51 protein-coding genes, 1 tRNA gene, 1 pseudogene and 1 riboswitch (2 of these 54 running past the window's edge) are annotated in these 56,213 nt (G+C 71.4%); of the genes and pseudogenes, 23 read left to right on the top strand and 30 right to left on the bottom strand.

From position 1 onward, the window contains the following. The 3 genes from ACI3ET_RS12050 to ACI3ET_RS12040 form a co-directional block, all read right to left on the bottom strand. Window positions 1-620, bottom strand: the 5' portion of a protein-coding gene (locus ACI3ET_RS12050) for a diacylglycerol/lipid kinase family protein (RefSeq protein WP_405033297.1). The gene continues 361 nt to the left of window position 1, outside the view; only the first 620 of its 981 coding nucleotides appear in the window; the start codon lies at window positions 618-620; its stop codon lies off the left edge, out of view. A 6-nt stretch (window positions 621-626) separates the two neighbouring features. Beyond that, window positions 627-1,028, bottom strand: a complete 402-nt coding sequence (locus ACI3ET_RS12045; protein WP_405033296.1) for a DUF1003 domain-containing protein — start codon at window positions 1,026-1,028, stop codon at window positions 627-629. A 110-nt stretch (window positions 1,029-1,138) separates the two neighbouring features. Next, window positions 1,139-1,582, bottom strand: coding sequence for a hypothetical protein (locus tag ACI3ET_RS12040; RefSeq protein WP_405033295.1), 444 nt, complete (start codon window positions 1,580-1,582; stop codon window positions 1,139-1,141). A 233-nt stretch (window positions 1,583-1,815) separates the two neighbouring features. On the opposite strand from ACI3ET_RS12040, the gene ACI3ET_RS12035 reads away from it, so the two are divergent. After that, on the top strand, window positions 1,816-2,466 hold the full coding sequence (locus ACI3ET_RS12035; protein WP_405033294.1) for a TetR/AcrR family transcriptional regulator: 651 nt from the start codon (window positions 1,816-1,818) through the stop codon (window positions 2,464-2,466). A gap of 30 nt (window positions 2,467-2,496) precedes the next feature. Here the strand turns inward: ACI3ET_RS12035 and ACI3ET_RS12030 are convergent, their stop codons facing one another. Both ACI3ET_RS12030 and ACI3ET_RS12025 read right to left on the bottom strand, forming a co-directional pair. Next, window positions 2,497-2,730 carry a thioredoxin family protein gene (locus ACI3ET_RS12030; protein WP_405033293.1) on the bottom strand — a complete coding sequence of 78 codons (234 nt, stop codon included), beginning with the start codon at window positions 2,728-2,730 and terminating at the stop codon, window positions 2,497-2,499. A gap of 25 nt (window positions 2,731-2,755) precedes the next feature. Beyond that, complete coding sequence (locus ACI3ET_RS12025; protein WP_405033292.1) at window positions 2,756-3,808, bottom strand: permease; 1,053 nt, start codon at window positions 3,806-3,808, stop codon at window positions 2,756-2,758. 154 nt (window positions 3,809-3,962) lie between these two features. Between ACI3ET_RS12025 and ACI3ET_RS12020 the strand changes: the two genes are divergently transcribed. Then, a complete protein-coding gene (locus tag ACI3ET_RS12020) occupies window positions 3,963-4,406 on the top strand; it encodes an OsmC family protein (protein ID WP_405033291.1) in 444 nt (147 codons plus the stop codon). A 290-nt stretch (window positions 4,407-4,696) separates the two neighbouring features. Here the strand turns inward: ACI3ET_RS12020 and ACI3ET_RS12015 are convergent, their stop codons facing one another. Next, window positions 4,697-5,998, bottom strand: a complete 1,302-nt coding sequence (locus ACI3ET_RS12015) for a phosphoribosyltransferase family protein (RefSeq protein WP_405033290.1) — start codon at window positions 5,996-5,998, stop codon at window positions 4,697-4,699. A gap of 300 nt (window positions 5,999-6,298) precedes the next feature. Between ACI3ET_RS12015 and ACI3ET_RS12010 the strand changes: the two genes are divergently transcribed. After that, on the top strand, window positions 6,299-7,417 hold the full coding sequence (locus ACI3ET_RS12010) for a Gfo/Idh/MocA family protein (protein WP_405033289.1): 1,119 nt from the start codon (window positions 6,299-6,301) through the stop codon (window positions 7,415-7,417). A gap of 241 nt (window positions 7,418-7,658) precedes the next feature. On the opposite strand, the gene ACI3ET_RS12005 is transcribed toward ACI3ET_RS12010, so the two are convergent. The 8 genes from ACI3ET_RS12005 to ACI3ET_RS11970 form a co-directional block, all read right to left on the bottom strand. Then, window positions 7,659-8,075: a YccF domain-containing protein gene (locus ACI3ET_RS12005; protein ID WP_405033288.1), complete on the bottom strand. Its 417-nt coding sequence runs from the start codon at window positions 8,073-8,075 to the stop codon at window positions 7,659-7,661. 222 nt (window positions 8,076-8,297) lie between these two features. Beyond that, window positions 8,298-8,519 carry a hypothetical protein gene (locus tag ACI3ET_RS12000; protein ID WP_405033287.1) on the bottom strand — a complete coding sequence of 74 codons (222 nt, stop codon included), beginning with the start codon at window positions 8,517-8,519 and terminating at the stop codon, window positions 8,298-8,300. Between the two features lie 92 nt (window positions 8,520-8,611). Then, the gene (gene ribH, locus ACI3ET_RS11995; RefSeq protein ID WP_405033286.1) at window positions 8,612-9,091 is read right to left on the bottom strand and encodes a 6,7-dimethyl-8-ribityllumazine synthase; all 480 of its coding nucleotides are present in this window, start codon (window positions 9,089-9,091) and stop codon (window positions 8,612-8,614) included. After that, complete coding sequence (gene ribB / locus ACI3ET_RS11990; protein ID WP_405033285.1) at window positions 9,088-10,320, bottom strand: 3,4-dihydroxy-2-butanone-4-phosphate synthase; 1,233 nt, start codon at window positions 10,318-10,320, stop codon at window positions 9,088-9,090. Before ribB ends, ribH begins: the two co-directional genes overlap by 4 nt. Beyond that, a complete protein-coding gene (locus ACI3ET_RS11985) occupies window positions 10,317-10,922 on the bottom strand; it encodes a riboflavin synthase (protein ID WP_405033284.1) in 606 nt (201 codons plus the stop codon). The genes ribB and ACI3ET_RS11985 overlap by 4 nt, the downstream gene beginning before the upstream one ends. Window positions 10,923-10,925: 3 nt before the next feature. Further along, entirely contained in the window at window positions 10,926-12,014 is a 1,089-nt protein-coding gene (ribD, locus tag ACI3ET_RS11980; RefSeq protein ID WP_405033283.1) for a bifunctional diaminohydroxyphosphoribosylaminopyrimidine deaminase/5-amino-6-(5-phosphoribosylamino)uracil reductase RibD, read from the bottom strand. Window positions 12,015-12,135: 121 nt separating this feature from the next. Next, window positions 12,136-12,262: riboswitch (FMN riboswitch) on the bottom strand. 134 nt (window positions 12,263-12,396) lie between these two features. Continuing rightward, a complete protein-coding gene (locus ACI3ET_RS11975; RefSeq protein ID WP_405033282.1) occupies window positions 12,397-13,611 on the bottom strand; it encodes an ArsO family NAD(P)H-dependent flavin-containing monooxygenase in 1,215 nt (404 codons plus the stop codon). A 617-nt stretch (window positions 13,612-14,228) separates the two neighbouring features. Next, entirely contained in the window at window positions 14,229-15,350 is a 1,122-nt protein-coding gene (locus tag ACI3ET_RS11970; protein ID WP_405033281.1) for a HupE/UreJ family protein, read from the bottom strand. Window positions 15,351-15,727: 377 nt separating this feature from the next. Between ACI3ET_RS11970 and ACI3ET_RS11965 the strand changes: the two genes are divergently transcribed. The 4 genes from ACI3ET_RS11965 to ACI3ET_RS11950 all read left to right on the top strand — a co-directional run bounded on the left by ACI3ET_RS11965 (window position 15,728) and on the right by ACI3ET_RS11950 (window position 17,344). Beyond that, on the top strand, window positions 15,728-16,105 hold the full coding sequence (locus ACI3ET_RS11965; RefSeq protein WP_405033280.1) for a hypothetical protein: 378 nt from the start codon (window positions 15,728-15,730) through the stop codon (window positions 16,103-16,105). Next, a complete protein-coding gene (locus ACI3ET_RS11960) occupies window positions 16,095-16,340 on the top strand; it encodes a ribbon-helix-helix domain-containing protein (RefSeq protein ID WP_122263614.1) in 246 nt (81 codons plus the stop codon). The genes ACI3ET_RS11965 and ACI3ET_RS11960 overlap by 11 nt, the downstream gene beginning before the upstream one ends. 166 nt (window positions 16,341-16,506) lie before the next feature. Then, the gene (locus ACI3ET_RS11955) at window positions 16,507-17,034 is read left to right on the top strand and encodes a hypothetical protein (RefSeq protein WP_405033279.1); all 528 of its coding nucleotides are present in this window, start codon (window positions 16,507-16,509) and stop codon (window positions 17,032-17,034) included. A 73-nt stretch (window positions 17,035-17,107) separates the two neighbouring features. Next, window positions 17,108-17,344, top strand: a complete 237-nt coding sequence (locus tag ACI3ET_RS11950; RefSeq protein WP_405033278.1) for a hypothetical protein — start codon at window positions 17,108-17,110, stop codon at window positions 17,342-17,344. Between the two features lie 448 nt (window positions 17,345-17,792). On the opposite strand, the gene ACI3ET_RS11945 is transcribed toward ACI3ET_RS11950, so the two are convergent. The 3 genes from ACI3ET_RS11945 to mobF all read right to left on the bottom strand — a co-directional run bounded on the left by ACI3ET_RS11945 (window position 17,793) and on the right by mobF (window position 22,930). After that, window positions 17,793-18,074: a hypothetical protein gene (locus ACI3ET_RS11945; protein ID WP_405033277.1), complete on the bottom strand. Its 282-nt coding sequence runs from the start codon at window positions 18,072-18,074 to the stop codon at window positions 17,793-17,795. Next, complete coding sequence (locus tag ACI3ET_RS11940) at window positions 18,071-18,634, bottom strand: hypothetical protein (protein WP_405033276.1); 564 nt, start codon at window positions 18,632-18,634, stop codon at window positions 18,071-18,073. Before ACI3ET_RS11940 ends, ACI3ET_RS11945 begins: the two co-directional genes overlap by 4 nt. 483 nt (window positions 18,635-19,117) lie before the next feature. Next, entirely contained in the window at window positions 19,118-22,930 is a 3,813-nt protein-coding gene (gene mobF, locus ACI3ET_RS11935; RefSeq protein ID WP_405033274.1) for a MobF family relaxase, read from the bottom strand. A gap of 409 nt (window positions 22,931-23,339) precedes the next feature. Here mobF and ACI3ET_RS11930 point away from each other — a divergent pair, with 409 nt between their 5' ends. Beyond that, window positions 23,340-23,618 (top strand): helix-turn-helix domain-containing protein, encoded by a 279-nt coding sequence (locus ACI3ET_RS11930; RefSeq protein WP_405033273.1) that lies wholly within the window; start codon window positions 23,340-23,342, stop codon window positions 23,616-23,618. Further along, window positions 23,615-24,697 (top strand): tyrosine-type recombinase/integrase, encoded by a 1,083-nt coding sequence (locus ACI3ET_RS11925; RefSeq protein ID WP_405033272.1) that lies wholly within the window; start codon window positions 23,615-23,617, stop codon window positions 24,695-24,697. Before ACI3ET_RS11930 ends, ACI3ET_RS11925 begins: the two co-directional genes overlap by 4 nt. A 93-nt stretch (window positions 24,698-24,790) precedes the next feature. Here ACI3ET_RS11925 and ACI3ET_RS11920 read toward each other — a convergent pair. Beyond that, window positions 24,791-24,863 (bottom strand) — tRNA-Lys (locus ACI3ET_RS11920). Between the two features lie 127 nt (window positions 24,864-24,990). Between ACI3ET_RS11920 and ACI3ET_RS11915 the strand changes: the two genes are divergently transcribed. Then, entirely contained in the window at window positions 24,991-26,463 is a 1,473-nt protein-coding gene (locus ACI3ET_RS11915; protein ID WP_405033271.1) for a purine-cytosine permease family protein, read from the top strand. Then, the gene (locus ACI3ET_RS11910) at window positions 26,460-26,987 is read left to right on the top strand and encodes a cysteine hydrolase family protein (RefSeq protein WP_405033269.1); all 528 of its coding nucleotides are present in this window, start codon (window positions 26,460-26,462) and stop codon (window positions 26,985-26,987) included. Before ACI3ET_RS11915 ends, ACI3ET_RS11910 begins: the two co-directional genes overlap by 4 nt. A 7-nt stretch (window positions 26,988-26,994) precedes the next feature. On the opposite strand, the gene ACI3ET_RS11905 is transcribed toward ACI3ET_RS11910, so the two are convergent. Then, window positions 26,995-27,399, bottom strand: a complete 405-nt coding sequence (locus tag ACI3ET_RS11905; protein ID WP_405033268.1) for a pilus assembly protein CpaE — start codon at window positions 27,397-27,399, stop codon at window positions 26,995-26,997. Between the two features lie 43 nt (window positions 27,400-27,442). Between ACI3ET_RS11905 and ACI3ET_RS11900 the strand changes: the two genes are divergently transcribed. The 6 genes and pseudogenes from ACI3ET_RS11900 to ACI3ET_RS11875 all read left to right on the top strand — a co-directional run bounded on the left by ACI3ET_RS11900 (window position 27,443) and on the right by ACI3ET_RS11875 (window position 34,295). Further along, window positions 27,443-27,934 carry a Gmad2 immunoglobulin-like domain-containing protein gene (locus ACI3ET_RS11900; protein ID WP_405033267.1) on the top strand — a complete coding sequence of 164 codons (492 nt, stop codon included), beginning with the start codon at window positions 27,443-27,445 and terminating at the stop codon, window positions 27,932-27,934. Between the two features lie 62 nt (window positions 27,935-27,996). Beyond that, entirely contained in the window at window positions 27,997-30,603 is a 2,607-nt protein-coding gene (locus tag ACI3ET_RS11895; RefSeq protein WP_405033266.1) for a DEAD/DEAH box helicase, read from the top strand. Between the two features lie 3 nt (window positions 30,604-30,606). Beyond that, a complete protein-coding gene (locus ACI3ET_RS11890; protein WP_405033265.1) occupies window positions 30,607-32,277 on the top strand; it encodes an ABC-F family ATP-binding cassette domain-containing protein in 1,671 nt (556 codons plus the stop codon). 13 nt (window positions 32,278-32,290) lie between these two features. Next, window positions 32,291-32,686: pseudogene (locus ACI3ET_RS11885) on the top strand (SRPBCC family protein); the annotation flags it as partial. A 45-nt stretch (window positions 32,687-32,731) separates the two neighbouring features. Beyond that, window positions 32,732-33,220: a nucleoside deaminase gene (locus tag ACI3ET_RS11880; RefSeq protein WP_405033352.1), complete on the top strand. Its 489-nt coding sequence runs from the start codon at window positions 32,732-32,734 to the stop codon at window positions 33,218-33,220. 64 nt (window positions 33,221-33,284) lie between these two features. After that, window positions 33,285-34,295, top strand: coding sequence for a magnesium transporter (locus tag ACI3ET_RS11875; protein ID WP_405033264.1), 1,011 nt, complete (start codon window positions 33,285-33,287; stop codon window positions 34,293-34,295). A gap of 39 nt (window positions 34,296-34,334) precedes the next feature. Here the strand turns inward: ACI3ET_RS11875 and ACI3ET_RS11870 are convergent, their stop codons facing one another. After that, complete coding sequence (locus ACI3ET_RS11870) at window positions 34,335-35,111, bottom strand: methylenetetrahydrofolate reductase (RefSeq protein WP_405033263.1); 777 nt, start codon at window positions 35,109-35,111, stop codon at window positions 34,335-34,337. Between the two features lie 157 nt (window positions 35,112-35,268). Here ACI3ET_RS11870 and ACI3ET_RS11865 point away from each other — a divergent pair, with 157 nt between their 5' ends. The 5 genes from ACI3ET_RS11865 (at window position 35,269) to ACI3ET_RS11845 (ending at window position 41,638) form a co-directional block, all read left to right on the top strand. Then, a complete protein-coding gene (locus ACI3ET_RS11865) occupies window positions 35,269-37,167 on the top strand; it encodes a glycosyltransferase family 4 protein (RefSeq protein WP_405033262.1) in 1,899 nt (632 codons plus the stop codon). Window positions 37,168-37,951: 784 nt separating this feature from the next. After that, entirely contained in the window at window positions 37,952-38,473 is a 522-nt protein-coding gene (locus tag ACI3ET_RS11860; protein ID WP_405033351.1) for a glycosyltransferase, read from the top strand. Between the two features lie 51 nt (window positions 38,474-38,524). After that, window positions 38,525-39,085 carry a PadR family transcriptional regulator gene (locus tag ACI3ET_RS11855; protein ID WP_405033261.1) on the top strand — a complete coding sequence of 187 codons (561 nt, stop codon included), beginning with the start codon at window positions 38,525-38,527 and terminating at the stop codon, window positions 39,083-39,085. Window positions 39,086-39,127: 42 nt separating this feature from the next. Next, window positions 39,128-40,810, top strand: a complete 1,683-nt coding sequence (locus ACI3ET_RS11850) for an ABC1 kinase family protein (protein WP_405033260.1) — start codon at window positions 39,128-39,130, stop codon at window positions 40,808-40,810. 39 nt (window positions 40,811-40,849) lie between these two features. Then, window positions 40,850-41,638 (top strand): DUF5995 family protein, encoded by a 789-nt coding sequence (locus tag ACI3ET_RS11845; RefSeq protein ID WP_405033259.1) that lies wholly within the window; start codon window positions 40,850-40,852, stop codon window positions 41,636-41,638. Between the two features lies 1 nt (window position 41,639). Here ACI3ET_RS11845 and metH read toward each other — a convergent pair whose 3' ends face one another. The 10 genes from metH to ACI3ET_RS11795 form a co-directional block, all read right to left on the bottom strand. Continuing rightward, a complete protein-coding gene (gene metH / locus ACI3ET_RS11840) occupies window positions 41,640-45,374 on the bottom strand; it encodes a methionine synthase (RefSeq protein WP_405033258.1) in 3,735 nt (1,244 codons plus the stop codon). A 61-nt stretch (window positions 45,375-45,435) separates the two neighbouring features. Further along, window positions 45,436-45,633 carry a hypothetical protein gene (locus tag ACI3ET_RS11835; protein WP_405033257.1) on the bottom strand — a complete coding sequence of 66 codons (198 nt, stop codon included), beginning with the start codon at window positions 45,631-45,633 and terminating at the stop codon, window positions 45,436-45,438. Between the two features lie 56 nt (window positions 45,634-45,689). After that, a complete protein-coding gene (locus ACI3ET_RS11830) occupies window positions 45,690-46,370 on the bottom strand; it encodes an esterase/lipase family protein (RefSeq protein ID WP_405033256.1) in 681 nt (226 codons plus the stop codon). Window positions 46,371-46,381: 11 nt separating this feature from the next. Further along, on the bottom strand, window positions 46,382-47,140 hold the full coding sequence (locus ACI3ET_RS11825; RefSeq protein WP_405033255.1) for an alpha/beta fold hydrolase: 759 nt from the start codon (window positions 47,138-47,140) through the stop codon (window positions 46,382-46,384). Between the two features lie 10 nt (window positions 47,141-47,150). Next, complete coding sequence (locus ACI3ET_RS11820) at window positions 47,151-49,010, bottom strand: glycoside hydrolase family 3 protein (RefSeq protein WP_405033254.1); 1,860 nt, start codon at window positions 49,008-49,010, stop codon at window positions 47,151-47,153. A gap of 4 nt (window positions 49,011-49,014) precedes the next feature. Beyond that, window positions 49,015-50,412, bottom strand: a complete 1,398-nt coding sequence (locus tag ACI3ET_RS11815; protein WP_405033253.1) for a glucoamylase family protein — start codon at window positions 50,410-50,412, stop codon at window positions 49,015-49,017. Between the two features lie 199 nt (window positions 50,413-50,611). Continuing rightward, a complete protein-coding gene (locus ACI3ET_RS11810) occupies window positions 50,612-51,442 on the bottom strand; it encodes a carbohydrate ABC transporter permease (RefSeq protein ID WP_405033252.1) in 831 nt (276 codons plus the stop codon). Next, the gene (locus tag ACI3ET_RS11805; protein WP_405033250.1) at window positions 51,442-52,398 is read right to left on the bottom strand and encodes a carbohydrate ABC transporter permease; all 957 of its coding nucleotides are present in this window, start codon (window positions 52,396-52,398) and stop codon (window positions 51,442-51,444) included. The genes ACI3ET_RS11810 and ACI3ET_RS11805 overlap by 1 nt, the downstream gene beginning before the upstream one ends. A gap of 3 nt (window positions 52,399-52,401) precedes the next feature. After that, the gene (locus ACI3ET_RS11800; protein ID WP_405033249.1) at window positions 52,402-53,691 is read right to left on the bottom strand and encodes an extracellular solute-binding protein; all 1,290 of its coding nucleotides are present in this window, start codon (window positions 53,689-53,691) and stop codon (window positions 52,402-52,404) included. 192 nt (window positions 53,692-53,883) lie between these two features. Continuing rightward, window positions 53,884-54,903, bottom strand: coding sequence for a LacI family DNA-binding transcriptional regulator (locus ACI3ET_RS11795; protein ID WP_405033248.1), 1,020 nt, complete (start codon window positions 54,901-54,903; stop codon window positions 53,884-53,886). 87 nt (window positions 54,904-54,990) lie between these two features. Between ACI3ET_RS11795 and ACI3ET_RS11790 the strand changes: the two genes are divergently transcribed. Beyond that, window positions 54,991-56,213: the 5' end (the start) of a cellobiose phosphorylase gene (locus ACI3ET_RS11790; RefSeq protein ID WP_405033247.1), read on the top strand. Its footprint extends 2,137 nt past the window's final position; the window shows 1,223 of its 3,360 coding nt (coding positions 1-1,223); its start codon is at window positions 54,991-54,993; its stop codon lies off the right edge, out of view.

Raw genomic sequence — 56,213 nt, 5'->3', positions numbered from 1 at the left:
AGCTGTGCATGCTCTCGTCCGGAGTCGTCGACGAGGCGTAGGGCCGGAGTGCGCCTACTGGGTCCAAGCACCCTGCGCGCCGTCTCCGCCAGGGTGCGGACCTTCGTGTCGCGGTAGCCGGCCTGCTGGACCGCCTCTCCGTAGATTCCGAGGGAGACGTTGTTCAGGAAGGTCCGCCCGTTCACCTCGCCCATGTCGATCAGGCGTTCCACCCCGTCGGTGAACGCGTCGAGGGCCCCGGGCACGTCCTGCCGGTCCACACCGAGGTCCAGCGCAAAGTGGTTGCGCGTCCCGGCCGGGATGCAGATGAAAGGCACCCCGTGCGTCGCAGCGACTGCTGCAACGTCCGCGAGCGACCCGTCACCACCTGCCACCCCGAGGGCATCCGCACCATCGGCCACGACCTCGAGGGCGTGTGCTCCGAAGTCGTCGCCGGAGTTGACGGTCACTGTGCGGATCCCGCGCTCGCGGGCCCGTTCCAGAACCCCGGCACGGGTCGCCGCGCCCCCGCCCGAGTTGGGGTTGACGAGCAGCGCAGGGCGTCGAGGAGGATCGACCGGGTGCCAGCCGAGGTCCATCAGCCGCGACAGCGCCGGGGCTGGATGCCGTGGTCGGCTCATGTGCCGCTACTCCGTCCCCGCGTGGAGCTTCTTGGTGAGATCCAGGATCTCGCTGGACAGGCGTAGCAGCTTCTCGTTCTGCCGCTCTTCCTCCTGGACCGTCCGCCACGCCTCGTCCGCGATGACGTGACGCTTCTCGTCGGCGCGGTTCTGGCTGATCATGACAAATGTCGACAGGAAGATGGCTTCCAGCGACACGATCATCGTCAGCAGCCCGAACGGATAGTCCTCGACGCCCAGGCCGATCCACAGGGTGAACCAGATGACGTGGATGTACACGAACTTCATCGAACCGGCGAACCGTGTGATCTGGTCCGCAGCGCGGTTCTCCCGACGCCTGCTGCGCTCCCTCAGATGCCGCAGCAGCGCCGGGCTGGCGGGTTCCGCGGGCTTCGGCCGCGTGGTCATGACACCCTCCCTACGCGATGACGCTGCGCGGGCAGGACTGTGACTCCTGCCCGCGGCGGCGCTCATCCGGTCTCAGGAGACCTGGGTCTCCTGATCACCAGTCCCTGATGTCACGCGTTGTCTGCAGCCTTGAGCCGGTCGGCGTAGATGCGGGCGTGGGTGGCGTCGAGGACAGCCAGTTGCGCGTTCCCGATGGCCCAGTCTGCGAAGTCGAGGGCTTCGAGCGCATCTGCCTCTGCCCAGTCTGCGTCAGACGCGGCGACCTTGGCGTCCACGTGAAGGACCCTCTTGTCCATGTTCGCCTTGGCGTCACTCATCTTGGCCGCGGCGTCCGCCTTCAGCTGCGCCCACTTGGCCTTGGCGCTGTCGGCGGCGTCCGAGACCTCGCGGCGGGTGTCCTCGACGGATTGGTCCAGATCGGCCGCAGCCGACTCGATCCGCTCCGTGAGCTGTGCATCGGACTCGTTCGCGGCCGTCTCCACCGCCGACTTGGCCTTCTCGACGCGCTGCTGCAGATCATCTAGTCGCGTGGAAAAGTCTGGGTGCTGCGTCATGCGTAACCACCTCCGTTGGGTCGGCCCGATGTGGGCCACGTGTCATACTCCTGCACTACTGACGATAACGTCAGGAGTGCAGGTACGACAAGGCTTCACGGTCAACTGTGACGCAAGCCTCAGCATTCGCCGATGCCGGGCGGTTGCAGGAGGTGCACGTGAGGTTTTCGTCAATCCTGACTGGCCAGGCTAAGATCGATGCGCAACCGGAGACGAGACAGAGAGGAGCCGACATGACCAGCGCACCCACGCAGCCGACCAACCGGCTGGACCGCCGCAAGGCCCAGACGCGTGCTGCTCTCATCGGGGCGGCGCAGACGCTCATCGCAGAGGGCCGGACGAGCGTGCCGATCCTGGAGATCACCCAGGCCGCTGACGTCGGGATGGGTTCCTTCTACAACCACTTCGAGACCAAGGAGCAACTGTTCGAGGCCGCTGTCGAGGCAGTGATGGAGGCCTACGGCCAGCGGGTCGACAGACTCACCGCCGAGCTGGAGGACCCTGCTGAGGTGTTCGCCTGCAGCTTCCGGCTCACCGGGCGGCTGCACCGGCGGGAGCCAGAGCTCAGCCGGGTCCTGCTCAACAACGTGCTCCGTCTGATCAGCGCCGAGAACGGGCTGGCGCCACGGGTCCGGCGAGACATCACGGCCGCCGTGGATGCAGGCCGTTTCGACGTCGAGGACCTCGACGTGGCGGTCACGATCACCGCCGGAGCGTTGCTCGCCCTCGGTCAGCTCTTTCACGACAAGCCGGACCGCGAGGTCGAGGAGACCACCGACCGGGTGGCCGAGGACCTGCTGCGGATGTTCGGGCTGCCGGCACCCTCGGCTCGCCGCATCTCCAGGCTACCGCTACCCGACTTCACCGCCCCCACGCAGGCATGACGTCACGGCTGCACCCGGCCCTGGTCGGGGTCAGCGCGTCAGGAGCTGGGCGATCTCGTCGCGCTTGGGGACGCGTCCGTAGACCAGGACCTGTTCGTCGACGACGAGGCCGGGGGTGGACATGACCCCGTAGGCGGCGATGTCGGGGTAGGCGGTGACCTTCTCGATGGTGGCCTCGATCCCGAGCGTGTCGAGCGCGGCGCGGGTCTCCCTCTCCAGGGCTTCGCAGTTGCGGCATCCGGGGCCGAGGATCTTGATGTTCATCTGGTTCTCCGTTCGTCGTGCGGGGTCAGAAGAGGACGTTGAAGACGAAGCCGATGGTTATGATCCCGGCGGCGACGGAGCCGAAGTAGAGGGCGAGCAGGCGGGGCTTGAGGACCTGCTTGAGCAGGACGAACTCTGGCAGGGACAGGGCGACGGTGGCCATCATGAAGGCCAGGACGGTGCCGGTGGCCATGCCCTTGGCCCACAGGGCCTCGGCGATCGGGATGACGCCGGCGGCGTTGGAGTACAGCGGTACGGCGGCGGCGGTGACGACGGGGACGGCCAGGGGGTTGTCCGGTCCGGCGTAGGTGGCCAGGACCTCGGCGGGCACCCACCCGTGGATGCCGGCGCCGACGGCCACGCCCACGATGACCCACTTCCAGACCCGGTGGACGATCTCGGCCGTCTCCTGCCGGGCGGCCGCGACCCGGTCGGCCAGGGTGTGCCGCCGCCCGGTCTCCTGCAGCAGCCGGGCGGTCGGGGTGCTGCGCACGAAGTCGGCCACCTGGTCGTCCAGGTCCATCCGGGAGAAGATCGCGCCCAGGCCCATCGCCAGGCTGAGGCCGGCGGCGACGTAGGCGGTGGTGATGCCCCATCCGAACGACTCGCCGAGCATGACCACCGCGACCTCGTTGACCAGCGGCGAGGCGATGAGGAAGGTGAGCGTCACGGCCAGCGGGACGCCGGCGGCAACGAAGCCGATGAACAGCGGGATCGAGGAGCAAGAGCAGAACGGGGTGATGGCCCCGAAGAGCGCGGCCAGGCCGAGAGCGACGGGCAGCGGCTTGCCCAGCAGATAGGCGCGCACGCTCTCGGGGCGGATCGTGGTGCGCACCATCCCGATGAGGAAGATCATCCCCACCAGCAGCAGCAGCACCTTGGCGGTGTCGTAGAGGAAGAAGTGGACGGCCCCGCCGGCCGGGGTCGCCAGGTCGACGCCGAGGGCCTCGAAGGCCCAGTCCCAGACCCGCTCGTTCGCCCAGTACGCCCCGACCCACGCCAGGGCGCCGACCATGAGGGCCGCCACGGTCCGTGCCGGACGGGTCGTCCGGATGGGCCGGATGTCGGGCAGAGTCAACGACGTTCACCCCTCACGTGCTTCGTATGCACACCTATCTATATGTTAGCCCCGGTATGGCGATACCGCGGCGGGTGGTGTGGGGTGAGAACGATCACGTCGAGGTCGCACCCAACCCGCGCGGTCCACCGGTGACCCGGAGCATCCTGGGTGGATGGATTCCCACCAGCCCCCCGACGGCAGCGCCCCCCAGGCGTACCGCATCACCGCAGAGGCGGTGCACGAAGGCGCTGCCGTCCTCCACGCCGCCGGCACCGACATCCCCCTGGCCGCCGCCTGGGGCGGTCCGCCCACCGAAGACCCCGGCCCGGCAGACCTGCTGGCCGGAGCTTTCGCCGCGTGCCTGCTCAAGAACCTCGCCAGGGCCGCGGCCCTCACCGGGTTCTCGTACACCTCGGCCCACGTCCAGGTCGACGCACGCCGCCAGGACCGGCCGCCGACGTTCGTGGCGATCGACTACGTCCTGACCGTAGGCACCGACGAGCCTGAGCGTCGCCTCGAGCTGGTCCACCGCAACCTGGCCAAGTTCGGCACCGTCTACAACACCCTTGCTGCGGTCTGCGAGATCGATGGACGCATCGAGGCCCACGCTCCTTGACCTGCTCGCCACGCGGCTGTTGTGACGTGGCCTCAGCAATCCGACGGCGACGGCGCACACGGTCGAGGAGATCTGGATCAGCCTCCCCAGCAAAGGTATTCGTCGCCCGGCACAGCCGTCCCGAGCTGACGCCCACCCTGCTCACCGGCCTGAACATGCGCGACCTGGTGGCGCATGCTGCTCGTGTCCGGGCGCCCCGGGCCCGGCCCCACGTCCGGACTCGCCTGGGGATCGATGGCAGGTCCGCGACGTCTTGTCAGGGGTGTGTCGCAGGACGTGCTTGTCCGGCGCTAAGGGTCGATGAGCAGGTAGCGGGCGAACCACTGCCGGGCAGCGTCGGCCGCAGCCCGAAGCGTTCCGACCTCCTCGAAGAGGTGCGTCGCCCCGGGGATCACGGTCACCTCGTGTTCGCAGCGCACCAGCAGCGCCGCCGCCTGCCGGTTGAGGTCGAGCACCACGTCGTCGTGGCCGCCCACCACGAGCAGCGTGGGCGCGGTCACCTGCGCCAGTCGGGGTGCGGCCAGATCGGGACGTCCGCCCCGGGAGACCACCGCAGCGATGCGCGCGCCGGGATCGGTGGCGGCCCACAGGGCGGCCGCGGCTCCGGTGCTGGCGCCGAAGTAGCCGAGCGGCAGGCCGGCGACGCCGGGCTGGGTCGCCAGCCAGCGGGTCACGTCGACCAGCCGCCGGGCCAGCAGCTCGATATCGAAGACGTTGGCGCGGTCGCGCCCCTCGTCGTCGGTGAGCAGGTCGAACAGCAGGGTGCCGAAGCCAGCCCCGTTCAACCGCTCGGCCACGAAGCCGTTCCGGGGGCTGTGCCGGCTGCTGCCGCTGCCGTGGGCGAACACCACGATGCCGGTGGGGTGCTCGGGGATCGTGAGGTGCCCGCCGAGGGCCACGGGCCCCGCGGGCACCGTGAGCTCCCGGTCGCGGGCACCCACCGGCGCCGACGCCACAGAACCGCGGTGGGCCCGCTCCAGGTACTCGATCACCGCCTCGTCGCGTGTCTGGGAGAAGTCGTCGTAGGACTCACCGATCGCGTAGAAGGGCTCCGGCGTCTCGACGGCGACCAGCTCGTCGGTCTCGTTGAAGCGCGACGTCCACCCCGGCGGGGCCACCGGGACCGCCAGCACCACGCGCGCGGCGCCCTGGGCAAGCGCGACCTGGCACGCGGCACGCGCGGTCGCACCGGTGGCGATACCGTCGTCGACGATCACCGCCGTCTTCCCGCGCAGCGACAGCCGGGGCCGCTCGCCGCGGAAGCGCCGGGCGCGCCGCTCGAGCTCGACCCGCTCCCGGGCCTCGACCTCGGCGAGCTCAGACTCGGACACGCGGGCGAGCCGGACGATGTCCTGGTTGATCACCCGGGCGCCGCCCTCCCCGATCGCACCCATGCCCAGCTCGGGCCTGTACGGCACGCCCAGCTTGCGGACCACGATCACGTCCAGCGGCGCCCCGAGCGCCTGCGCGACCTCGAACGCGACGGGTACACCGCCCCGGGGCAGGCCCAGCACCACCACCGGCTCCTGCGTCAGGTGGCCGAGCCGGGCTGCCAGGCGGCGGCCGGCATCGACCCGGTCGACGAAGCTCATGGACACCTCCTCGAACCCCACCCTGCCGCTGCGAGCCGGGTGTGGCAAGAAGCCACGGTGATCGGCGACCGCCGTCCTCGACCGGGTCTCCTTGCACCAGATGCACGGTGCGTGCCACTTCTCCGGGTGCCCGCCTGCTCGAGCACCTCTTCGGGACCCACGATCGTGCTGGGGGCCGCTGAAGGCCCGGCGCTGCCTTTCCTGCACTTTCACAGTGCTCTCCCTCCTGAGGGGGCCCTCGACGCTCGGCTGACGGCACTGACGAACGAACCTGCCACCGCAGCCGTGCGACGATCGGGCATGGCAGAAACGGGAGCGGCCGGACCGCCGGCGAGCGTGCGCGTCGGGCTCGTGGGCTACGGCCTCGGCGGGTCCTCGTTCCACGCGCCGTTCATCGACGCCACCCCCGAGCTGGACCTGGTGGCCGTCGTCACCACCGACCCTGGCCGTCGGGCCCTCGTCCTCCAGCGGCACCCGCTCGCCGAGGTCGTCGGGTCGGTCGAGGAGCTGCTCGCTCGCGCCGACCTGGACCTGGTGGTGGTGACCACGCCCAACGCCACCCATGTGCCCCTGGCCATGGCGGTCCTGCGCTCGGGGCGCCACGTCGTCGTCGACAAGCCCGTGGCGCCGACCGCGGAGGAGGCGCGGGCGGTGGCCTGGGTCGCCGCGGAGCACGGACGCGTGTGCATCCCGTTCCACAACCGCCGCTGGGACGGCGACTTCCGCACCGTCCGCGACCTCGTGGACCGTGGCCGGCTGGGACCCCTGCAGCGGGCGGAGATCCGGTGGGAGCGGTGGCGACCGCAGACCGTCGCCGCGCCGGGACGGGCCTGGAAGGACGATCCCGCCCCCGGGGCAGCCGGCGGTGTGCACTTCGACCTGGGACCGCACCTCGTCGACCAGGCGCTGCTGCTGCTGGGCCGCCCGGCGACGGTCTACGCCGAGCTCGGCACCCGACGTGCGGGCGCCCGAGCGGTGGACGACGCGTTCCTGGGGCTGACCTTCCCCGGCGGTGCCGTCGCTCACCTGACCATGAGCCTGACGGTCGGAGGACCGCTGCCGCGCTTCCACGTCGTCGGCCGGGACACGACCTACGTGGGCGTGACGACGATGGACCCTCAGGAGGCTGCGCTGGCCGAGGGCCGCCTGCCGGGCGGGCCGGGCTGGGGGAGCGTCGACGACTCGGAGTGGGGCGCGCTGCAGGCGGGCAACGAGACTGTGGCCGTCCCCACCCTGCCGGGCGACTACGGCGCCTTCTACCGGGGGGTGGCCAGGACCGTCCTCGCTGGGGACTCGCCGCCCGTCACCATCGGCGAGGCCGTCACTGTGCTCGAGGTTCTGGACGCCGCTCGTCGTTCGGCCGAGGACGGCACGGTGGTGCGGCTGCCGGAGAGACCCATGGCTCGGTGGAACGCATAGCCAAGGGCTCAGCTCGAGGGACAAGAAGGCGGCCGGTCGCGGAAGCGATCGACACCCAGGCCCTGACTACCGCTCTCACGCGGTCCCAACCGTCGGGCCGGGCGGCGTGCAGAGCCGCCACTGAGGTGGTCGTTCAGTTGCTCGATACGCCGAGCACCGAGCACGGTCTCGCCGGCAGCCACGATGCTCATCCACGTTCGTCACGGCGTCGAGCTGTGCTGTACCTGCACTCCCGCGCGGCTCAGTAGCGCGCCATCGTCCCTGTGAACGGGTCCTGCTCCGGCCGCTCGATCGGGACAATGCGCTGGCCGAGGGGGAGGAGCGCCAGCGGCACCATCTTCCAGCAGGCGATGCCGAACGGGATGCCGATGATCGTGAGGCACAGCAGCAGCCCTGCCACGAGGTGCGCGATCGCCAGCTCCCAGCCGAGCACCAGGAGCCACAGGACGTTGCCGATGACCGAGAAGACGCCGGCCTCCTGCCGGAACACCGTGCGCCGACCGAACGGCCACAGCACGTAGTTGGCCAGCCGGAACGAGGCGATGCCAAACGGGATGGTGATGATCAGCACGCAGGCGATCACACCGGCCACGACATACAGCAGTGCCAGCCACCAGCCGGCGAGAAGCAGCCAGAGGATGTTGCCCAGGGTGCGCATGACCCCACCGTATCGGCCGAGAACGCGAGTTCACGCGGGCTGCGGGCACCCGGCGGGTCAGTGGTGGCGCTGGTCCTCGTCCGTCCTTGACGGACAACGCCTCACGTTGATGGGCGGACGTCCCGAGGACGGCGGACCAGGGTCGAACGCGATGACCGCGCGGGCCTGTCGTGTCGCCGGGACCGGGGGCCTGTCCACGCCCACGGACCCGACACGCGACGGTCACGTGCGTCGATGATGCGGCCCGAGGTGACCCGCGGCCAGGCCGCAGGTCACCCAGTCTGCGGTCCAGTCCTCCGTCGCAGGGGGCTCGGCGACGCAGACGACTCCCGTGTTGCCGTCCTGGTCGGCGATCATGGTGAGAGACGGCACGTCGCTGTCGTCGGCGACGGTCCCACCCGCGGCGACGGCGGCGATTCGTTGCTCGGCCACCTCGGGCGCCACGTAGACCTCGACGTGGAACCGCTGACGCGGGGTCTGGTGCTCGTCGGCGTGAGGGCCGGGCAGCCGATCGAGGACGGTCGACGGCCCCGCGGTCAGGGCCGCTCCACCTTCCGCAGCGCGACCACGGTCGCGACGGCGGCGGTGGCCGCCTCGTGGCCTTTGTCCTCGGAGGACCCCGGCAGACCGGCGCGGTCCAGGGCCTGCCGCTCGTCGTCGCAGGTCAACACGCCGAAGCCCACGGGGACCCCGGTCTCGATCGATACGCGTGTCAGGCCGTCGGTCGCCGCCGCGCAGACGTAGTCGAAGTGGGGGGTGCCACCCCGGACGACCACGCCCAGCGCGACGAGGGCGTCGACCCTGCCGGTCCTGGCCAGGCGCGCGCAGGCAACCGGGAGCTCGAAGCTCCCGGGGACCCGCAGCTCGACGACGTCCGTCACGCCCGCTTCCGTCAGCCCCCGGCGCGCCCCGTCGAGCAGTCCGTCCATGACCTCGGTGTGCCAGGACGCGGCGACGACCGCGACGCGCAGGCCGCCGGCGTCGACGGACAGGGTGGGTGCCCCGGCCTTGCTCATGTTGTGCTCCTCGAGGTGATGGGTGCGGGGATGGCGTGGGGCTCGTGGCCGAGCTGCTCGGCCTTGGCCCGCAGGTAGGCGTGCGACTCCGGTGGTGGCACCGTCCTCGACGGCTCCGTCGCGATGACCGTGAGTCCGTGCCGCACGAGGGCGGTGGCCTTGTCCGGGTTGTGCGTGATCAGCCGCAGGGGTCGGTCGGCGAGGCCGAGGTCGTGCAGGATGGCGGCACCGGCCGAGTAGTCCCGGGCGTCGACCGGGAGCCCGAGCGCGTGCTGGGCAGCGACGGTGTCGACGCCGGTGTCCTGCACGGCATACGCCCGGAGCTTGTCGAGCAACCCGACGCCCCGGCCCTCGTGGCCGCGCAGGTAGACGACCACGCCGCCCTCGGTGGCGATGCGGGCCAGGGCGTCGTCGAGCTGCGGGCCGCAGTCGCAGCGCCGCGACCCCAGCGCCTCGCCCGTGAGGCACTCCGAGTGGAGCCGGACGAGGGGCTCGGGCCCGGGGTCCGGACGACCGACCAGTGCCAGGTGCTCGACACCGGTGACCAGGTCGCGGTAGCCGTGCACGAGGAGCTCGCCGTGGGCGCTCGGCAGCACGGTCGTCACCTCGCGCCGCACCGAGTCGTGGACGAGCCGGTAGGCGATCAGGTCGTCGATGGTGATCACCGGGAGCCCGTGCTCGGCCCCGAGGGCGGCGACCTGAGGACCGCGCAGCATCTCGCCCTCGTCGTCGACGAGCTCGGCGATGACGGCCACGGGCGCCACACCGGCGAGCCTGCACAGGTCGACCGCGGCCTCGGTGTGCCCGCGTCGGGTCAGCACCCCGCCCTCACGGGCGCGCAACGGGACGACGTGACCAGGACGGCGCAGGTCCCCCGCCGTGGTGCCGGGTGCTGCCAGCAGGCGCAGCGTGGTCGCTCGGTCGCCGGCGCTGATGCCCGTCGTGACGCCGACGGCAGCGTCCACCGTCACCGTGTAGGCGGTGCGCAGCAGGTCCTCGTTGTGCTCCACCATGAGCGGCAGGTCGAGCCGATCCGCCCACTCCACCGGCATCGGGGCACAGAGGTAGCCCGAGGTGTGGCGTACCGTCCAGCCCAGCCAGGACGTCGAGAGGTTCTCGGCGGCGAGGACGACGTCGCCCTCGTCCTCACGGTCGGCGTCGTCCATCACGAGGACGGGCAGGCCGGCCCGCAGTGCGGTCAGCGCCTCATCCACGCCGTGGCGGTTCACGTGGTGTCCCCGTCCCGGATGGCCAGCATCGACTCGACGTACTTGGCCAGCACGTCCACCTCGACGTTGACCTCCTCACCCGGCTGGCGGTTCCCCAGGGTCGTCCGTCCCAGCGTGGTGGGGATGAGGCTCACCGAGAAGGCCTGGTCGGTGAGGCCGGACACGGTCAGGGAGACGCCGTCGAGGGCGATCGACCCCTTGAGCACGATGTAGCGGCGCAGCTGCGGCGGGAGCGCGAAGGTGACGACCTCCCAGCGCTCCCCCGGCTCGCGGGAGACGACGGTGGTGGTGGCGTCCACGTGCCCCTGCACGATGTGTCCGCCGAACCTGCCGTCGGCGGGCATGGCCCGCTCGAGGTTCACGGCGTCTCCGGCCTGCAGACGCCCGAGGGTGGAGCGGTTCAGGGTCTCCGCCATGACGTCGGCGGTGAACCCTCCGGGGGTGTGGGCCGTGACGGTCAGGCAGACGCCGTCGACCGAGATCGAGTCGCCGTGGGCCGCGTCCTGGGCGACGGTGGGGGCCAGGACCTCGATGACGCTCGAGTCCTGGCCGTCGGTGCGAAGGGTGAGGGTGCCGAGCTCCTCGACGATGCCGGTAAACATGGATCAGTCCTCCTGGAGGGACGGGGCGGGTGGGGTGGGCTCGGTGGCCAGCGCCGCAGCCGGTGCTGCGGGAGGGTGGTCGGTCACGGGCTGGGGCAGGAGCCGCAGCCGAAGGTCTGGGCCGACCCGGTCGACGTCCGCGAGCTCGAGCCGCGCGGTGTCGGCGACCGTGGTGATACCGAGGTCGGGGACGGCCGACCGGCCGGTGCCGAGCAGCGCGGGGGCAAGGTAGACCAGCAGCTCGTCGATGCAGCCCACGGCCCAGAAGGCACCGGCCAGCGTGGGGCCACCCTCGAGCAGGACGGAGTGGACGCCCAGCAGGGCCAGTGCGTCGAGCACCTCGAACGGGTCGTGGGTGCGCAGGTGGAGCGCCGGCTCCTGGCCCTCGCTCAGCCGTGAGCCGCCAGGCCAATCACGGTGCCCCACGACGACGCGGAGGGGTTGTCGCGGCAGGGTGCTCCCGTCCGGGGTCCGGGCGGTCAGCGCGGGGTCGTCGGCGAGCGCCGTCCCGGTCCCGACGATGATCGCGTCGACGCAGGAGCGGAGGGCGTGGGCGTCGTGGCGCGCCTCGGGCGAGGTGATCCAGCGGCTGCTCCCGTCGGCCGCGGCGACCCGTCCGTCCAAGGTGCTCGCGATCTTCCAGGTCACGTGCGGCCTGCCGAGCACCGCTGCGCGGGCCCAGGCGGCCACCAGCGCCTGCGCCTGCGCGTGGTCGTGCTGCTCCACGGGCACCCCCTGGGCGGCCAACCAGGCCGCTCCGCCGGTGGCGTGCTCGGTCGGGTCGGGCACGGCGTACACGACCCTGGCCACGCCTGCCTCGTGCAGCGCTGCGGCGCACGGGCCGGTGCGGCCGTGGTGGTTGCAGGGCTCGAGGGTGACGTAGGCCGTGGTGCCTCGCGCCCTCGGTCCGGCCGCGGTAAGGGCCACCACCTCGGCGTGCGGGGTGCCCGCGCCGCCGTGGTGCCCCCGACCCACGACCGTGCCTGCGGTGTCCACCAGGACGCAGCCCACCCTGGGGTTGCGGTCGCGGTCCGGACCCCGCAGGGCATGGTCGACCGCCTGGTCCAGGTAGCGGTCGGGGCTCGTGCTCACCGCGTCCTCCGTCTCGTGCGGTGCCCCGGGCGGAGGGGAGACGGCGGTGCGGCGCAGGCCGTCGGCCGTGGGGGGACGTCCTGGGTCTGGGACCCGGACGTCGACGGCGTGCGGCCGACGCTCGCGCTGCCTCCCGTCCGGACTCTCACCGTCGGTCCCGGAGTTCCACCGGGTCAGCCGGCCACTGGATGCGGCCGGGTCGCGGACTGTCACCGCCGGTTCGGAATTGCACCGACCCCGGAGCGCGTGTCGTTTGCCCGGAAGCCTAGCTGACGCCCGCATCCTCCCTGTCTCCGGCACTCAGCCCCATCGGCGAACGTTCCCCCTGCGCACCGTGCGCCGGGAGGTCAAGTCCGCCGATGAGACTGGGCTTTCGCGGGTCCTATCTGGGTGAGGTCAGCCCTCCCTCGTGCCGCACGCCCTCTGCAGAGCGTGCTGGTCGCTGCCGCAGCCGTCGTGGCGCCGACGGAAGAGCCTCCAGGCGTGCGGTGAGGTCCGCGACGGTCTCCCGGGCGGTGCGGCCGACCCCGATGAGGGTCGCCGAGCCGGGGCCGGTCCAGTCGCCGTATCCGACCAGGTACAGCCGCGGCTCGGCGAGGGCGCGGGTGCCCGTGGTGGGGATGCGCCCAGCTGCTCCGCGCAGCCCGAGCGGCGCCAGGTGGGCCAGGTCCGGGCGGAAGCCGGTGCACCACAGCACGACGTCAGCCTCCTCCGCGGTGCAGTCGGACCACTCGACGCCGGTGCGGGTGAGCCGGGAGAACATCGGTCGCGCCACCAGGACGCCGCGCTCCCGGGCCTCCCGGACGGGCGGGACCATGACGACGTCGCCGAGGCTGGCCACCCCGCCGGGGTCGGGCCGGCCGGCGTCCAGCGCCTGACGTCGTGCAGTGGCCGCCATGAACAGTGCCCGCCCATCGACGTCGTCGGGCAGGAACGTCGGCGGCCGCGCCGTGACCCAGGTCGTCCGGGCAGCCTCGGAGAGCTCGGCCAGCACCTGGGCGCCGGTATTGCCGCCACCGACGACGACCACCCGCTGCCCGACGAACTCCTGCGGACCGGCGTACTGGGCGCTGTGCAGCTGGCAGCCGGCGAACGAGTCAATGCCGGGGTAGAACGGGACGAAGGGCCGGCCCCAGGTCCCGGTCGCGGACACCACAACCCGAGCAGCCCAGACCCCTGCGGTGGTCTGGACGAGCAGCCGTCCGTCGCCGTCGTCGTCAAGGCGGCTCACCCCGGTGACGCGGACCTCGTGGTGGACGGGCAGCTCGTACCGGTCCTCGTAGCGGGTCAGGTAGTCCACGACGTGCGCGGCCGGCGGGAAGCCCCGCCCCGTCGGTGCGGGCATCGGCCACCCTGGCAGCGACGAGTACTCCGCGGGCGAGAAGAGGCGCAGCGAGGGCCAGACGTGCGCCCAGGCTCCCCCCGGACCCGGGTTGGCGTCGAGCAGGACGTATCCGGTCCACGCCCGCAGGCCGGCACGCCTCAGGTAGTAGGCCACGGCCAACCCGGCCTGCCCGGCGCCAAGAACGGCGACGTCGACCTCGATCGGCTCGAGCTGCCAGGCCGACGTGTTCGGTGTGGAAAGGGACGGTGTCACCGGCCCGGAACCAGGGCCTCACCGAGGACGGCGCAGCGATGCGATACGGCGAGGTAGTCCACCAACGTGTCACGCTTCTGGATGCTGGCCAACCCTGCCTCCTTGGGACGACTGAGGTGGCCGGTGGTGCGGTGGTCGTGGCCACGGAGCGACCCTACCTTCGTCCCATCCTTCCTTCGATGAACCCCGACGGATGGACGTCCATGCCTCAGAAGACGGCGAATACGACGCCCCTCTCGGGGCCGGGACCCTTACGACCACGAGACGCCCCACCTGCCCACAAGGGTCATGCCGGGTCTGGTGCTCTCGCGCCCGTCGCACGAGAAGGTCCACGCCACGCCCTCCCGGTCAGGGCACTTCCCGAGCTAGCAGAGCAAAGGGATGCATCATGATGACAGTCCAGCACAGGTGGCCGACCGCCTGGTCCCGGAGACGGTCGATCGCGGCTACGACGCCCGGGCCATCCCGACGGCGAGCATCCCCAGCCTTGGCTCGGTCCAGGCGCTGGAGGTGGCTCGGGAGGCGCTGGAGGTCAGCTCTGTCGCTGACCACCACCGCTGTGCCGGTATGCCGTCGCCCTCCGAGGGGGACCCGGTCCCTGACCGGTCCCTGACCGCTCAACCCTGCTGCGCCTCCAGCCAGGTGGTGGTGAACGACGACAGGGCAGCATCGTCGACGGTGGAGCAGGTGAGCGTCCTCTGCGCCGTGACGGCGACCACGGCACTGGTCTGGTCCGGTACGGGAGCGGCGAGGGTGACCCCACCAGGGACGTCGGCGACCAGGGTGCGCAGGGCCTGGACGTCAGCCTCAGGCAGATCTGCCCGGTAGAGGAACGCGACGTGACCGTCGGCGAGCGAGTGACCGACGTCGGCCATCGGGGCGTCCTCGCCCGGATCGAAGAACTGCTTCTCCGCGTGCCCGCCGCCGCCGGGGAACTCCAGCGTCATGGCAGCCTCGGTGCACACTCGGGCAGCGGTGTCGGTCGGGGCGGCCGTCGTCTCGGCCGCCGTCTCGGGAGCCGCGACGGCCGCCGTGGGTGACTCCTCCTCGGTGAGGCCGCCGTAGAGGACGGTCGTGACGGCGAGGGCGCTGCCCGCTACGAGGCCGAGGCCCAGCCGCCGCGTGAGCACAGCGTGGTCCTCCCTTGTGCGGCCCCTCCACAGCCGCAGCACGACGGTGCTGACCAGCACCATGAGGCTGATGGCGATCAACTGACCGATCTCCAGGCCGACGTTGAACGCGACCACCTTGCCCAGCACACCCTCGTCGGGCAGGCCCAGGTCCTGCAGCCGCGTGGCCAGGCCCAGCCCGTGGATGAACCCAAAGCCAAGGATCACGACGGTGAAGCGCCGGTTCGGTCTCACCCGCTGAATCACGGCGACGGCGACGTAGGCGATGCTCAGACCGATCACGACGTCGACCAGCACGGGGTTCAACCGCCAGCCCGCAAGCGTGGCGAGGATCAGTGTCGTACTGTGACCCAGCACGAACACCGTGATGATCTTCGCGGCCGCTCGCGGAGTCCCGGCGACAAGAAGGATGCCGGCGATGAAGAGCAGGTGGTCCCAGCCCAGCAGCATGTGCTCGATCCCGAGCGGGATGAATCCCCATGCGTTCAGGTGGGAGGCGGGGCCGATGCCGTGCGCCCAGGCCGTGGCCGGCGTGAGGAGGACCCACATGAGCAACGCGGCAACACTCAGGCTGGGGCGCAGGAGTCGTGGACGGTGGCTGGAGCGCATGGGACTGTCCGTTCCTCGGGTTACGGCGAAGTGTAGGAGGCGCTGCGCACCCTGGAGACACGCCGGTCCGTCACCTACGCGCCGCAAGACCGCCCCGCTCGAAGGCTGGGCACGTCCGGGTGTCCGCATGGTGGCCAAGGACGCCACGTCGAGGTAGACCCTTGACCGAGCTGCAGCCGCGGCAGGGCCCAGACCAGCACAAACGTGGTGGGCCCCGTGGGACTCGAACCCACAACCTACGGATTAAAAGGGCGTCCAGGGGGTAGGTGGTCGACACCTGTAGGGCACTGACCTGCACAAACGTCGTTAGCTAGCGCAGCAGAGAGACGATGTTCTGAACCTGTGACGGCCTACTGACGGCCTACGCCAGCGACCACATGGCGCTGGAGATTCGCGCGGCTGGCTACAGCCTTGTCAAAGGCGCCGAGAGTGGAAGCGCGAAGGATCCGAGCCGCCGTTGGGCGCGTGCGTCCGTGTCGGTGGCTCCTGCCAGACTCAATCTCGTGAGGATCCTCCGATCGGCGCTGAAGCACGGATGCACGCCGTCGGACATCGCGCTCGCCGTCGCCACTGCCTGGCAACGCACTCAGGTCGGCGAAGACCCGGACAGGTGGCTCTACGTCGGTGTGGACGGATCGGCCAGACCACTGGAGATCGTCACGGTGGCAGGGGATGATGGTGCCGAGGTTGTCATCCACGCGATGAAGTTGCGCAAGCGGTACTACCCGAAAGGAGGGCACACGCATGAGTTATGAGATCACTGACAGCGTGCCCGGACTCACGGATGCGCAGGTCGCCGACCTGGTCCAGGAAGCGGAGGCCGGCCACGACCTGAAGACCCGCCCCTCCGAGCCGAATCCGCACTTCCATCGGGTTCAGCTGGTGCCCGAGGATCTGCTGGACGCCATCGACGAGCGAGCCGCCAAAGATGGGCAGTCGCCCGACGCCGTCGTCCGCGAAGCGCTCTCGAGCTACCTCGATACCGCCTGAACTGTCCTGCCCCCAGCGCCGGGTGAGCAGTCCCGTGACGTCCAGGTGGGAAGGTTCCGCGAATCATCACACCCAATTGACGCGAGCGACCTGCGGCAATAGCGTGCACCTTGTGTGATCGAGTCGGTCGCCTTCTCAGCCGCCACGATGGCGTACCGTGCTCGAGGTGACGGAGTTCGCTGACGATCGCGGGCCTGCCTGGACTCTCTTGCGGGGGGATGCCGGAGTTTTCCTCGACCACGCGGACGTGGTCACTGTCGATGCCGGTCCCGGCGCGTCGATGCGGTTCACAGGTGCCGGGCTGGAGCTGAAAGACCGGGGGCTTACCGAGATCGTGGAATGGTCGGCCATCGAGAGTTTGAGCGTGGACGTCCCTGGCCCGGTTCCTGCGCTGGACCCTCTGCGAGCCGCCCTCACCATCATCTCGCCCACTCCACTCAACATCCCACGGCGGGTCACCGTGCGCGGCTGGGTCGCCGGAGAGTGGAGAAGGTGGCAGCTGGGCCGGCCGCGGAGAACCAGCAGCCGCTTTCTGGGACTGGCCGCCCCGATCACGATCATCGTCGCAACCCTTCAGGAGGCCCAGCTGCCTTTCCAGCGACTTGCTGACCGTGAGTTCGTAGCTGCCCAACTCGACGATCTCGCGCGACTGCCCTACCTGCGCCGCTTCAGTCGAGGCCACAAGTACCTGTAAGACGTTAGACACGCAGCAAGTCGGCATATTGGACGATCCTCGCTGCGGCAAGAGCGGATGGGAGACTTCCGGGGTGGACGTTCCAGACCCGGTTGTCCTGATTGTCGACGGCGAGACGTTCAGCGCGCGAGCCGACGTCCAGCAGCCAGGAGCGTGGCACATGGACTGGGTCAGCGTCCCGAACCCTGGCTACGGCTTCACGACGAGGCGTTCCGATCAACAGTTGGAGTCGCGTGCGGAGTTGGAGAAGGGGGTCCGGTCATTCCTCGCCGAAATCGATGTCAACGGCACCGGGTACCTGAGCGACTAGGAGAGACAATCAGATCCGGCAGACGGCAGAAGAATGCGGCACCTGGCGCCTCGGACAAAGTATGCGTTAGGTGGCAACCGTTAGGAGGCGGTGAGTTTCGTACAACCGCCAGAACCCCTGGGGCGGCGGCAGTGGCGTCGCGTCGACCGAGCCCTCAAAGCACGTCAGGTGAGTGATTCACCAGGCAGGTAGGAGCTTGTCAGGTGCCCGAGCTGCACATGGTTCAGGCGCAGCTGGCATTGCTCCCTTGGGTCCTGTTCGTCCACCACGGACTCCACGACGACCCATCGTGGGGTCGACGATCGACACGCCGTTGGGATCGTGGCTATTAGGCTCTGGGGCGTCGCGGAGGTCGCCGCGCGGACGGAAGCCGATGCAATATCCCGAAGGATGAAATTGGGCTGAGGTGCGACGCGGACGAGCTGGCCCGTCCTATGGCGTCATACAATCACAGCGACCCGTGCTTGCGCTGGATACCCCGTGTCGCCTCCATGCTGAGAATTCTCATCCTCGGGCCGCCCACAATCTTCTCCTTAAGGTCCACGCCTGCGTCAGCCAAGGCGTCTGCTATCGCATCAGCCGACGCGCGGGGCGCTGTGAGTTGAGGCATATCGCCTTCCCAGTAGGCTCCGTCTCGTCGGCAGACGAAACCGATGCGGCCTTCGTCTGAGAGGAAGATCGCGACAGGTCCATGGCTGTCTTCATCCGTGATATGTTCAATTTCCGTCATGATCGTCCTCGTTCTTTGATGCGCTTCTGCAGCGCGGTCAGTTCCTCGGGTTGCTGGGGGTTCAAAGAGCTGATTTGCGCGGAAAGCGCTGCGGTTTCCGCCTTACCTTCACCGGCACCAGCACGTTGACCGAAGAAGAAGGCAACAATAGTGGTGAGCAAAGGCATAATGACAGCCAGGAGCGCCATAAGACGCGTATTGGGGTCGAATGACCCGCGGTATTGAGGCGTCAACCGGATCTGATCCTCCGGGCAGTTTATAATGGAGTTCGCCGGTTCAGCTTTGGAGGTCGTGCTCGCCTCGTCCTGGCTCCCGCCGGTTGCTTGTGCTGAGTCGTCCTCGGTCACGGAGTCGGAATCATCTCTCGCGGAGTCTGTTCCGGCTACACAGATCAGCGTTGGTGCGCTGTCGGGAGCGGGGTCAGCAAGTAGCGGGGGATCGTTGGCGGTCCACATGATGCCGATCGTGGCGAAGAGGTATCCTAGGAGCAGAGCTGCTGCGACGACTACCCCCACGACTGCAAGAAATCCCCCGCCTTTGCTGCCCTGAGATCCGTCCATCTCGCCACCTCCAACAGGTGAGGCCCCCTGAAAGGCGCCGGTGGAAGCAGGCTACTCCTCACTCCGGAGACGCGCTAGACCCAGTCTGAACATAGGCAGATGCCGGCCTGGCGTTCACCCGCAATCTCCCACGGGGGACTGCTGCACAGAAGGCGCTAGGTGATCTGCCACGCTCAGTCGCATCGCCTGAAGGATGTGCACCGTGCCCAAACCGCGGTCCTCAAAGTTTTGTGACGACGCGGTCATTTTTCTCCCGCAACCGTACCCTCAACAGACACTCAAGCGGATCGCCCGCTGACTTCGTCATCGCCGAGTCCTGCCGGCCCAACTCGATGCGTGCGGCTGACGTTGAGGACGGTTCACCGTCTGAAGACGACTGCCGCCGAGAACGCCAAGCTGCGGGAGTCCGCTCATCGGCGGTACAGCGATGTATCGAGCACTCGGCAGCGTTGAGCGAGGGGACGCCGTCCCTCTGCGGATCGGTCATCGGCTGGGGCCGGATACCTCACGCGAGGGACCTTCGAAGGGGTGATGTTCTGCTCGTCGCTGGCTGGTTCGGAGGCGCTCGCCCACAGCGCCTAGCTTCGGCCTGCGGAGAACCGGGGACGGCGCGTTGAGTCGCCGGACCAGCCTGGCTTGGTGCCTGGCGACGTCGGGGTCTTTCATGGGCGGTCCGGTGGGGTCTGTGTCGGTGGGTGGGATGCCGAGGGCGGCGCGCCAGACGGCGAGGTCGCCGAGCAGCTGGTCGTCGACGTGCGCCGGCAGGGGTCGCTGCCACGGCGCGCGGTTGGCGGCGCCGGCCTGCTGGGCCTGGTCCGTGACCCGGTGCTTGAGGTCGTCGATCCGGCCGCTGAGCCGGTCTAGGTAGGTGCCCGTGCCTGGGTCGCGTCGTAGGGCGGGTGGGAGGTCGGGCAGCCACGGCAGCGGGGCGTCCCCGTGCGGCAGGGGGGTGAGGGCGCTGAGGCGCCAGGTGAGGGCGGCGGCGGGGTCGTCGGCCTCGGTGAGGGTGCGCTTGCCGCGGTACAAGGTGGCCTCCTGCACCACCGTCTCGGGCCGGGTCCCCTCGACCCAGCGGACGGCGAGCTGGCCCCGCAGGTGCGGGTAGGCCGGTGCCTGAGTGAGGCCGGGCAGCCACGTCTCGAGCGCGTCGTCGAGAGCGGTCATCCGCTCCTGCCCGAGATGGTGCTGAGCCAGCACGGTCAGGGCGTCCTGGTAGGCCAGCACCGCCTCCCGCAGCAGCTGTGAGGCGTCCCCGCGCTCGACGGTGGTGGCCGAGAGGGCGCGACCGTCGCGGTCCAGGATGTCGGTGAGCGCCTGCCGCGGCTCTAAGACCGCTTCCTGCACGTCGCGGACGACGCCATCCAGCGAGGGCGCGGGCGCGGCGACGTAGAGGTGATTGTTCTCCCGTCCGCGGGAGAGGGCGACGTACAGGGCTTGCCGGGTCTCGGTGCCGGTGAGGACGGTGTGGGTGGTGTCGACGGTGGCGCCCTGGGCGCCGTGGATCGTGCTCGCGTACCCCAGCTGCACGTGCTCGGCCACGTACTCCGTGGGGAGGGTCAGCTGGCGGGCAGTCCCCGTGCGCGAGCTTCGGTCGTGGCGTTGCACCGAGACGGCCCCGTCGGCGTGGACGGCGAGGACAAGCCACCGGTCGCCGTTCTTGACCCAGGACCCGTCACGGGAGCGCAGGCGTCGGTCGTTGCGGCGGGTGATGATCGTGTCGCCGGCACTGGCACGGGTGCCATCACCCAGGGCCACCTCACGCGGGGGTTGACCGTCGGTGGCGTCGAGGCGGTCCTGCCGGGCGCGCTGGTTCAGCCCCCGGGCGACTTCGCGCGTCGCCGCCAGCAGCAAGCTCGACAGGCCGGCGAACTGATCGACCTTCCAGGCGGCATACGCCGCATCGACCATGTCCCCGGCGTCGCCGCTGTGGACGCGTCCGTGGTCGAGGTAGCGGTCCAGCGCGGCGGGGTCACCGTCGCGGACGCCGAGCGTGGCAGCGCCTTCGGCGGGGTCGGTGAACCGGTGCAGCTCGGTCAGGGTCGCGGTGGTGCCGTGCGCGTGGCCCTGCTCGGCCAGGTCACGGAAGATCCCGCCGGCGGAGACGGGCGAGAGCTGCTGGTCGTCCCCGACGAGGCGCACGCTCCCACCGCGCTCGACGACGTGCCGGACAACCTCGGCGAGGTCGCGGGTGCCGGCCATCCCGGCCTCGTCGATGACCACGAGCGTCGCCGGTCCGACGCCGCTACCCTCGCCGGGCCTGTCGCGGCGGAGATCTGCTGGTGCGTTCCGGCCCGTCTGGTGGAGGTACTTGGCGAGGGTGTCGGCGGGAACGCCGGTGGCGCGGCCGAGCTCCTCGGCTGCGACTGCGGTGGGAGCCAGGCCCAGGACGGTGCCTCCGGAGGCTTCCCACGCGCGGGCCAGCACGCGCAGAGCAGCGGTCTTGCCGGCCCCGGCGGGGGCGAGCGCGACCTGCAGGCGGCACCCGCTGCTCGCGAGGCTGCGGACCATCGCCGCCTGCGACCGGTCCAGGCTCGGACCGTCCGCGCTCTGGCCGGCCAGGACGGTCTCGACCACGGCCGGGTCGGCCTGGCGGCCGTCGCGGCGCAACCCGAGGGCGAGGACTTCGTCCTCGGCGGCGAGGATCGCCTTCGAGGTGTAGGTCTGGCTGCCGTGCACGATGTGAGCGGGCTGCCCGTCCGGGCGGCGCAGCACCTCGGGCTCGCCCAGCTCCCGCGGCACCCCGACCGGCACAGAGAACCCCTGCAGGACCCACCGCTGGACGTCACGTTGGTAGCTCTCGAGCTTGTCCAGGGGCACCTGGGCGGTGCGGAGCTGGCGCAGGGTCTCGGCGCGCACGTGCCACACCTGCCACGTCGCCCGCGACCCCTCGAGCACCGACAACACCCGCGCCGCGACGACCTGGGGGCGCACGTCCCCACCACCCCCGCCTCGCCGGAGGTCTCCCGGCAGCGCCCCCACCCATCCACCTGCGACGATGCCTGCCTCCCCACCGCGTCCCCGGTCGCGCCCCCGCCGCGCCCCCACCGCCGCGGCGACCATCTCCTCCGGGCAGCGACCGTCGCGGGCGAGCACGGCGGTCGCCTGCTCACGCCACGCGGCGCGCTGCTCGGCCTCGGAGCGGGGTTCGTGCTTGTCCGGGCGGGTCTCCAGGTTCGCCTGCTGCGCCACGGCCAGCGCCTCGATGGTCGTGGGGGTCCGGCCGTGGTCGGTCAGGAAGGCTGACGTGAGCTCGCGCTGGCGGGCCTCGATCGCCTGCCGGCGGGACGACCACGCCGCGAGCAGGGCCGGGGCCATCCCGGCGATCTCCCGCACCGCCCGCTTGCCCTCCACTCCGGGGCGGTCGACGAAGCGGACCCCGAGCCGCTCCACCAGCCCGGCCTCGAGGTGGGTGTTGTAGTGCTCGGAGGCCATCACCTTGGCCTTGAACAGCATCCGCCCGTCCAGGGTCAACCACCGCCCGCCCTCCTCGGGCAGCGACTGGACCTTGTTCGACACCACCACGTGGGTGTGCACGTCCGGGTCCCCGGTGCGCGAGTCCCTATGGTCGAACGCCGCCGCCACCAACCCGACCACGGGCACCTGGCGGATGCCGCCCTTGCCCACCCTCGTGAACGCCACCTCGCGCTCGAGCATGGCCAGCGTCGCGCGGACCGCGTCCTGGTGCGCAGCCTCCACCTGCTTGGCGATCTCCGGTGGGGCAAGGGCCCACAGGGTCGAGACCGACTTCACCGGCGAGAACGTCAGGTCGAACCCGGCCACCGGCACCTGCGCCGGCCGGGACCCCTTGACGAGGAACCGGGTCAGCTCGGCCTCGTCCACCGGGCCGCGGCCGTGCCGCTGCTCGAACGCCTCCCGGGCGACCCGGGTCCGGATCCGTGCTCGCTCCTCCGGCTCGATGGGGGCGTTCCACGCCAGCCCGCGGGCGGTGTTGTGCTCGCTGAACGCCCGCGCCGTGACCTGCCGCAGAGACGTGGCGTCGAACGTCGGGAACGCCCGCCCCAACGCACCCCACCCCTTCGCGGCGGCCGCGGGCTCGCCGGAGCGGGGGTGACGACCCTGACCGAAAAGCAGCTTCATCTGCTCCTCGCTCACCACGTCACCGACCTTCAGGTGGAGGCCGGGCAGGCCGGTGCCGAGCCAACGCCCGGGTGCTTCGCCCTTCTCCTCGTAGTACGAGGCTAGGCCGACCTGGCGCTTCTCCGTTGAATCGTGCACCGCGACCTGACGCGTCAGGTAGGTGTACCCGGACCCGGCCGAGAGCTTGTGCATCGTCATCATCTCCACCCCATAAGCGGAGGAGCGCACTCCTGGGTCTCACCCGCGAACCGAGTGCAGTAGGTGTGTTCCTTCTTGAGCGGGCGAGACGTTGGTTGACGTCGCTGGGTCGAGGTGAGGACTGGGGCGCAGGTCGTGCACGGCCTGCGCCTGTGCAGGCATGCCTTGGATGACGTGGGGCTGTCCGGATCGCAGGCCGAGGACGAGCATGCTGCTCAGCCTGTGGACAAAGGAGGCCCGGGATCTGCGTTCGGGGTCATGCTGGGTCTCGTGGCTCATCTCTCCCGCGGCAGGCGCGAGCGCGCGAGTTCCGAGAAATCTGCCTCTGGATGAGTCCCCAGTGCCTCCTCGTCCGCTTTGGGGGGTAACAGGCACAAGCAGTGCTTGCGGAGCGAAGGAAGTGGGGACCATGGCAGTCGAGCACAGCCAACGCAGGAGCGGGTGGCCCGCAGTGCAGGCCGCGACGAGGGGCTCAGCGCAGACCGACGGACTGGGGGCAGGCCACGCGGACCCGATGTTCCTGACCGTCCAGGAGGTCGCGGAGCTGCTTCGGGTCAGTCCGGCGACGGTCCGCGCCTGGATCGCCAAGGGCGAGGGCCCGCCTGCCATGCGGTTCGGCAAGCAGATCCGCTACCGCCCCGAGCGCGTCATGGAGTGGGTCGAGCAGCAGGAGGAAGGCCGGAGGTGATCGACCGTCGCCAGTCACCGATCACCGGAAGAGTGGTCTGGCGCGTGCGTTGGTACGAGACCGAACCCGCCGGTGGGCGGCGCGAGCGGAGCCGCACCTTCTTCACCAGGCGAGAGGCGCTCGACTTCGAGCGCGAACGGGCCCGGGCCAGGCGGGCGGGCGTCGTCTCCTCGAGCCGGGTGTCCGTCTCCGAGGTTGCCGAGCGCTACTTCGCCAACCTGACCGGTACGGCGGCCTCCCGCACCGTCCAGGGATACTGCCAGCACTGGCGGACGCATCTGCAACCGGCCTTCGGCCACGTGCCGGTCGAGAAGCTGACGGTGCCACGGATCCAGGAGTTCGTCTCCAACCTCGCAGCACGACGGTCCCCGGCGACGACGCGCAAGGTGCACAGGACGCTGAGCCTGATCCTCGACCAGGCCGTCGCAGAACGGCGGCTGGCGGTCAACCCGGCGCACGGGGTCCGGCTGCCCAGACTTCCGGCCCAGCTCGGCGACCACGTCCTCAGCGTCGAGCAGGTCGAGGCGTTGGCGGACGAGGTCCACCACCACGGGACGCTCGTGCGGGTCGCGGCGTACTGCGGGCTGCGCTGGGGGGAGGTGGCCGCCCTGCAGGTCGGTGACGTCGACCTCGCTGCTCGCCGCCTCCGGGTCCAGCGGGCACAGGTCGAGGTCTCCGGCCGCATCGAGATCAAGGCGCCGAAGTCACGGCACGGTCAACGCCGTGTGCCAATCCCCGGACGGCTGCTCGACGAGCTGGGTGAGCAGACGGAAGGGCGTCGGGCGTCTGCCTTGCTGTTCACCTCGCCGGAGGGGGACAGGTTGCGAGCCTCGAACTGGAAGCGGTGGTCCGGGTGGAGCGAAGCCGTCGCGAGCATGGGCGGCGGCATCCGGTTCCACGACCTGCGCCATACCTGCGCGAGCCTGCTTATCCAGGCGGGCGCGACACCCGTGGAAGTCCAGCGCATCCTGGGTCACAGCACGCCGGCGACGACGCTGAACCTCTACACCCACCTGCTGCCCGACGCGCTCGACGGCGCGGCCGCGAAACTCGACGGCTACCTGGATAGCCGGCTGTGACGGCCTACGTGACGGCCTACGGAACCCGGCTCGGCTGCTGTGAGACATCCTCCAGCGGGACGAAAAGCCGTTTGACCTGCGACGATCTGAAGGTGGGCCCCGTGGGACTCGAACCCACAACCTACGGATTAAAAGTCCGCAGCTCTAACCATTGAGCTAGAGGCCCGGGTGCGGACGCGGCCGCACCGGCCCATCAGGTTACCTCCCGGGGGGCCGCGGCCCCTGGCCGTCCCGCACGCGGGGACGGTGCGCGTCATACCGGCGGCGCCCCTGGTGTGGAAGAGTTCTGGACCATGAGCGCACAGTCGGGCACCACCCTCACCACCGCCGAGCGCGCGCTGGTCGAGACGAACGGCATCGAGGTCATCGACGAGGCCGAGCGCACCGCGAAGTCCTCCGACCTGTTCTGGCCGTGGTTCGCCGCCAACGTGTCGGTCTTCGGCATCAGCTACAGCAGCTTCGTCTACGGCTTCGGCGTCAGCTTCGTCCAGGCGCTCATCGTCACCGTCGTCGGCATCACCCTGTCCTTCCTGGCCTGCGGCATCATCGCCATCGCCGGCAAGCGCGGGTCGGCCCCGACGATGGTGCTCTCCCGCGCAGCGTTCGGCGTCAACGGGCAGAAGGTCCCCGGCGTCTTCTCCTGGCTGATCTCGATGGGCTGGGAGACGTTCCTGGCGATCATGGCCGTGCTCGCGACCGCGACGGTCTTCACCCAGCTCGGCTGGAGCGGCGGCACCACGACCCAGGTGCTGGCCTGCGGTGTCATCGCCGCGCTCATCGTCCTGGCCTCGGTCGCCGGCTACCACACGATCATGCGGCTCCAGTCGGTGCTCACGTGGGTGACCGGCGTCGTCACCATCGCCTACATCGCGATGACGATGAACCGCATCGACCTGGCCGCCGTCACCTCCCGCGAGGCAGGTCCGACCGAGGCGGTCATCGGGGCGCTCGTCCTGCTGATGACCGGCTTCGGCCTGGGCTGGATCAACATCGCCGCCGACTGGTCGCGCTACCAGCACCGGGACGCCCCCGGCACCTCGATCGTCTTCTGGAACACCTTCGGCGGCGCGCTCGCCCCGGTCCTGCTCGTGGTCTACGGCCTGCTGCTCATCGGCTCCGACCCGGCGCTGGAGGAGGGCATCGTCAACGACCCGATCGGCACGCTGGCGACGATCCTGCCCATCTGGTTCCTCGTGCCCTTCCTGGTCGCCGCCGTGCTGGCCCTGGTCAGCGGCGCCGTCCTCGGCATCTACTCCTCCGGCCTGACCCTGCTGTCCCTCGGCATCAACGTCCCGCGCCCGGCCGCCGCCGCGATCGACGGCACGATCCTGACCCTGGGCACCATCTGGGTCGTCTTCTTCGCGCAGAGCTTTCTCGGCCCGTTCCAGAGCTTCCTCATCACCCTCGGGGTGCCGATCGCCGCCTGGGCCGGGATCCTCATGGCCGACGTGACCTTGCGTCGGCGCAACTACGACGAGGCGGCCCTCTTCGACCCCCGCGGGCGCTACGGCGACTGGAACTGGACCGCGATCGCGATCATGGTGGTGGGCGCGCTCATCGGCTGGGGTCTGGTCATCAACATCTTCGCCGACGTCGCCTCCTGGAACAACTGGCAGGGCTACCTCCTCGGCCCCCTCGGCCTGGGCGGCAAGGAGGGCACGTGGGCGTGGGCCAACCTCGGGGTGCTCGTGGCGCTCGCCATCGGCTACCTCGGCTGGCTGGTGCTCGGGCGCGCGATCGTGCGCCGCCAGGAGGAGGGGGTATGACGTCCGCACCCTGGTTGGTCGTCGTCGACGCCCAGCGGATCTTCGCCGACCCGGCCTCGGAGTGGTACGCCCCCCGGTTCGCCGAGACGGTGGAGCCGATCCGTGAGCTCGTCGCCGCGCACGAGGGGCGCGTCGTGCAGACCAGGTGGGTGCCGCCCCACGTCAAGCACGGGTCCTGGATCCCCTACTTCGAGACCTTCCCGTTCGCCGACCGCTCCCAGTACGACCCCATCTTCGACATCGTGGAGGAGATCGCCGAGCTGCACCTCCCGCACACCGTCTCCGAGCCGACCTTCGGCAAGTGGGGCGAGCAGCTGCGCAGCGTCACGGGCGCCGACGCCCACCTCGTGCTCGCCGGCGTCGCGACCGACTGCTGCGTGCTCTCGACCGCCCTCGCCGCGGCCGACGCGGGCTGCACGGTCGAGGTCGTGGCCGCCGCCTGCGCAGGGTCCGGCGACGAGGCGCACGAGCGGGCGCTCCAGGCGATGAGGCTCTACGCCCCGCAGATCACGGTGCGCGACTGACCGTCGCTCACGATCGGAAGAGCAGCACCTCGAGCGACGCCAGGCCGTAGGCCTCCTCGGCGTCCCGGTGGGCGAACGTGTGCGTGGTCCCGCCGACCAGCGCGACCACGGCATACCCCTGCTCGCCCACCCCCAGGCCCACGAAGTCCAGGCCCAGGACCGCGCGCAGCTGGTCCTCCCGCGGGAGCCACAGCGTCTCCTCGAGGTCCACGGAGTCGAGCGCCCACTCGGTCACCCCGTTGAACCCGATGACCGAGCCCCCGACGAAGTCGTGCACCTCCACCGTCATGTCGGCCAGGTAGAAGACGTCGTGCCCCAGCCCCGGCCGGTCGACCACGAACCGGTCGCCGGGCATCGGGCTCCAGATCAGGCCGGCGTCGAGCAACCGACGCGCGAGATCGACAGAGATCATAGGGCCACGGTATCTGTCGGGCCTCTCGTCGCTCTGCACAGTCATGAGCATCCAGGTCCAGCAACCGCAGCCCTACGACCTCGTCGGCAGCAGCGTGCAGATCGCCGGCACGGCCGGCGGCGCCTTCGAGGCGTCCTACAGCGTGCGTGTCACCGAGGGGCACGACGAGGTCCTCGGCCACTTCATGGCGGGCGACGGGATCGGCGGCCACGGTCAGTTCCAGGTCGCCGTCGACATCTCCGGCGCAGCCTTCACGCACACCGTGGCCTTCGTCGAGGTCTTCCACACCTCTGCCCGCGACGGCTCCGAGCTCGACCGCCAGGTCGTGCCGGTCATCGTCGCGCCGCTGATCGTGCCCGGCTACACCACCTACCTCGAGCACGTCGTGGCCCCGGGGGAGAGCCTGTGGGCCATCGCCCAGCGGCACTACGGCAACGGCAACCTCTACCACCGGCTGGTCGCCGCCAACCCGATCATCACCAACCCCAACCTGATCCACCCGGGCGACGTCGTCCGGGTCCCGCGGGCCGGCTGAGCGTCGGGGGTCGCCAGGAGGGGCGGCGACCCCCGCGCTCGGCATGCCCGACAATGGAGCGGATGCTCACCGACCGCACCCTCACCGACCTCATCCCGCCCGGGGCCGCCGCGAGCGACCCCGACGCCCTCTACGAGGTCTTCTCCACGTGGGCGGCCGAGCGCGGCACCCCCCTCTACCCGCACCAGGACGAGGCGGTGCTCCACCTGCTCGCCGGCAGCAACGTGGTCCTGTCCACCCCGACGGGCAGCGGCAAGTCCCTCGTGGCGACAGCGGCGCACCTCCTGGGCCTGGCGACCGACCGGGTGTCGTTCTACACCGCCCCGATCAAGGCGCTGGTCAGCGAGAAGTTCTTCGACCTGTGCCGCGTCTTCGGCGCCGAGAACGTCGGCATGCTCACCGGGGACGCCGCGGTCAACGCCGACGCGCCGATCATCGTCTGCACGGCCGAGGTGCTCGCCAACATCGCCCTGCGCGAGGGCGAGGGCGCCGACATCGGGCTGGTCGTCATGGACGAGTTCCACTACTACGCCGAGCCCGACCGCGGCTGGGCCTGGCAGGTGCCGCTGCTCACCCTGCCGCACGCGCAGTTCGTGCTCATGTCGGCCACGCTCGGCGACATCGGCGAGATCGTCGAGGACCTCACCACCCGCACCGGTCGCGAGACCGCGCAGATCACCGGCGTGGAACGACCCGTGCCGCTGCACTTCAGCTGGGCGATGACCCAGGTGCCCGACACCGTCACCGAGCTGCTCCAGGAACGCCAGGCGCCCGTCTACGTCGTGCACTTCACGCAGAGGGACGCCATCGAGCGGGCGCAGGCGCTGATGTCGGTCCAGCTGCTGACCAAGGAGGAGAAGGAGGCGGTCCGCGACAAGATCGGGGCGTTCCGGTTCACCGCCGGCTTCGGGCGGACGCTGTCCAAGCTGGTCCGGCACGGTGTCGGCGTGCACCACGCGGGGATGCTGCCGCGCTACCGCCGGCTGGTGGAGCAGCTGGCCCAGGACGGCCTCCTCAAGGTCATCTGCGGCACCGACACCCTGGGCGTGGGCATCAACGTCCCCATCCGCACGGTGCTGTTCACCGGGCTGGCGAAGTACGACGGGTCGCGCTCGCGGATCCTGCGCGCCCGGGAGTTCCACCAGATCGCGGGGCGCGCCGGGCGGGCGGGCTTCGACACCGTGGGGTATGTCGTGGTGCAGGCTCCCGAGCACCTGATCGAGAACGCCAAGGCGGTGGCCAGGGCCGGCGACGACCCCAAGAAGCAGCGCAAGATCCAGAAGAAGAAGCCGCCGGACGGGTTCGTCTCCTGGACCGAGGAGACCTTCGACAAGCTCGTCGGGGCGGCGCCGGAGCCGCTGGTCTCCCGGATGAAGGTCGACCACTCGATCATCCTCAACACGGTCGCCCGCGCCGGCGACCCGGTGACCAACCTCGCGCGGCTGCTCCGCGACAACCACGAGCAGCCGCGCGCGCAGGCCCGCCTCTGCCTGAAGGCGATCGCCCTGGGCCGCTCGATGCTCGACAGCGGCATCCTCGTGCGCCGCGAGACCCCGGGGGCCGACGGCCGCACCCTCGACCTGGCCCCCGGCGTGCAGGAGAACTTCGCGCTCAACCAGCCCCTCGCCCCCTTCGCCCTCGCCGCGGTGGACCTGTTCGCCAAGGACGACACGTCATACGCCCTCGACGTGCTCTCGGTGGTCGAGTCCGTCCTGGACGACCCGATGCCGGTGCTGGTCGCGCAGCGCTACAAGGCCAAGGGTGAGGCGGTCGGGCAGATGAAGGCCGACGGCATCGAGTACGACGAGCGGATGGCGCTGCTCGAGGACGTCACCTGGCCGCGGCCGCTCGCCGAGCTGCTGGAGGGCACGCTGTCGATCTACCGCCAGACCCACCCGTGGGTGCGCGAGGACGCGCTGTCGCCGAAGTCGGTCGTGCGCGACATGTGGGAGCGGGCGATGAGCTTCACCGAGTTCGTCGGGTTCTACCAGCTCTCCCGCTCCGAGGGCGTCCTGCTGCGCTACCTCACCGACGCCTACCGGACGCTGCGTCAGACCGTGCCCTCGCACGCGGTGACCGAGGAGCTCGACGACCTCATCCACTGGCTGGGGGAGACGATCAGGCAGACCGACTCCTCGCTGCTGGAGGAGTGGGAGGCGCTGAGCGACCCCGAGCTGGTGGCCGCCGCGGCCGAGCGCGCGGCCTCCGGTGCGCCCGTGCTGCCGGCCCGGCCGATCACCTCCAACGAGCGCGCCTTCCGCGTCATGGTCCGCAACGCGGCCTGGCGGCGCGTCGAGCTCGTGGCCGAGGACTCCTGGCAGGCGCTCGGCGAGCTCGAGGCGCAGGTGGCGGCGCTGCCCGAGCCGGCGATCGAGCCGCTCATGAGCCGGTCCGACTGGGACGACGCGCTCGAGGCCTTCTACGACGAGCACGGTCACGTCGTGCTCGACGCCGACGCCCGCGGCCCCTCGATGCTCCTCGTCGAGCCGCTGCCGGGGGAGCGGTCGGCGATCACCGACGGCAGCCCCGGTCGGGTATGGCGTGTGGTCCAGACCCTCCTCGACCCCGAGGGGGACAAGGACTGGGTGATCGAGACCGAGTGCGACCTCGACGCCTCGGACCTCGTGGGGGAGCCGGTGCTGCTCGCGACCGCGATGCGGCGGCTGTAGCGCGTGACCGCCACGCTCCACGTGCACGGATTCGGCGCCGCCCACGGGGCGCGGCAGCTCTTCTCCGACCTCAGCCTCACCGTCGCCCCCGGCGACGTGTGGGGCCTCGTCGGTGCGAACGGGGCCGGCAAGTCCACCCTCCTCGCGGCGCTCGCCGGCCGGCGGGGCAGCGCCGAGACCACCGGGCGCACCGTCCTGTCCCCGCCCCACGCCACCGTCGGTCTCCTCGACCAGGAACCCGAGCGGCGGGCGGGCGAGGACGTCCTGACCTACCTGCACCGCCGGACCGGCGTCGCCGACGCGACCGCCGCGATGGACGCGGCGGCCGAGGCGATGGCCACGGTCGAGGACCCGACCGTCGCCCGCGGCGGCGCGCCGAGCCTGGCCGACACCTACGCCGCGGCGCTGGACCGCTGGCTGGCGCTCGGCGGGGGAGACCTCGACGAGCGGGTCCCGGCCGCTGCCGCGGACCTGGGGCTGCGCGTGCCGCTCGACGCCGCGATGGCCACCCTCTCCGGGGGCGAGGCCGCGCGGGTGGGGCTGCTCGCGCTGCTCCTGCAGAGGTATGACGTGCTGCTGCTCGACGAGCCCACGAACGACCTCGACCTGCCGGGCCTGGAGCGGCTCGAGCAGGTGGTGCGCCAGTCGCGCGCGCCGATGGTCATCGTCAGCCACGACCGTGAGTTCCTCGCCCGCTGCGTCACCGGCATCGTCGAGCTCGACCTCGCGCAGCAGCAGGTGACGGTCTACGACGGCGGCTACGAGTCCTTCCTCGCCGAGCGGGAACGGGCGCGGACGCGGGCCCGCGAGGACTTCGAGCAGTATGCCGACACGCTCGGCTCGCTCAAGGACCGCATGCAGACGCAGAAGCAGTGGACCGACAAGGGCGTGCGCAACGCCCGCAAGAAGGCCCGCGACAACGACAAGAACATCATCGCCAGGGCGGTGGCCCGCTCGGAGAAGCAGGCGTCCAAGGTCAGCCAGTCCGAGCGGGCGATCGAGCGGCTGGACGTCGTGGAGGAGCCACGCAAGGAGTGGCGGCTCAGCATGTCGATCGCGTCGGCGCCCCGTTCCGGGTCCGTCGTCGCCACCCTCGACGGTGCGGTGGTGCGGCGGGGCGGGTTCACCCTCGGGCCGGTGACGGCGCAGGTCAACGCGGGCGACCGCATCGTCGTCACGGGCGCGAACGGCTCCGGCAAGTCGACGCTGCTGTCCCTGCTGCTGGGTCGGGTCGAGCCGGACGAGGGCCGTGCGTCGCTCGGGGCCTCGGTCGCCGTCGGGGAGGTCGACCAGGCGCGGGCGCTGTTCGACGAGCCCGACCCGCTGCCGCGGACGTTCGGGCAACTGGTGCCGGACTGGTCGGAGGCGGACGTGCGCACGCTGCTGGCGAAGTTCGGCCTCGGCGGCGCCCACTCGACCAGGCCGGCGTCGTCGCTCTCGCCGGGGGAGCGGACCCGGGCCGCCCTCGTGCTGCTGCAGGCCCGGGGGGTCAACCTGCTCGTCCTCGACGAGCCCACCAACCACCTCGACCTGCCGGCGATCGAGCAGCTCGAGCAGGCCGTGGACTCCTTCGGCGGCACGCTCCTGCTGGTGACGCACGACCGGCGGATGCTGGAGCAGGTGCGGGCCACCCGTCGGTGGACCATGGACGACGGTCGCCTGACCGAGGGCTGAGTAGCCTCGGGCCGTGGACGTTCCCCTCGTGCTGACCCAGCTGGTGCCGCTCCCCGTCGGCGAGGTCTGGTGGGCGTGGACGACCGCCGAGGGGTGGGCGCGGTGGTGGTGGCCGCACTGGCCCGCCACGAGGTATGACGTGGCCGCGCGGGTCGGCGGTTTCTACCGCGCCCACGACCCGGAGCACGACGTCGGTGTGCACGGGACGTTCCTGGTCGTGGACTCTCCGCGACGGCTGGCGATGACCTGGTTCTGGGAGGGGGAGGTCGCCGACCCGCCCCGTGACGAGGTCGTCGTGGACCTGTCGGAGGAGCCGGGTGGCACCCTGGTCACAGTCACGCACACCGGGGGTCCGACGCGTCAGGGGGACAGCGACTACCGTGCCGGCTGGGAGTTCGTCCTGGGCAACCTCGCGCGGCTGGGCGCAGCACCTCCTGGTGCCGGGCAGGGGCCGGTGCGCTCCGTCACCGAGAACGACCTGCGGCACCTGCGCCGGTGCGTCGAGCTCGCCGAGCGCGCCGTCGACCTGGGCGATGAGCCGTTCGGGTCGCTGCTGGTCGGTGCGGACGGCGCCGTGCTCCTCGAGGACCACAACCACGTGGCCGCCGGCGACCGCACGCAGCACCCCGAGCTCGCGATCGCACGCTGGGCGGCGGAGCACCTGACACCCGGTCAGCGTCGGGCCGCCACGGTCTACACCTCCGGCGAGCACTGTCCGATGTGCGCGGCGGCCCACGGCTGGGTGGGGCTCGGGAGGATCGTGGTCGCCACCTCGACCGAGCAGCTCACCGGCTGGCTGGCAGAGCTTGGTGTCCCCCCTGGTCCGGTCGCGCCACTGCCCGTCTCGGTCGTCGTGCCCGGGGCGGTGGTCGACGGGCCCGTCCCCGAGCTGGCCGGGGCCGTGCGTGCCCTCCACCGGCGCGCTCGCCGGTCGGGTCGCTAGCGCGGACCGTCGGGACACGCAGAGGTCCCGTCCCCACCCGGGGACGTGGTGCCAGACTGGCCGCGTGAGCACCACACCGGCACCGCTGCCCGTGCAGTCACCCCCCTTGCTGCCGGGCTCGATCGACAACCACCTCGTGCGCGAGGTCCCGCTGTGCGCGCCGGACACGACGGCGGGTGAGCTCAGCCGCTCCCTCCTGGGCGCCTCCTTCGCGTCGGCGTCGGACGTCGCCGTGTGCACGACGAACCCGGACGGCACCCCGCGCCTGGTGGGGCTGATCCCGCTGACGAGGGTGCTGGCGGCGGATCCCGGCGCCCGCGCGGGCGACCTCATGGACCAGGACCCGCCGGTCGTGGCACCCGGGGACAGCCAGGAGCGGGGCGCCTGGAAGGCCGCCCGGCACGGTGAGTCCAGCCTCGCGGTCGTCGACGCCGAGGGTCGGTTCCGGGGCCTCGTGCCGCCCAACCGCCTGCTCTCGGTCCTGCTGGCCGAGCACGACGAGGACCTCGCGCGGCTGGGAGGTTTCCTCAGCTCCTCGGAGTCGGCCCGCCACGCCATGGACGAGCCGGTGGGGGCACGGCTGTGGCACCGGCTGCCGTGGCTCCTCATCGGGCTCGTCGGGTCGGCGCTGGCCGCCGTCCTGGTGAAGAGCTTCGAGGCGGACCTGCAGGCCGACGTGCGGCTGGCCTTCTTCATCCCCGGCATCGTCTACATGGCCGACGCCGTCGGCACCCAGACCGAGGCGCTGGTCATCCGAGGGCTGTCGGTCGGCGTCACGGTCCGTCGGGTCGTGGGCATCGAGTCGTTGACCGGACTCCTCATCGGGCTCGCCATGGGGCTCGTCGCCCTGCCGGTGGTCGCTCTGGTGATGGGGTCGTGGGCGCTCGGCGCGACGGTCGCGCTCGCGCTGCTGGCGGCCTGCGCCGTGGCGACCGTGATCGCGATGACCCTGCCCTGGGCGATGTCGGCGGCCGGTCGCGACCCGGCCTTCGGCTCGGGCCCGCTGGCGACCGTGCTCCAGGACCTGCTGTCGCTGGTGATCTACTTCGCGGTTGCGGCGGCCGTGATGATGTGAGGAGGGTTCAGGCCGCCTCGTCCGGCCCGAGGATGCAGCTCAGAGCAGACCGTCGAGGTACTCCACCGCGGAGGTCCGCACCGGCATCAGGTAGATGTGCTGCCCGAGCTCCTGCGCCAGGTCGATCGCCCGCCGCGCGAACCGTCGCTGCCAGTCCAGCGTCGGCTCGAAGTCCGTCGGGAAGGCGACCATGTTGCGACGCCGCCAGTAGCCGATCGCGCCCGGGGAGGTCACGGTCGTGGCCCCCCACCACACCGGCAGGTCGTCGGGCAGGATGCCCGCCCAGGTGCGCATGTGCGCGGTGTCGAAGAACGGCTGGGTGAAGATCCCCGTCGCCCCGGCCGACAGCTTGCGCTCCAGGTAGCGCATCTCCTGCGCGATCCCCTGCCGGTACGGGTCCAGCCCCGCGTAGATCCGCAGGTGCGGCAGCTCGGCGCGGAAGCGACGGATGACGTCGACCGCGTCCACCGGGTAGGTGTGGTGGCTGAAGTAGTCGGCGTCGTCGCCGGAGACGATGAGCACCTCCTCGACCCCGTGCTCCGCCAGCGCCCCGGCCATGTGGATGGGCGAATCGGGGTCGACGTCCGCCGCGCGGATGTGCGGGATCGTCCGGTATGCGGTGCCGTCGGCCCGGGTGCCCGCGTCGCGCACGGCGCCGCACGCGTCCCAGCTGCGCAGGTCGAACTTGAGCAGGTCGGGCACGTTGATGGTGTCGACGCTCGGGAGGTGCCGCGCCACGGCGCGAGCCTCTTCGGCGACCGACGCGGAGGCGCGCGGCACGAGCTCGACGGAGATGCGGGTCTGGGAGGTGGTCATCGTCGCCCAGTGTCCCAAGGTTCGGCTCGGGTCGGGAAATCGCCGTCCACGCCGACGCCCCTGCGGCGAGCCACCCCCGGCGCCGCGCTTCGTGCAGCGTGCCCGGCGCAGCACCAGCACCAGCACCGAGGTGGGGCACGGCCATTAGCATGCGTACGTGAGACCCCTCCGCGCGGCACGCACGCAGGACGCGCTGGACGCGGTCCGGCACGCACCCTCCCTGCTCGCCGGGCTCGAGCTGCTCGACGTCGTGGTCGACGCGGCGCGCCAGGACGGGGACGCCGCCCAGCCGGCACTCCGGGCGGCCGTCGTCGACGACACCGACCAGCTCGTCGCGGTCGCCGCCGTGCACGCGGCCGCCGCCGGGGGAGCGGCCACGGCGTCCGCCCTGGTGGTGCCGCTGCTGACCTCACCCGTCCCGTACCTCCGCGAGCACGCCGCGTGGGCCCTCCGCCTGAGCTCCCGGCTGCCTGCCGCCGTCGCGACGCTCTCCGCGATCGCCGAAGCCGGAGGTTTCTCCGGCACGCTGGCCGAGGTGACCCTCGAGGCGTGGGGGCTGTCCGGTCCCGAGACCCTCGCCGGGGCCGACCCCCCACCCGCTCGCCCCGACGCCGCGGAGCTCGGCGCTCCCGGCGTCACGGTGGCGCAGCTCTTCCTCCACGCCGACATCGACGGCAGCCTGCTGCACGCCGGTCAGGGGGACACCGGCGGCATCGCGACGCTGCTGGTCCAGCTCGGTGACGCGCTCCTGGCGGACCCTCGGACCTCCCGGGTGCTGACCCTCTCGCGCAGCCACGACGGGGAGAGAGCACCGGACGACCCCCTGGCCCCCGGTCACCACTACCTCGGCGTCCCGTTGCCCGGACCGGTCCGGCACGCCGCGGACACCTGGCCCCTGCGCGTCCCCGCACGTCGGGGGCTGCGTCGCGTCCTCCGCGCCGCCGGACCCGTCGACGTCCTGCACCTGCGCATGGCCGACGTCGGCTCGTGGGCCGCCGCCGAGGTGGCACGCGAGCTCGGCATCCCCACGGTGCTGACCCTCGCCCCCGACCCGCACGCCCTCATCGCCGCGCGCGAGGCGACCGGCACCCTCACCCGCGCCACGTTCGGCGCGGCGGACCACGACGAGCACCTCGTCTTCCGGGTCCGGCTCCTGCGCGACCTCGCCGAGCAGGCTGCGCACCTGGTCGTCCTCCCGCGACCGGACCTCGACCGCGACCTCCGCGACCTGCTGCACCTCGACCCGGTCGCCGACACCCGCCCCCTCAGCGTCGTGCCCGAGGGCATCGACCTCGCCCCGCTCGACCGCGCCGCCGGCGAGGTGCTGGACGCAGCCCGCGGCGCGGCGGTACGCCCCGCGGCCGCAGCCGCCCTGGCTGCCCTCGACGCCCTTCTTGCGACCCTGCCACCCGGACGCCGCGGGCTGCCGCTCGCCGTCACGGTCGGCCGCCTGCACCGCGTGAAGGGGATGGCGACGCTGGTGGAGGCGTGGGCGTCCGACGCCGTCTGGGCCGAGCGCTGCAACCTGCTCGTCGTCGGCGGCGACCTCGTCCACCCCACCGACGACGAGGCCGAGCAGCTCGCGCGCATCGACACGGCCGTGCCTCGGGCGGAGGCCGCGTCCCGCGGCCTGCTGCTCGCCGGCCACCGGCCGAACGGGACCGTCGCCACCTGGCTGGCCGCGGTCCGTCACGGGCGGCCAGGTCTCAGCGCGCAGGGAGGGGTCTACGTGTCGGCCAGCCTCAAGGAGGAGTTCGGCATCGCCATCCTCGAGGCGATGGCGTCCGGGCTCGTCGTGGTCGCCCCCCGCGAGGGCGGGCCGGCGACCTACGTCGAGCAGGGGGTGACCGGCCTGCTCGTCGACACGACCTCCCCGACGGCCCTGGCCGGCGCCGTCGCGTCCGCCCTCGAGCTGGCAGCAGCCCCGGACGCAGCCGTGCGCGCCGATCACGCCCGTGCCCTCGTGGCCGAACGGTTCAGCGTCGCCACGATGGCCTCCTCCCTCGCCGCCCTCTACGCGGAGGTCTCCCGTGACCCTTCTGGTCATCAGTCCTGACTACGCCTCCCACCTGTTCCCGCTCGCGACGCTGGGCGGTGCCTGGGCCGAGGCCGGCGAACGGGTCGTCGTCGCCACCGGTCCCGCGACGGACGCGATCGTCCGCCGCTTCGGGTTCGAGCGCGAGCACCTCCAGCTGGGCCGCGGCTCCAACCCCGGGGTCATCCGTGCGGAAGACCAGCCCCGCGGCGAGGACGAGGCCCTGCGGGGGTTCTTCGACGCCACCCGGCGCGGAGCCGTCGAGACCCTCGCGTTCCAGGCGGACGCCCGCGGCGACGACCTGCTGTGGGACCCCCTCGGCGTCGCACGCGCGGTGCAGCGGGTCGTCGAACGGGTACGACCCGACCACGTCGTCGTCGACCACCTCGCCTTCAGCGCCCGGCTGGCGCTGTCCGGCACGGGCGTCCGGCACGCTGACGTGGTCCTGGGCCACCCCTCGGCCCTGACCGTGGGCGACGAGGTCTACGGCTACCCGCCCGCCTGGCCGCGCCGGCTCCAGCCGGAGCAGGATGCCCTCGACGACCTGCGCCGGCGGTGCGAGCGGGTGCGCGACACGTTCACCGCACAGTGGAACGCGGCCCTGGACGTCCTGGACCCGGGTGCCCCCGCCAGCTCGGACGCCTTCGCCGAGACCGGTGACGTCCTGCTCCTGAACTACCCCGGTGAGCTGCACCCGCAGGAGCGCACCGCCCTGCTGGGCCGGCACGCCTTCCTCGGCTCAGCGGTCCGCTCCGAGGGCCCGGACGCCGAGGTCGACGCCTGGCTCGGCCGCGGCGGCGCGCCGATGGTCTACGTGAGCCTCGGCAGCTTCCTCTCGGTGCGCTCCGACGTCCTGGCCCGCGTCGCCGAGTCGCTCCGCGGCCTGGACGTGCGCGTCGCCCTCGCCAGCGGCTCCACCCCCCGGGCCGCACTGGGCCCGGTCCCGGGGTCCTGGCTGGTCCGCGACGTGCTCCCGCAGGTCACCCTGCTCGGCTCCGCCGCGCTGACGGTGTCCCACGGAGGCAACAACAGCGTCACCGAGGCGCTGACGGCCGGCGTCCCCCTCCTGCTCCTGCCGCTGTCGACCGACCAGTTCGCCGGCGCCGCCGCGCTCGAGGACGCCGGGCTCGGCGAGGCGCTCGACCCCAACGCGGCCACCCCTGACGAGCTGCGGGCCGCGGCCGTCCGTCTGCTCGACCTCGCCCCCGCCGCCGCCGCGCGGCTCGCGCGGCTGTCCGAGGGCCTCACCGCCACCCCAGGTGCCCGGCGCGCCCGCGCCAGCTGTTCGGCCCGGTCGGCCACCAGGACCGATCCGAACGGGTGGTAACTTTCCGATAGATAGCGATATGTCGCTCCGATCTGGGAGAGGGAGAACGTCATGCACCCGCACAACGACGCGCATCACGACACGGAGAGCGAAGCCGTCTGGGGCCGGCAGGGCTTCAGACCCTTCCTCGGCATGGCCCAGCAGTTCCAGGGCCTGATGGGCCAGCCCGCCCAGCGCGCCCGCCGCGGCGACGTGCGGACCGCCATCCTGCGCCTCCTGGCGGAGGAGCAGATGCACGGGTACCAGATCATCGGCGAGCTCGCGGAGCGCAGCGCAGGCACGTGGAGCCCGTCTGCCGGATCTGTCTACCCGACCCTGCAGCTGCTGGCCGACGAGGGCCTCGTCGTCGCCGAGGCCGCCGGTGGCAAGAAGGTCTACCGGCTCACCGAGGCCGGCGTGGACGCCGCCGCCCAGCTCGCGGGCCGCCGCGCCCCCTGGGACGAGGCGGCCGACACGCCCTCGGGCCGCACCGGCTACCACCAGGCTGCGGGACGGTTGATCCAGGCGGTGTTCCAGGTCGGCAGGACGGGCTCGCCGCAGCAGGTGTCCTCGGCCGTGGACGTGCTGAACGACGCACGCAAGCACCTCTACGCCGTCCTCGCCGAGGACTGACGTCCCGCGTCCACCCCGCCACCCACCGCGTCCGGAGGACGGATGAAGCCCTCAGACCTGCGCGCTCGGTACTGGCGCATCGTGTTCTTCTTCGGGCGGGTGACGGCGGCGTTCATCTGGTGGGAGATCGTGCTGCGGCGCCTCGGCCTCGGCCGGTTCGCGGCCCGCACGCGCGCGGAGCGCGGGCGACGCACGGCCGTCCGGTTCCGCGCGCTCGCCGTGTCGATGGGCGGCCTGATGATCAAGGTCGGCCAGTTCCTGTCGGCCCGGCTGGACGTGCTGCCGCCGGAGATCACCAGGGAGCTGTCCGGGCTCCAGGACGAGGTGCCCCCCGAGGACCTCGCGGCCGTCCGTGCGGTCGCCGAGTCCGAGCTGGTCCTGCCCCTGGGCGAGCACTTCGCCTGGTTCGACGAGACACCGCTCGCGGCGGCGTCGCTGGGCCAGGTGCACCGTGCGCGGCTGCGCCCAGCGGACGCCGCCGAGCAGGGCTTCGCCGACGTCGTGGTGAAGGTGCAGCGCCCGCACATCCAGCAGGTCATCGAGGTCGACCTCGCGGCGCTGCGCCGCGTCGGCGGCTGGCTGGAGCGCTACCGCCCCATCCGTGACCGGGCCGACGTGCGGGCCCTGCTGGAGGAGTTCGCGACCACCACGCTGCAGGAGGTCGACTACCTCGCCGAGGGGGCCAACGCCGAGACCTTCGCGGCCAACTTCGCCGACGACCCGCGCGTCGGCGTGCCCCGCGTCGTGTGGGAGCTGAGCGGGCGCCGCGTGCTGACCCTCCAGGACGTCTCGGCCATCAAGCTGGGCGACCACGACGCGATCACCGCCGCCGGCATCGACCGCGCCGAGGTTGCGCGGGTGCTGGCGGACACCTTTTTGCAGCAGATCTTCACCGACGGCTTCTTCCACGCCGACCCGCACCCGGGCAACCTCTTCGTCACCCCTCGCCCGGACGCCGCGCCCGGCGAACCCGGCTGGACCCTGACGTTCATCGACTTCGGCATGGTCGGCCACGTGCCGGACGACCTCCGCGCCGGCCTGCGCGACCTGCTCATCGCGGCCGGCCTGCGCGACGGCGCCCGCATGGTGGGGGGGCTCAAGCGGCTCGACGTGCTGCTGCCCACCGCCGACCTGGCGTCGATCGAGGCCGCTACCGAGCAGGTCTTCGAGCGCTTCGGCGGCCTGCGCATGGACGAGCTGCAGAAGATCGACCCCGAGGAGCTGGTCCGCTTCGGCCTGCAGTTCCGGGAGCTGCTGCTCGAGCTGCCGTTCCAGGTGCCGGAGAACCTGCTGCTGCTGGGGCGGTCGATGGGCATCCTGTCGGGCATCTGCACGGGGGTGGACCCGGAGTTCGACATCTGGGGCACCGTCACGCCCTATGCCACCCAGCTGCTCGAGGAGGAGCGGCAGAACCTGCCTCAGACCGTCCTGACGGAGGCCATGGCGCTGGGACGCCTCGCGCTCGTCCTGCCCCGCCGGGCCGACCGCGTCCTCACGCTGGCCGAGCGGGGGCAGCTCACGGTGGCGACCCCGACCCTGTCGGCGCAGGTGCGTCGGCTGGAGCGGTCCGTGGCGCGCGCGAACGGGGTGCTGGTGTTCGCCGCCCTGCTCGTGGCCGGCGCCGTGCTCACGGCGTCCGACCCGGGGGTGGGGCGTCTGCTGATGGGCCTGTCCGTGCTGCCGCTGGCCTGGGCGCTCGGCAGCGGCCTGCGCCGCGGCCCCTGACCCGTTGCCGTCCACCCCTGAGTGGTGGTCGAATCACCCATGGGACTCCTCGACCTCCTCGACTCGGTGCGTACGACGCTGCGCATCCCGCGCCTGCGCCTTCCCTCCGTGCCCACCCGTCGCCGGGAGCCTGCACCTGGCCACCAGCTGCCCGACGTCCCCGCCGTGGTCGCCGCCCTCCGCGAGCTCGACGCCGAGCTGGACCACGCCGACGGCATCTGGCACTTCAACCGGATGTACCTCCAGGTCACCGAGCTCGTCGACCAGCGTCTGCACGAGGGGTACTTCAGCAACGACGAGTTCATGCGACGGCTGGACGTCGTCTTCGCCCACCTCTACCTCGACACGGTGCGCGGTGACCGCGTGGGCCTGGTCCTGCCCCAGTGCTGGGAGCCGGTCTTCGCCAGCCGGCGTCTGCCGCTGGCGCCGATCCAGTTCGCCGTGGCGGGCATGAACGCGCACATCAACCACGACCTGCCCGTGGCCATGGTCACCGCCTGCCGACAGCTGGGGCTGGACCCCACCACGCGGAGGGTCCGGTCCGACTACGACAAGGTCAGCGACCTGCTCGGCGAGGTGCACGAGCAGGTGCGCCAGTCCTTCCTCGCCGGCCTGGCCCTGGAGGTGGACCGTGAGCTCACGCCGCTGCTCACGCTCGTCGGGTCGTGGAGCGTGGGCCGGGCGCGAGACGCCGCGTGGGTCAACAGCGAGGTGATGTGGGCGCTGCGCGGCAGCCCCGTTCTGCAGGAGGAGTTCCGCACCACCCTGAGCCGCACGGTCGGCTTGGCCGGTCGCACGCTCCTGGTGCAGGTCGCCGAGCCGGTCTGACTCAGCGCAGCAGCGGCCCCAGCCAGCGCTCGGCCTCCTCGACGCTCCACCCCTTGCGGCGGGCGTAGTCCTGCACCTGGTCGTGCCCGATCTGGCCGACCGCGAAGTACTTCGACTCCTCGTGGCCGATGAGGAGCCCGGACACCGCGCTGTTGGGGCTCATCGCCCCGTGCTCGGTCAGGGTCATCCCCGCGGCGTCCTCCGCGTCGAGCAGCCGCCACAGCGTGAACTTCTCGGTGTGGTCCGGCTGGGCGGGGTAGCCGGGGGCGGGTCGGATGCCCTGGTAGCGCTCCTTGACCAGCTCCTCCAGCGGCACGTCCTCGTCGGCGGCGTAGCCCCACAGGTCGGTCCGCACCTGCCGGTGCAGCCACTCGGCGAACGCCTCGGCCAGCCGGTCGGCCAGCACCTGCACCATGATCGCGCCGTAGTCGTCGTGCTCGGCCCGCAGCCGCGCCGCCAGCTCCTCCGCGCCGTGGATCGACACCGCGAAGGCACCGGCGTGGTCGCCCTCGGGCGCGACCAGGTCCGCGAGCGCGGCATACCCGCCCTGGGTGCGCTCCCGCTGCTGCCGCAGGGTGTGCAGCACGACGGGGCCCCCCTCGCCGTCGGCGCCCCGGACGTCCAGGACGATGTCGTCGCCGTCGCGACGGGCCGGCCACAGGCCGACGACGCCCCGCGCGTGCAGCAGGTCCTCGTCGAGGATCCGCTGCAGCCACCGCTGCCCGTCGGCCCAGGTGGCGCGCGCCTGCTCCCCGACCTTGGGGTCCTCGAGGATGCGAGGGTAGGAGCCGCGCAGTTCCCAGGCGGTGAAGAACGGCGTCCAGTCGACGATCTCGACCAGCTCGGCCAGCGTCGGCTCCACCACCTGGGTGCCGACGAGGCTGGGGGCGACCGGCACCGGGTCGCTGACGGCGCGGGTGCTCTCCCGCGCGGCGTCCAGCGGCACGAGCGTCACCTTCTTGCTGCCGTGCCGCTCGCGCAGCTCGGCGTAGGTGAGCGCCACGCGGTCGCGCAGCTTCCCCTCGTGGTTGATCGCGTCCGCGACCACGCCGACGGCGCGGGAGGCGTCGACGACGTGCACGACGGTGCCCTCGTAGGCAGGGTCGATCTTGACGGCGGTGTGCGCCGCCGAGGTGGTCGCCCCCCCGATGAGCAGCGGCGTGGTCAGACCGCGGCGCTGCATCTCGGCCGCCAGCGAGACCATCTCGTCCAGGCTCGGCGTGATCAGGCCGGAGACGCCGACGACGTCCGCGCCGATCTCGTCCGCCGCGGCCAGGATCTTCTCCGCCGGCACCATCACACCCAGGTCCGTGACCTCGTACCCGTTGCAGCCCAGCACGACCCCGACGATGTTCTTGCCGATGTCGTGGACGTCGCCCTTCACCGTGGCCATCACGACCCGGCCCTTGCTGCGGACGCCGGTCTCGGCGGCCGCCGCCTCGAGGTAGGGCGTGAGGTGGGCGACGGCCTTCTTCATGACGCGCGCCGACTTCACGACCTGGGGCAGGAACATCTTGCCCTCGCCGAAGAGGTCGCCGACGACGTCCATGCCGGCCATGAGCGGGCCCTCGATGACCTGCAGGCCGGAGCCGAGCTGCTGGTAGGCCTCTTCGGCGTCCTCGACGACGAAGGTGTCGATGCCGTGGACGAGCGCGTGGCGCAGCCGCTCGGTGACGTCGGCCTCGCGCCAGGCCAGCTTGGCCGCGGCGCTTGCGGCCCGGGCCTCCCCGCCAGCGGTGGGGTCGTCGTCGGCCTTGATCTTCTCGGCCAGCTCGATCAGCCGCTCGGTCGCGTCCTCGCGGCGGGCCAGGATGACGTCCTCGACGTGCTCGCGCAGCGTCGGGTCGATGTCCTCGTAGACCCCGAGCATCCCGGCGTTGACGATGCCCATGTCGAGGCCGGCGCGGATGGCGTGGTAGAGGAAGACCGAGTGCATCGCCTCGCGCACGACGTTGTTGCCGCGGAAGGAGAACGAGACGTTGGAGATGCCGCCGGAGACCAGGGCACCGGGCAGGTTCTCCTTGATCCAGCGGGTCGCCTCGACGAAGTCCAGGGCGTAGCGGTCGTGCTCGCTCATCCCCGTCGCGACCGTCAGCACGTTGGGGTCGAAGATGATGTCGTGGGCCGGGAACGGTTCCGGCAGGGCCGTGCTGGGCGTCGTCAGGAGCCGGAAGGCTCGCTCGCACACCGCGATCCGCCGTGCGAGGTTGTCGGCCTGCCCCTGCTCGTCGAAGGCCATGACGACCACGGCGGCGCCGTACCTGCGCACGATCCCCGCCCGTCGCAGGAACTCCTCCTCCCCGTCCTTGAGGGAGATGGAGTTGACCACGCCCTTGCCCTGGATGCAGCGCAGCCCCGCCTCCAGCACCTCCCATCGCGAGGAGTCGATCATCACCGGCACCCGGGCGACGTCAGGCTCACCGGCCAGCAGGTTGAGGAAGTGCGTCATCGTCGCCGGACCGTCGAGCATCCCCTCGTCCACGTTGACGTCGAGAAGCTGCGCGCCGGCCTCGACCTGCTGCCGCGCGACCGCCACCGCGGCGTCCCAGTCACCCTCCTTGACGTGGCGGGCGAACTTCGGGCTCCCGGTGATGTTGGTCCGCTCGCCGACGTTGACGAAGTTGACCTCGGGGGTGAGGGTGAAGGCCTCCAGGCCCGAGGTGCGCAGGTAGGGCGTGACGCCCGCCGGGGTGCGTGGTGCCGCGTCCGCCACGGCCTGCGCGATGGCGCGGATGTGGTCGGGGGTGGTGCCGCAGCAGCCGCCGACGATGTTGAGCAGCCCCTCGCCGGCCATCGACCCGAGGACCTCGGCCATCTCCTCGGGCGTGTCGTCGTAGCCGCCGAAGGCGTTGGGCAGGCCTGCGTTGGGGTGGACCGAGGTGAGGGCCGCGGTGGCGTGGGCGATATCGCGCAGGTGCGGGCGCATCGCCTCGGCACCGAGGGCGCAGTTGAGCCCGACGGAGAACAGGTCGACGTGCTCGGTGGAGACGGCGAAAGCCTCCGGGGTCTGTCCGGACAGGGTGCGGCCGGAGGCGTCCGTGATGGTGCCGGACAGCATGACGGGCACCGGGCCGTCGGCGGCGCCGGAGGTGACGCGCTCGGCCTGCACGTCCGCGATCGCGTGCAGCGCGGCCTTGGCGTTGAGGGTGTCGAAGACGGTCTCGACCAGGAGCAGGTCGACACCCCCCACGAGGAGCGCGGCGACCTGCTCGGCATACGCCTGCCGCAGCTGGTCGTAGCTGATGGCGCGGAACTCGGGGCGCTCGACGTCGGGGGACAGGGACGCGGTCCGGTTGGTGGGGCCGAGGGAGCCGGCGACCCACCGCGGCCGGCCGTCCTCGGCCTGCACCTCGTCGGCGACCTGCCGGGCGACGCGCGCGGCGGCGACGTTGATGTCGTGCACCAGCCCCTGGGTGCCGTAGTCGGCCTGGGCGATCGAGGTGGCGCTGAAGGTGTTGGTGGTGAGGATGTCGGCGCCGGCCCGCAGGTAGGCGCGGTGGACCTCGCCGATGACGTCGGGACGCGTCAGCCCCAGGAGGTCGAAGTTGCCCTTGAGCGCGGTGCCGGCGTGCGCCGACCACTGCGGTCCGTCCCCGTGGAAGTCGGCCTCGACCAGCTCGACCTGCTGCAGCATCGACCCGTAGCCGCCGTCGAGGACGAGGATTCTGCGGCTCGCCGTCTCGCGCAGCGGGTGCGGGTCGGGGCGAGCGTCGGTCTGGACGGAGGATGGCGGCACCCATCCACTTTAGGTGCCGCCACGGCAGGGCCGAAATTCCGAAGAATCCACCACCGTCGTCTCAGCGGTGGCTCTGCTCCCAGCGCTCGGGCAGGTTGTTCCAGCCGCACACGGGGCACACCCTGAACTCGACGTGCTCGTGACGCTCCGGCTCTCCTGCCACGATGGCGCGCGCCTCGTCGAGGACGGCCCTGAGCAGCGTCCTCTTCTGACAGCGGGGGCATTCGTCCGGGCCGTGGTCCTCCTGCGGGTCTGCCATCTGCCGAGCATCCCAGCGCATCGACCGGGAGGCAACCCCTCGGGGCCGGGCACTTCTCAGCGCGTCGGTGTCGCCCTGGCCACCGCGTCCAGCAGCTCGGGCCGGCCCAGGATGCGGAAGTGGCCGGATGTGCGCAGCCGCACGTTGGTCGCCCCCTCGAGATGGCTCCCCCCGGGGATGTGCGGGTCGAAAGCGCCCCAGATCGAGGTGATGCGGCTGTTCACCTCCAGCTGCTCGGCCAGGCTGCGCAGCGTCCGGTCGCGGGGGGAGAGGGCACGGACGGCGGGCAGGAGGAAGAGGCGCGCGTAGACGGAGCCGGAGAAGGGGGTGGCGATCGCGACCATCCGGTCGACCCGGCGGCCCGCCTCCTCGTGCAGCATCACGGACTTGCCGATCAGCCCGCCCTTGCTGTGCGCGACGAGCAGCACCCCGCGCAGGTCGTGCTCCTCGAGGTAGTCGGCCACGAGCTGGGCGCTCGCGTCGACCGGCGAGGTGTTCCAGCGCAGGCGGGCGACCACGTGCACGGGATGGCCGCGGTCGTGCAGCAGGTCGGCGACCGGTCGCATGAACTGCCAGCGCTCGTAGATGCCCGGGAGCAGCACGACCGGCTGCCCGCCGGCGTCGGGGTCGAGGTAGGCCGTCTCGTCGGAGCGGAAGAGCAGGCCGTGCGCCTGCCACCAGGCGACGTAGGTGTAGTCGAGCAGCCACAGGAGTCCGCGGCGGGGGAGCCGCGTCACGCGCCTCACCGTCAGCTCCGGACGACGGAGTCCTCGGCGTGGGCCAGGATCTCCCTCGCCACCTCCTCCGGGCGGGTGAACATCACGACGTGGGCGGCCCCGGGGACCTCCGCCGTGCGAGCCGCAGGTGCCTCCGCGCCCAGCTGAGCGACCCAGCGTCGCGTGGCGATCGGGTCGCGTGCGCCACGCAGGACCAGGAGGGGGGTACCGAGCCGCCGCACCGCCTCCTCCGTCCGGTACGCGAGCATGTGGGGGAGGCTGGCGAGGTACCACCGGGGACCGGTCCGGGCGTAGTCGCGCAGGGCCGCCCAGTTCGCAGCCGGTGTCTCGAGGAAGAGGTCGGTGAGCAGCCGCAGGCCCTGCTGCCTCGCCGTACGTGCCGTGGGGTCGACCACCGGCCCCATCGCCACGACCGCCGAGAAGCTCTCGGGGTCCTGGAGGGCGGCCTCCACGACGATCTGCGAGCCCATCGAGTGGCCCACCAGCACGGGACGGTCCAGCTCACGGGACCGGGCATACCCGGTGACGGCAGCGGCCAGCGCCTCGACGGGCAACGGGGCGGGCGGGCGGGGCGCGTCGCCGAAGCCGGGCAGCTCGAGCACGTGGACCCCGCCGGTGCGCGCGAGGACCGCCGCCAGCGGGGACCAGTAGCGCGAGCCGGCGCCGAGCCCGTGCACGAGCAGGAACTGGTTGCCGGACTCCTCACCGAGCCTGCGGACGACCGAGGTGCCGACGGCGTGCTCGAACTCGGTGGTCTCTTCCGGTTGCATGCCGTGAAGACTACGTCTCCTGGCGACGTGACCCGGTCGCGACGATCGCGGGGTCCCACCGGTACCCGCACGCCAGGAGGGGGTCGTCGAGGCCGGGTCGGTCCGGTGCGTGGGCTCGCACGTCTGCCATCGACCGGGGCAGGTCGAAGGGGAGACGGCCACGGCTGGCGCCCTGGAGCGCCCGCACGAGAGCGGGTCCACTCGTGCCGTAGCTCGCGACCACGACGTCGGCCACGTCCATGACCGGCCCGAGCACGGCCGGGCGGTCCAGGGTGACGTCCACGATGAGCGGGCACGCCGCCCGGACCCGGGCCAGCCTGACCGGCAGCCCCGGCGGGAACTCGAGCGACCCCGCGCGGAACCACGCCTCGAGGAAGAGGTCGGAGCGCGGCTCGAAGGGTGCCTGGATGCGCACGAGCGCGAGATCTGCGTCCTCCGGGCGGTCCACGACCGTTCCGAGCGCCGATGCCTCACCGGCGGACATCCCCTCGACGTAGATGCGTCGAGGACCGTCGTCCAGCGGCAGCAACCCGCGTGGATCGTGCAGGACGGTGACCGACTCGGCCTGGGCCGCGAGGCCGGCAGCCACGAACTCCTCGCACCCCACGACCTCCGCCGCAGCCGCCTCGTCGACGTAGGGGTCGTCGAAGAGCCCGAGCTGGAACTTGACCAGCAGCAACCGACCCGCAGACTCGTCGACGCGGTCCTCACCCACCCTGCCCTGCGCGACCAGGTCGATGAGGACCTCCACGCACTCCTCGCCACCGAACTGGTCGCAGCCGGCCTCGAGCATCAGCTGCATCCGGGCGTGGGGGTCCAGGTGCTCGACGCCCCACGCCCGTGCCGGCAGCACCTGGTTGCCGACGTGGTTGTCGTTGATCAGCTCCCAGTCCGACAGCACGACACCGTCGTATCCCAGCTCGTCCCGCAGCAGCCCCTGCAGCACCGTCCGGTTGAAGCCGAAGCCCACCGCGGGCACCGGTTCACCGTTGAGCTCCAGCCCGACCGGCATGCCGTAGTAGGGCATCACCGCCGCGACGCCCGCGTCGACCGCGTCCCGGAACGGCTCCAGGTGGTCGCCGAAGCGGCCCGCGGGGTAGACCTGCTCACGTCCGTAGGGGAAGTGTGCGTCCTCGCCGTCCTTCTGGGGGCCGCCGCCGGGGAAGTGCTTGGCGGTGCAGGCGACGGAGCCGGGTCCGAGCCGGGCACCCTGCAGCCCCCGCAGGAAGGCCAGGCCCAGCTCGGCCACCACGTGCGGGTCCTGGCCGAAGGTGTGCTGCTGGCGCGCCCACCGGGGCTCCGTGGCCAGGTCGAGCGTCGGGTGCAGAGCGGCCCGGATGCCCACGGCGACGTACTCGCGGCGCACGACCTCGGCATACCTGTGGGCGGTCGCCGGGTCCCGCAGGGCGCCGATCCCCAGCGGCTCGGGCCACTGCGAGAAGGCGCCGGCGGCGAAGCCGGCGCCAGCGTTCTCGCTGAACCCGTGCCGCGGGTCCGTGGAGATCGTCATGGGTATGCCGTGCGGTGCGTCCTCGGCGAGCTCCTGCACCGCGTTGTGCCACCGGGCCGCCTCGGTGGGCGTGCCCAGGGCGTGCACGTTGAAGTGGGTGATGTGCTTGCCGAGCACAACCTGCCGGGTGCCGCTCTTGCAGATCGCACCCGGCCCCTCCAGCACGGCGCCGCCGGGTCCGCACTCGATGACGGTGTGGAAGAGCAGGCCGACCTTCTCCTCCAGGCTCAGCCGGAGGAGCAGGTCGGCGACCCGCTCCTCCGGCTCGAGCCGAGGATCTTCGAACGGGTCGAGGCGGCCGTTGCGGTTGAGGTCGCGGTAGCGCACCCCGTCCGCGCCCGTCGAGAAGCTCGCACTCACAAGCTCAGTCCTCCGGACCGAAGACCTCGGGGGCGATCACCGGCTTGACGTGGGCGGTGACCTCGCCGGCGGTGAAGTAGCGCCGCATGTTGTCGTTCGCCATGACGTTGCCGAGCGCCCCCATGATCATTGCCTGGTCCAGCGACAGGTACCGCTGGGCCACGACGCCGGTCTGGGTGGCGATCGCGTCGTAGAACCCGCCCGGACCGTAGGCATCGAAGTCGGCTTCGATCCGCTGTAGGTTGGCCGTCGCCTGCGTCGGTTCGTGCATCATCGCCAGGAAGGACGCGTGGGGCGTCACCACACCGTTGCCGTAGTCGGGGTGCGGGTTGTGCAGCCAGTGGTAGTCGGTGTGCTCGACGTCGGAGAAGTAGCCGTCCGGCTTCATCCCCAGCGCGTCCACCCCCCACTCGGCGTAGTTGGCGTAGGGGTCGCTCGCCGGCGAGAAGCCCCAGTAGCCGTATTCGTCCATCCCGTGCAGCCGCTGGACCGCGACGTGCCGCGGATGGTTGGTGCCCCACGACCGCGGCGCCCAGTCCTCCTCGGGCACGAAGACGTTGGGCATGAGCTCCTCGAACATCGAGCCGCCCCAGCCGGGGACGGTGAGCCGGTCGTAGTAGTCGTAGGCGCCCTCGTAGACGTCGACGCCCAGGTACGTGCGCCACGTACCGACCGGTGTCATCTCCTGGAAGTCCCACTCCGGCGGGAAGGTCCGCCACGCCTGGAAGTAGGCCTCCGGCGGGATCTGCTGCTTGGCGATCGCCAGGTAGGTGGTGACCCGGGTCTCGGAGACGATGGTGTCGTAGTGGTGGGTCGCGGTGTACCAGACGTCGCGCCCCTCGCCGATGAGGTCCCGCGGCTCCGTCGGCGGCGGCGAGATGAGGCGGGTCGGCTCTTCCAGGTAGAAACCGCCGTACATGAGGTAGGGCTGCTTCTCGTACGTCGGGTCGGCGAAGACGTCGAAGCGCATCCGGTCGAACATCTCGCCGGCGACCGCGCTGTTGAACGGGTCGGCGTTGCGGACGACCAGCAACGCGGCGCCCAGCCAGGCAGCGTCGACGCTGGAGACGAAGGGCACGACCGGGTCGCCGCTCCCGGGCCACTCGTAGATGACCGAGCCGTCGCGGGGGTCGTACCAGTTGAAGTACATCCCGCTCGCCTCGTGGTGCTCCATGCGCTGCAGGGTCTTCAGGGTCCGGCGGATCCGGCGGCTGGCCTCCTTGGCGGTGATGATCCGCAGGTCGCGGGCCACGATGGTCGACCACAGGTATCCACCGATGTTCGTCGGCGAGGTGTAAACCCCGGCGGTCGAGAGGTCACCGGGGATGTTGTCGGAGACCAGGCCGGTGCGCGGGCTGGTCATCGCCACCAGCGAGCGCCAGGTGTCGCGGGCCCAGCGCATGAGGACCTGCTTGTCAGGGCGTCCCCTTCGGGGGCGGGGCTTGCCTGGGCGGCGTCCTGGACCGGCGTGTGCGGCCGCCGGCGAGAGACCGAAAGCGGCGCCGGCGAGGCCGCCGGTGAGGATTGCTCGTCGGCTGAGGGGGTGGCGTGCATCGGGCTCGTGCGTCATGACTGCTCCTAGAGAGGGTGGTGCTGACGGGTCACTTGATCCCGGTCGTGGCGATGCCCTGGATGAACCGACGCTGGAAGATGAGGAAGACGACGAGCACGGGAAGCACCACGACGGTGGCTCCGGCCATGAGCAGGCCGTACTCGGTCTGGTTCTGACCCGTCGAGTAGAGCGCGAGCGCGACAGGCAGGGTGTAGGTGTCGTTGCTCTGCGCGACCACCAGCGGCCACAGGAAGTTGTTCCAGCTGCCAAGGAAGGTGAGGATGCCCAGGGTGGCCAGTGCCGGCGTCAGCAGGGGCAGGATGACCTGCGCGAAGATGCGCAGCTCCCCCGCTCCGTCGATGCGAGCCGCCTCGACCAGGTCGCGTGGCAGCCCCATGATGAACTGCCGCATGAGGAAGACACCGAAGGGGCCCACCAGGAACGGCAGGAACAGGCCCGGGAGGGTGTTGACCAGGCCCAGGTTGGCCACCAGGACGAACAGCGGGACGAAGGTGACCACGCCGGGGATCATCAGGGTCGCCAGGATGAGGCCGAAGATGATCTTCTTGCCGCGGAAGTTGAGCATCGCCAGGGCGTAGCCGACCATGGAGCAGAAGAGCAGGTTCGCCGCCGTCACCACGACCGCGACGATCGTGGAGTTGGCGAAGTAGGTGCCGAACGACAACCGGCTGAACAGCTGCCGGAAGTTGCTCAGCGTCGGGTTCTCGGGCCACCAGGTCGGGGGGACCTGGCGCAGCTCGGAGCTGGTCTTGAAGCTGCCGAGGACCATCCACACGAACGGCGTGATGACCACCAGCAGGGCGATGGTGAGCAGGAGGTAGAGCCACCACCGCTTGCGGAAGCTGCCGTCGTTGCTCATCAGTTGTCCCTCTCCGACAGGAAGCGGAACTGGACGGCGGTGACGATCGCGATGACGACGAAGATCAGGTAGCTCAGCGCCGCGGCGTATCCGTAGTTGCCGAAGCTGAACTGCTGGTAGGTGTACATCGACGCCGAGATCGTGCTGTTGAGCGGGCCGCCGTCGGTCATGACGAACGGCTCCTCGAAGAACTGCAGGTAGCCGATCGCCGTAGTGACCGAGACGAACAGGATCGTGGGTCGCAGGATCGGCAGGGTCACGTTCGTGAAGCGCTGCCAGGCGTTGGCGCCGTCGATCGCGGCCGCCTCGTGCAGCTGGACAGGCACCGACTGCAGGCCGGCGAGGAAGATGATCATCGCCGTGCCGAAGTTGCGCCAGGTCGCCATCGCGATCAGCGAGGGCATGGCCCAGGTCGTCGAGCCGAGCCAGTTGGGCCCGTCGACGCCGATCCACGCCAGGGCCGTGTTGACCAGGCCGCTGTCGGGGTGGAGCAGGAAGCGCCACACCACGGCCACCGCGACGATCGAGGTGATGACCGGGGTGTAGAACCCCAGCCGGAAGATCCCCCGGAAGCGGCTGATCCCGCTGTTGAGGGCGACGGCCGCAGCGAGGGCCACCGTGAGGGTGAGGGGCACGCCGACGACGACGAAGTAGGCGGTGTTGAACGCGGCCTTCTGGAAGATCGGGTCGGAGAACGCCTTGAGGTACTGGTCGAAGCCGACGAAGTCGACCGAGAACGGCGTGCGGAGGTCACGGTTGCGGATGTCGGTGAAGGAGAAGAACACCGACTGGATGACCGGCCAGGCGGTGAAGATCAGGAACAGTCCCAGGAAAGGCAGGGTGAGGATCCACCCGGCCCGCTCCTCCCGCCTGGCACCAGGTGCGCGGGAGAAGCGGGACCGGGGTGGGTGAACGCCCTGACCCTGTGTCGGTGGTGTTGCGGTCGGGGCGCTCATGTCCTACTGCCCGGTGCCGATGGACTCGGCCTGCGCCTGGGTGGCGTCCATGGCCTCCTGGCCGGACAGGCCCTGCTTGGCGACCTTCTCGATCTCACCGTCGAAGGCCTCGGCCACCTGCTCCCAGCTCGGGAACGAGGGCGGCGCCTGGGCGGTCTCGAGCGCCACGCCGAACTTGGCCAGCTTGTCGTCGGCCGTGAGCGCGTCGTCCTCCCAAGCGGACTGCACGGACGGCAGCGCGCTGGTCATGTCGTACCACTTGACCTGGGTCTCGGGCTGGGTCAGCCAGTCGACCAGGGCCCAGGCGGCGTCGCGGCTCTCGGTGTCCTGGAAGACGGCCAGGTTGGAGCCGCCGATGAAGGAGCTGCTCTCGCCGCCCCCCGCAGGGATCGGGGCCACGTCATACATCTCGCCGAAGCCGTCCTCGCCCTCGTTCGCGGCGAAGTCCTCGACGATGCTCATCATCCAGGGGCCGGAGATGAACATCGGGACGTTGCCGCTGGTGAAGTCGGACTCGGTCTGCCCCTCGGGCGGGTTGGCGTTGGCGATCTCGTCGGCGAAGAAGCTGCCGTAGTAGTCGACGGACTCCACCATCTCGGGGGTGTTGAACGTGTAGCCGTCCTCGCCCGCGGTCTCCGCGCCGTTGGACCACGCGAAGGGCAGGACCGACTGCCAGGAACCGGTCTGGCCGGGCTGGAGGCTGATGCCCCACTCGGCGCCGGCCTCCTGCATGCCTGCGGCCATCTCCTTGAAGCCGGCCTGGTCGGTCGGGACCTCGTCGAAGCCGGCCTCCTGCGCGAGGTCGGAGCGGTAGTAGACCATGCGGGTCTCGACGTACCACGGCACGCCGTAGGAGGTGCCGTCGACGACGGTCGTCTCGTGGGCGCCCTCGAAGAACTTCGCTGCGTCGATGGAGCTGGGGGTCGGGTCGAGGGCGTCCATGCCCGCGAACTCGCCCATCCAGGTCGTCCCGACCATCGCGACGTCCGGGGTGGTCCCGGCAGTGATCGAGTTGACGAACTTGTCGTGCGCCGAGTCCCACGGGACGGGGGTCACGTTGACGGTGATGTCGGGGTACTGGTCCGTGAACTCGGCGACGAGGTCCGGCAGCGCCTCGCCCTCGGCGCCCATCGCCCACACGTCGAGCTCGCCGGAGGCATCCTCGGTGGAGACGGCCTCCCCGGTCTGGGCGGGGGCGTCGCCGTCGTCGGTCTCGCCGGCGTCCCGGCCGCAGCCGGTGAGGGCGAGGGCTGCGCTGGCACTGAAGGCAACTAGGAGATGACTGCGTCGCATCAGGGTGGATCCTCTCTGTTCGAGGTCGGAACCCGTGGACGCTGGTCGGGAGACCGTTCTCCCGACCGAGGTACGTCGCTGAGCCTCGACCGTCATGAGCTGCGCGCCAGAAGTAAGCGCTTACAACGTGCGAGTCAGATTACACACGGGGCTGCCGGTGCACAAGGGAGGGTGCTTGCGGGGCCCGGTCGCTCAGCCGCACCCGCACGAGCCGCGCAGCACGACGCTGGTCGAGAGCCGGTGGTCGGGCTCCGGGGCGTCCGGGTCCGCGAGCACGCCGCTGAGACGCTCGGCGCCGAGCCGACCCAGCTCGCGCACCGGCTGGCGCACGCTCGTCAGGCCGGGGGTGACGTAGCGGGCGGCCATCCAGTCGTCCCAGCCGGTGACCGCCACCTGGCCCGGGACGTCGAGCCCGGCCTCCACCAGTCCGCGCATGACGGCCAGCGCCAGCTCGTCGTTGGCGCACACCAGACCGTCGGCGGTGAGCGTGCCGCGGGCGAAGGACCGTGCCACGTCCTGGCCACCGGTCTCCCTCAGGTCGACGTCGACCGGGTCCGCAGCCTCCAGACCCTGGTCGGCGTGCGCCTGGACGAAGCCGTCGTATCGGCGGCGGACGTCGGGCGAACCCTCCGGCGACCCGACGAAGAGCAGCTGGCGGCGGCCGTGGTCGACGAGCAGGTGCGTGGTCAGCGACCGGGCGCTCTGCGTGCTCTCGGTGCTGAAGTTCTCGACCCCCTCGACCTCGTGACCCGCCAGCTGGACCAGCGGCACCTTGCCCCCGATCGCCGCCACCGTGGACGGGGTGACCCCGGCCCCGCCCATGAGGGCGATCGCGTCGACGCGGCCGGCGAGCCGCCGGACCGCGAGGTCGGGCTCCTGCTTGTCGTGCGTGAGGAGCATGAGGACGCTCGCGCCGCGCTCGGCAGCGGCCGACTCGAAGCCCGTGATGAGCTCGGCGTAGTACGGGCCCCGCAGCTCGGGCAGCACCAGACCGTAGGCCTCGTGCGTCCGGGCGGCGAGGGAGCGGGCGGCGCCGTGCGGCACGTAGTTGAGCTCGTCGATCACGGCCAGCACGCGCTCCCGGGTTCCCGGGGCCACCCTGTCGGGGTTGCTGAGCACGCGCGAGACCGTGGCGATGGACACCCCGGCCTCCTCCGCGACGGCGTAGATCGTCGCGGGTCCGGGTCGGCGCGGGCGCGGGGGGCTGGTCATGGACGACTCGTTCCAGGTCACGGGAGCAGGTGTCCGGCGAAGCATAGTCGTTGCGCGGCAGGATGGTAAGCGCTTACGGTGAGCGGCATGACGGACGACGACGCCGGTGCGGTGCTCCACGACAGCAGGATCCAGCTGCAGGTCACGTCCACCGGCGCCCTCCGCGCCGCGTCGGCGCACGGCCGTTCGCTCCTCCTCTACCCGGCGACCGAGGTCGAGGACGGGCTGGCCGGGCTGTGGCTCCGGGTGCGGGGGAAGGACGGCCACGAGCCGCACCCCCTGGCCGGCACCGGCTCGGGCCCGACCCGGTGCCGGGTGGTGGGGTCCGACGGGCCGGGCGGCACAGCGGTCGTTCGGGACGGGTCGACGGACGGTCTGCGGTGGAGCTGGTCCCTCACGCTGCTCCAGCCGCAGGGCGGCTGGTCCTGGGAGGTCGTCGTCACCAACGAGCGCCGGGAGCCGGTCGAGATCGACCTCGTCCACGCCCAGGACCTGGCCCTGTCTTCCCCCGAGGTCCTGGCCGCCAGCACCCTCTACCCCAGCCAGTACCTCGACCTCACGCCGGTCGACCTGGGTGAGCGCGGCACCGCGGTCGCGGTGCGGCAGAACATGCCCGGCCCCACGGCCCCCTGGGCGCTGGTGGGCTGCCACACCTCGTCGCAGCGGTGGGCGACGGACCTGCTGCAGCTGAGCGGTCGTGGTCTCCCGGAGGGTGCGCCGTGGCCCGGGCTGAGGGCCGAGCTCCCGGCCCAGCGTCTCCAGCACGAGCACGCCGCGGCGGTCCTCCAGACGGTCCCGGTCAGGCTGGGGCCACGGGAGAGCTGGCGCACCGGGTTCTTCGTCGTCGCGCTGGCCGACCACCCGGGCGCGACCTCGGACGGCGACGCCGTGGTCGCCGCGGACGTGGCCCTGCCGGGCGACGCGCTCACCCACGACGAGGCCGGCGGTGCCGTGGGTGGTGCCGGCGCCAGCCTGCTCGGGAGCGGCACGGCATACCTCCCGGTGCGGGACCTCACCGACGCCGAGGCGGACGAGCTCACCGGCGCCGGGCGCCGGCACGTCGAGTCCGTCGACGGGCGGGTGCTCAGCTGGTTCGACGACGACGGGGCGCACCTGGTGACCGCCGCGAAGCAGGCGGCGGTGCTGCGGCCGCACGGGCAGGTGCTTCGCCCGCTGGGCCGGCTGCTGCCCGGTGAGCAGGACGTCACCAGCACGGTGTGGATGAACGGCAGCTTCTGCTCCCACCTGACCCAGGGCCACGCGGCCCTCGGCCGCTCGCTCTCGCTGCGCCCCAGCCCGCTCGGACTGGG

The sequence above is a fragment of the Ornithinimicrobium jinqii genome, assembly GCF_045032595.1.
Classification (GTDB): Bacteria; Actinomycetota; Actinomycetes; order Actinomycetales; family Dermatophilaceae; genus Ornithinicoccus.
This window is presented reverse-complemented; position numbering and strand designations above follow the sequence as displayed.

Bases quoted from the DNA above. Each gene is read 5' to 3' on its own strand.
- ACI3ET_RS12045 (WP_405033296.1), bottom strand. From the start codon at position 1,028: ATGACCACGCGGCCGAAGCCCGCGGAACCCGCCAGCCCGGCGCTGCTG.
- ACI3ET_RS12040 (WP_405033295.1), bottom strand. From the start codon at position 1,582: ATGACGCAGCACCCAGACTTTTCCACGCGACTAGATGATCTGCAGCAG.
- ACI3ET_RS12035 (WP_405033294.1), top strand. From the start codon at position 1,816: ATGACCAGCGCACCCACGCAGCCGACCAACCGGCTGGACCGCCGCAAG.
- ACI3ET_RS12030 (WP_405033293.1), bottom strand. From the start codon at position 2,730: ATGAACATCAAGATCCTCGGCCCCGGATGCCGCAACTGCGAAGCCCTG.
- ACI3ET_RS12020 (WP_405033291.1), top strand. From the start codon at position 3,963: ATGGATTCCCACCAGCCCCCCGACGGCAGCGCCCCCCAGGCGTACCGC.
- ACI3ET_RS12015 (WP_405033290.1), bottom strand. From the start codon at position 5,998: ATGAGCTTCGTCGACCGGGTCGATGCCGGCCGCCGCCTGGCAGCCCGG.
- ACI3ET_RS12010 (WP_405033289.1), top strand. From the start codon at position 6,299: ATGGCAGAAACGGGAGCGGCCGGACCGCCGGCGAGCGTGCGCGTCGGG.
- ACI3ET_RS12005 (WP_405033288.1), bottom strand. From the start codon at position 8,075: ATGCGCACCCTGGGCAACATCCTCTGGCTGCTTCTCGCCGGCTGGTGG.
- ribH (WP_405033286.1), bottom strand. From the start codon at position 9,091: ATGAGCAAGGCCGGGGCACCCACCCTGTCCGTCGACGCCGGCGGCCTG.
- ACI3ET_RS11985 (WP_405033284.1), bottom strand. From the start codon at position 10,922: ATGTTTACCGGCATCGTCGAGGAGCTCGGCACCCTCACCCTTCGCACC.
- ACI3ET_RS11970 (WP_405033281.1), bottom strand. From the start codon at position 15,350: ATGCGCTCCAGCCACCGTCCACGACTCCTGCGCCCCAGCCTGAGTGTT.
- ACI3ET_RS11965 (WP_405033280.1), top strand. From the start codon at position 15,728: ATGGCGCTGGAGATTCGCGCGGCTGGCTACAGCCTTGTCAAAGGCGCC.
- ACI3ET_RS11960 (WP_122263614.1), top strand. From the start codon at position 16,095: ATGAGTTATGAGATCACTGACAGCGTGCCCGGACTCACGGATGCGCAG.
- ACI3ET_RS11945 (WP_405033277.1), bottom strand. From the start codon at position 18,074: ATGACGGAAATTGAACATATCACGGATGAAGACAGCCATGGACCTGTC.
- ACI3ET_RS11940 (WP_405033276.1), bottom strand. From the start codon at position 18,634: ATGGACGGATCTCAGGGCAGCAAAGGCGGGGGATTTCTTGCAGTCGTG.
- mobF (WP_405033274.1), bottom strand. From the start codon at position 22,930: ATGACGATGCACAAGCTCTCGGCCGGGTCCGGGTACACCTACCTGACG.
- ACI3ET_RS11930 (WP_405033273.1), top strand. From the start codon at position 23,340: ATGGCAGTCGAGCACAGCCAACGCAGGAGCGGGTGGCCCGCAGTGCAG.
- ACI3ET_RS11915 (WP_405033271.1), top strand. From the start codon at position 24,991: ATGAGCGCACAGTCGGGCACCACCCTCACCACCGCCGAGCGCGCGCTG.
- ACI3ET_RS11910 (WP_405033269.1), top strand. From the start codon at position 26,460: ATGACGTCCGCACCCTGGTTGGTCGTCGTCGACGCCCAGCGGATCTTC.
- ACI3ET_RS11905 (WP_405033268.1), bottom strand. From the start codon at position 27,399: ATGATCTCTGTCGATCTCGCGCGTCGGTTGCTCGACGCCGGCCTGATC.
- ACI3ET_RS11900 (WP_405033267.1), top strand. From the start codon at position 27,443: ATGAGCATCCAGGTCCAGCAACCGCAGCCCTACGACCTCGTCGGCAGC.
- ACI3ET_RS11895 (WP_405033266.1), top strand. From the start codon at position 27,997: ATGCTCACCGACCGCACCCTCACCGACCTCATCCCGCCCGGGGCCGCC.
- ACI3ET_RS11870 (WP_405033263.1), bottom strand. From the start codon at position 35,111: ATGACCACCTCCCAGACCCGCATCTCCGTCGAGCTCGTGCCGCGCGCC.
- ACI3ET_RS11860 (WP_405033351.1), top strand. From the start codon at position 37,952: ATGGTCTACGTGAGCCTCGGCAGCTTCCTCTCGGTGCGCTCCGACGTC.
- ACI3ET_RS11855 (WP_405033261.1), top strand. From the start codon at position 38,525: ATGCACCCGCACAACGACGCGCATCACGACACGGAGAGCGAAGCCGTC.
- ACI3ET_RS11850 (WP_405033260.1), top strand. From the start codon at position 39,128: ATGAAGCCCTCAGACCTGCGCGCTCGGTACTGGCGCATCGTGTTCTTC.
- ACI3ET_RS11845 (WP_405033259.1), top strand. From the start codon at position 40,850: ATGGGACTCCTCGACCTCCTCGACTCGGTGCGTACGACGCTGCGCATC.
- ACI3ET_RS11835 (WP_405033257.1), bottom strand. From the start codon at position 45,633: ATGGCAGACCCGCAGGAGGACCACGGCCCGGACGAATGCCCCCGCTGT.
- ACI3ET_RS11825 (WP_405033255.1), bottom strand. From the start codon at position 47,140: ATGCAACCGGAAGAGACCACCGAGTTCGAGCACGCCGTCGGCACCTCG.
- ACI3ET_RS11815 (WP_405033253.1), bottom strand. From the start codon at position 50,412: ATGCGCTGGGCCCGCGACACCTGGCGCTCGCTGGTGGCGATGACCAGC.
- ACI3ET_RS11810 (WP_405033252.1), bottom strand. From the start codon at position 51,442: ATGAGCAACGACGGCAGCTTCCGCAAGCGGTGGTGGCTCTACCTCCTG.
- ACI3ET_RS11805 (WP_405033250.1), bottom strand. From the start codon at position 52,398: ATGAGCGCCCCGACCGCAACACCACCGACACAGGGTCAGGGCGTTCAC.
- ACI3ET_RS11800 (WP_405033249.1), bottom strand. From the start codon at position 53,691: ATGCGACGCAGTCATCTCCTAGTTGCCTTCAGTGCCAGCGCAGCCCTC.
- ACI3ET_RS11795 (WP_405033248.1), bottom strand. From the start codon at position 54,903: ATGACCAGCCCCCCGCGCCCGCGCCGACCCGGACCCGCGACGATCTAC.